The sequence below is a fragment of the Stutzerimonas stutzeri genome, assembly GCF_002890895.1.
Classification (GTDB): Bacteria; Pseudomonadota; Gammaproteobacteria; order Pseudomonadales; family Pseudomonadaceae; genus Stutzerimonas; species Stutzerimonas stutzeri_AB.
The window spans coordinates 1-57,671 of sequence record NZ_POUL01000012.1; the positions used below are offsets into that span (position 1 = coordinate 1).

The 57,671-nt window shown below is 62.1% G+C and carries 47 protein-coding genes and 1 pseudogene (1 of these 48 running past the window's edge); 27 read left to right on the plus strand and 21 right to left on the minus strand.

All coding sequences use genetic code 11. The features are described from left to right. A pseudogene (locus CXK96_RS21040) lies at positions 1 to 108 on the plus strand (IS110 family transposase); the annotation flags it as partial. A gap of 15 nt (positions 109 to 123) precedes the next feature. Here the strand turns inward: CXK96_RS21040 and CXK96_RS18155 are convergent. The 3 genes from CXK96_RS18155 to CXK96_RS18165 form a co-directional block, all read right to left on the minus strand. Next, positions 124 to 1,377, minus strand: coding sequence for an acyl-CoA dehydrogenase family protein (locus CXK96_RS18155; RefSeq protein ID WP_102837841.1), 1,254 nt, complete (start codon positions 1,375 to 1,377; stop codon positions 124 to 126). A gap of 170 nt (positions 1,378 to 1,547) precedes the next feature. Next, positions 1,548 to 1,988 (minus strand): CopD family copper resistance protein, encoded by a 441-nt coding sequence (locus CXK96_RS18160; RefSeq protein ID WP_102837842.1) that lies wholly within the window; start codon positions 1,986 to 1,988, stop codon positions 1,548 to 1,550. A 56-nt stretch (positions 1,989 to 2,044) separates the two neighbouring features. Further along, positions 2,045 to 2,398: a hypothetical protein gene (locus CXK96_RS18165; RefSeq protein ID WP_102837843.1), complete on the minus strand. Its 354-nt coding sequence runs from the start codon at positions 2,396 to 2,398 to the stop codon at positions 2,045 to 2,047. A 192-nt stretch (positions 2,399 to 2,590) separates the two neighbouring features. On the opposite strand from CXK96_RS18165, the gene CXK96_RS18170 reads away from it, so the two are divergent. The 3 genes from CXK96_RS18170 (at position 2,591) to CXK96_RS18180 (ending at position 5,773) form a co-directional block, all read left to right on the plus strand. After that, the gene (locus CXK96_RS18170; protein ID WP_102837844.1) at positions 2,591 to 2,992 is read left to right on the plus strand and encodes a DUF488 domain-containing protein; all 402 of its coding nucleotides are present in this window, start codon (positions 2,591 to 2,593) and stop codon (positions 2,990 to 2,992) included. A gap of 175 nt (positions 2,993 to 3,167) precedes the next feature. Continuing rightward, entirely contained in the window at positions 3,168 to 5,060 is a 1,893-nt protein-coding gene (locus tag CXK96_RS18175; protein ID WP_102837845.1) for a DUF294 nucleotidyltransferase-like domain-containing protein, read from the plus strand. Then, positions 5,057 to 5,773: a 3'-5' exonuclease gene (locus CXK96_RS18180; RefSeq protein WP_102837846.1), complete on the plus strand. Its 717-nt coding sequence runs from the start codon at positions 5,057 to 5,059 to the stop codon at positions 5,771 to 5,773. Before CXK96_RS18175 ends, CXK96_RS18180 begins: the two co-directional genes overlap by 4 nt. 83 nt (positions 5,774 to 5,856) lie before the next feature. Here CXK96_RS18180 and CXK96_RS18185 read toward each other — a convergent pair whose 3' ends face one another. Beyond that, entirely contained in the window at positions 5,857 to 7,497 is a 1,641-nt protein-coding gene (locus CXK96_RS18185; RefSeq protein ID WP_102837847.1) for a BCCT family transporter, read from the minus strand. Positions 7,498 to 7,910: 413 nt separating this feature from the next. Further along, positions 7,911 to 8,909, minus strand: a complete 999-nt coding sequence (locus CXK96_RS18190; RefSeq protein WP_219807543.1) for a TRAP transporter substrate-binding protein — start codon at positions 8,907 to 8,909, stop codon at positions 7,911 to 7,913. A 362-nt stretch (positions 8,910 to 9,271) separates the two neighbouring features. On the opposite strand from CXK96_RS18190, the gene CXK96_RS18195 reads away from it, so the two are divergent. The 3 genes from CXK96_RS18195 (at position 9,272) to CXK96_RS18205 (ending at position 16,025) form a co-directional block, all read left to right on the plus strand. Continuing rightward, complete coding sequence (locus CXK96_RS18195) at positions 9,272 to 10,222, plus strand: NAD(P)/FAD-dependent oxidoreductase (RefSeq protein WP_180981560.1); 951 nt, start codon at positions 9,272 to 9,274, stop codon at positions 10,220 to 10,222. A gap of 88 nt (positions 10,223 to 10,310) precedes the next feature. Next, positions 10,311 to 11,687, plus strand: coding sequence for an L-serine ammonia-lyase (locus tag CXK96_RS18200; protein ID WP_102837849.1), 1,377 nt, complete (start codon positions 10,311 to 10,313; stop codon positions 11,685 to 11,687). Positions 11,688 to 11,852: 165 nt separating this feature from the next. Further along, entirely contained in the window at positions 11,853 to 16,025 is a 4,173-nt protein-coding gene (locus CXK96_RS18205; RefSeq protein ID WP_102837850.1) for a CheR family methyltransferase, read from the plus strand. A 212-nt stretch (positions 16,026 to 16,237) separates the two neighbouring features. Here CXK96_RS18205 and CXK96_RS18210 read toward each other — a convergent pair whose 3' ends face one another. After that, positions 16,238 to 17,794 (minus strand): sigma-54-dependent transcriptional regulator, encoded by a 1,557-nt coding sequence (locus tag CXK96_RS18210; RefSeq protein WP_102837851.1) that lies wholly within the window; start codon positions 17,792 to 17,794, stop codon positions 16,238 to 16,240. Between the two features lie 270 nt (positions 17,795 to 18,064). Here CXK96_RS18210 and phhA point away from each other — a divergent pair, with 270 nt between their 5' ends. The 4 genes from phhA to CXK96_RS18230 all read left to right on the plus strand — a co-directional run bounded on the left by phhA (position 18,065) and on the right by CXK96_RS18230 (position 21,834). Beyond that, entirely contained in the window at positions 18,065 to 18,850 is a 786-nt protein-coding gene (gene phhA, locus CXK96_RS18215; RefSeq protein ID WP_102837852.1) for a phenylalanine 4-monooxygenase, read from the plus strand. A 269-nt stretch (positions 18,851 to 19,119) separates the two neighbouring features. Then, the gene (locus tag CXK96_RS18220; protein ID WP_102837853.1) at positions 19,120 to 19,476 is read left to right on the plus strand and encodes a 4a-hydroxytetrahydrobiopterin dehydratase; all 357 of its coding nucleotides are present in this window, start codon (positions 19,120 to 19,122) and stop codon (positions 19,474 to 19,476) included. Continuing rightward, complete coding sequence (locus tag CXK96_RS18225; protein ID WP_102837854.1) at positions 19,473 to 20,669, plus strand: amino acid aminotransferase; 1,197 nt, start codon at positions 19,473 to 19,475, stop codon at positions 20,667 to 20,669. Before CXK96_RS18220 ends, CXK96_RS18225 begins: the two co-directional genes overlap by 4 nt. 343 nt (positions 20,670 to 21,012) lie before the next feature. Then, positions 21,013 to 21,834 carry an EAL domain-containing protein gene (locus tag CXK96_RS18230; protein WP_102837855.1) on the plus strand — a complete coding sequence of 274 codons (822 nt, stop codon included), beginning with the start codon at positions 21,013 to 21,015 and terminating at the stop codon, positions 21,832 to 21,834. Here CXK96_RS18230 and CXK96_RS18235 read toward each other — a convergent pair. From CXK96_RS18235 to CXK96_RS18270, 7 genes are all read right to left on the minus strand, one after another. Continuing rightward, positions 21,831 to 22,514, minus strand: coding sequence for a type 1 glutamine amidotransferase domain-containing protein (locus CXK96_RS18235; RefSeq protein WP_102837856.1), 684 nt, complete (start codon positions 22,512 to 22,514; stop codon positions 21,831 to 21,833). The two genes, CXK96_RS18230 and CXK96_RS18235, sit on opposite strands and share 4 nt — an antisense overlap. A gap of 1,049 nt (positions 22,515 to 23,563) precedes the next feature. Next, entirely contained in the window at positions 23,564 to 25,453 is a 1,890-nt protein-coding gene (locus tag CXK96_RS18245; RefSeq protein ID WP_102837858.1) for a methyl-accepting chemotaxis protein, read from the minus strand. 278 nt (positions 25,454 to 25,731) lie between these two features. Further along, complete coding sequence (locus tag CXK96_RS18250) at positions 25,732 to 27,192, minus strand: sodium-dependent transporter (RefSeq protein WP_102837859.1); 1,461 nt, start codon at positions 27,190 to 27,192, stop codon at positions 25,732 to 25,734. Positions 27,193 to 27,271: 79 nt separating this feature from the next. Next, a complete protein-coding gene (gene maiA, locus CXK96_RS18255) occupies positions 27,272 to 27,952 on the minus strand; it encodes a maleylacetoacetate isomerase (RefSeq protein ID WP_102837860.1) in 681 nt (226 codons plus the stop codon). 328 nt (positions 27,953 to 28,280) lie between these two features. Beyond that, complete coding sequence (locus tag CXK96_RS18260; protein WP_102837861.1) at positions 28,281 to 29,684, minus strand: sodium-dependent transporter; 1,404 nt, start codon at positions 29,682 to 29,684, stop codon at positions 28,281 to 28,283. A gap of 105 nt (positions 29,685 to 29,789) precedes the next feature. Beyond that, positions 29,790 to 30,881: a Glu/Leu/Phe/Val dehydrogenase dimerization domain-containing protein gene (locus CXK96_RS18265; RefSeq protein WP_102837862.1), complete on the minus strand. Its 1,092-nt coding sequence runs from the start codon at positions 30,879 to 30,881 to the stop codon at positions 29,790 to 29,792. A gap of 235 nt (positions 30,882 to 31,116) precedes the next feature. Next, on the minus strand, positions 31,117 to 34,587 hold the full coding sequence (locus tag CXK96_RS18270) for an indolepyruvate ferredoxin oxidoreductase family protein (RefSeq protein WP_102837863.1): 3,471 nt from the start codon (positions 34,585 to 34,587) through the stop codon (positions 31,117 to 31,119). A gap of 239 nt (positions 34,588 to 34,826) precedes the next feature. Between CXK96_RS18270 and CXK96_RS18275 the strand changes: the two genes are divergently transcribed. Further along, positions 34,827 to 35,294, plus strand: coding sequence for an Lrp/AsnC family transcriptional regulator (locus CXK96_RS18275; protein ID WP_045430192.1), 468 nt, complete (start codon positions 34,827 to 34,829; stop codon positions 35,292 to 35,294). Between the two features lie 155 nt (positions 35,295 to 35,449). Here CXK96_RS18275 and CXK96_RS18280 read toward each other — a convergent pair whose 3' ends face one another. The 3 genes from CXK96_RS18280 to CXK96_RS18290 all read right to left on the minus strand — a co-directional run bounded on the left by CXK96_RS18280 (position 35,450) and on the right by CXK96_RS18290 (position 37,859). Next, positions 35,450 to 35,875, minus strand: a complete 426-nt coding sequence (locus CXK96_RS18280; RefSeq protein ID WP_102837946.1) for a DUF192 domain-containing protein — start codon at positions 35,873 to 35,875, stop codon at positions 35,450 to 35,452. Between the two features lie 59 nt (positions 35,876 to 35,934). Then, a complete protein-coding gene (locus CXK96_RS18285; RefSeq protein ID WP_102837864.1) occupies positions 35,935 to 36,711 on the minus strand; it encodes a DNA-formamidopyrimidine glycosylase family protein in 777 nt (258 codons plus the stop codon). Between the two features lie 266 nt (positions 36,712 to 36,977). Continuing rightward, the gene (locus CXK96_RS18290) at positions 36,978 to 37,859 is read right to left on the minus strand and encodes a pseudouridine synthase (RefSeq protein ID WP_180981562.1); all 882 of its coding nucleotides are present in this window, start codon (positions 37,857 to 37,859) and stop codon (positions 36,978 to 36,980) included. A gap of 181 nt (positions 37,860 to 38,040) precedes the next feature. On the opposite strand from CXK96_RS18290, the gene CXK96_RS18295 reads away from it, so the two are divergent. The 4 genes from CXK96_RS18295 to CXK96_RS18310 all read left to right on the plus strand — a co-directional run bounded on the left by CXK96_RS18295 (position 38,041) and on the right by CXK96_RS18310 (position 41,631). Further along, positions 38,041 to 38,823, plus strand: coding sequence for a DUF899 domain-containing protein (locus CXK96_RS18295; RefSeq protein ID WP_102837865.1), 783 nt, complete (start codon positions 38,041 to 38,043; stop codon positions 38,821 to 38,823). A gap of 172 nt (positions 38,824 to 38,995) precedes the next feature. Continuing rightward, entirely contained in the window at positions 38,996 to 40,807 is a 1,812-nt protein-coding gene (locus CXK96_RS18300; RefSeq protein WP_102837866.1) for a thiamine pyrophosphate-requiring protein, read from the plus strand. A 55-nt stretch (positions 40,808 to 40,862) separates the two neighbouring features. Continuing rightward, complete coding sequence (locus tag CXK96_RS18305) at positions 40,863 to 41,207, plus strand: hypothetical protein (RefSeq protein ID WP_102837867.1); 345 nt, start codon at positions 40,863 to 40,865, stop codon at positions 41,205 to 41,207. A 58-nt stretch (positions 41,208 to 41,265) separates the two neighbouring features. After that, positions 41,266 to 41,631, plus strand: coding sequence for a GMC family oxidoreductase (locus tag CXK96_RS18310; protein WP_219807544.1), 366 nt, complete (start codon positions 41,266 to 41,268; stop codon positions 41,629 to 41,631). A gap of 11 nt (positions 41,632 to 41,642) precedes the next feature. On the opposite strand, the gene CXK96_RS18315 is transcribed toward CXK96_RS18310, so the two are convergent. Further along, positions 41,643 to 41,909 (minus strand): PepSY domain-containing protein, encoded by a 267-nt coding sequence (locus CXK96_RS18315; protein WP_102837868.1) that lies wholly within the window; start codon positions 41,907 to 41,909, stop codon positions 41,643 to 41,645. Positions 41,910 to 42,014: 105 nt separating this feature from the next. Beyond that, positions 42,015 to 42,374 carry a copper-binding protein gene (locus CXK96_RS18320; protein ID WP_102837869.1) on the minus strand — a complete coding sequence of 120 codons (360 nt, stop codon included), beginning with the start codon at positions 42,372 to 42,374 and terminating at the stop codon, positions 42,015 to 42,017. Between the two features lie 161 nt (positions 42,375 to 42,535). Between CXK96_RS18320 and CXK96_RS18325 the strand changes: the two genes are divergently transcribed. The 4 genes from CXK96_RS18325 to CXK96_RS18340 are packed head-to-tail and all read left to right on the plus strand — an operon-like array spanning position 42,536 to position 45,136. Further along, positions 42,536 to 42,844 (plus strand): PepSY domain-containing protein, encoded by a 309-nt coding sequence (locus tag CXK96_RS18325; RefSeq protein WP_102837870.1) that lies wholly within the window; start codon positions 42,536 to 42,538, stop codon positions 42,842 to 42,844. Further along, complete coding sequence (locus CXK96_RS18330; RefSeq protein ID WP_102837871.1) at positions 42,844 to 43,149, plus strand: PepSY domain-containing protein; 306 nt, start codon at positions 42,844 to 42,846, stop codon at positions 43,147 to 43,149. Before CXK96_RS18325 ends, CXK96_RS18330 begins: the two co-directional genes overlap by 1 nt. After that, positions 43,149 to 43,814, plus strand: coding sequence for a response regulator transcription factor (locus tag CXK96_RS18335; protein WP_102837872.1), 666 nt, complete (start codon positions 43,149 to 43,151; stop codon positions 43,812 to 43,814). The genes CXK96_RS18330 and CXK96_RS18335 overlap by 1 nt, the downstream gene beginning before the upstream one ends. Next, positions 43,811 to 45,136 carry a sensor histidine kinase gene (locus CXK96_RS18340; RefSeq protein ID WP_102837873.1) on the plus strand — a complete coding sequence of 442 codons (1,326 nt, stop codon included), beginning with the start codon at positions 43,811 to 43,813 and terminating at the stop codon, positions 45,134 to 45,136. Before CXK96_RS18335 ends, CXK96_RS18340 begins: the two co-directional genes overlap by 4 nt. 17 nt (positions 45,137 to 45,153) lie before the next feature. Here CXK96_RS18340 and CXK96_RS18345 read toward each other — a convergent pair whose 3' ends face one another. Beyond that, a complete protein-coding gene (locus CXK96_RS18345; RefSeq protein ID WP_102837874.1) occupies positions 45,154 to 45,369 on the minus strand; it encodes a hypothetical protein in 216 nt (71 codons plus the stop codon). A 314-nt stretch (positions 45,370 to 45,683) separates the two neighbouring features. On the opposite strand from CXK96_RS18345, the gene CXK96_RS18350 reads away from it, so the two are divergent. From CXK96_RS18350 to cynS, 5 genes are all read left to right on the plus strand, one after another. Continuing rightward, positions 45,684 to 46,553, plus strand: coding sequence for a helix-turn-helix transcriptional regulator (locus CXK96_RS18350; protein ID WP_102837875.1), 870 nt, complete (start codon positions 45,684 to 45,686; stop codon positions 46,551 to 46,553). Between the two features lie 1,240 nt (positions 46,554 to 47,793). Further along, complete coding sequence (locus CXK96_RS18355; RefSeq protein ID WP_102837876.1) at positions 47,794 to 49,029, plus strand: exonuclease SbcCD subunit D C-terminal domain-containing protein; 1,236 nt, start codon at positions 47,794 to 47,796, stop codon at positions 49,027 to 49,029. Further along, positions 49,026 to 52,682 carry an AAA family ATPase gene (locus CXK96_RS18360; protein WP_102837877.1) on the plus strand — a complete coding sequence of 1,219 codons (3,657 nt, stop codon included), beginning with the start codon at positions 49,026 to 49,028 and terminating at the stop codon, positions 52,680 to 52,682. The genes CXK96_RS18355 and CXK96_RS18360 overlap by 4 nt, the downstream gene beginning before the upstream one ends. Before the next feature lie 324 nt (positions 52,683 to 53,006). Then, complete coding sequence (locus tag CXK96_RS18365; protein ID WP_102837878.1) at positions 53,007 to 53,768, plus strand: phytanoyl-CoA dioxygenase family protein; 762 nt, start codon at positions 53,007 to 53,009, stop codon at positions 53,766 to 53,768. Positions 53,769 to 53,898: 130 nt separating this feature from the next. Next, positions 53,899 to 54,348: a cyanase gene (gene cynS / locus CXK96_RS18370; RefSeq protein ID WP_102837879.1), complete on the plus strand. Its 450-nt coding sequence runs from the start codon at positions 53,899 to 53,901 to the stop codon at positions 54,346 to 54,348. 100 nt (positions 54,349 to 54,448) lie between these two features. Here the strand turns inward: cynS and CXK96_RS18375 are convergent, their stop codons facing one another. Further along, complete coding sequence (locus CXK96_RS18375) at positions 54,449 to 55,129, minus strand: c-type cytochrome (protein ID WP_102837880.1); 681 nt, start codon at positions 55,127 to 55,129, stop codon at positions 54,449 to 54,451. 354 nt (positions 55,130 to 55,483) lie between these two features. Between CXK96_RS18375 and CXK96_RS18380 the strand changes: the two genes are divergently transcribed. Both CXK96_RS18380 and CXK96_RS18385 read left to right on the plus strand, forming a co-directional pair. Next, a complete protein-coding gene (locus CXK96_RS18380; RefSeq protein ID WP_045430271.1) occupies positions 55,484 to 55,966 on the plus strand; it encodes an acyl-CoA thioesterase in 483 nt (160 codons plus the stop codon). A gap of 151 nt (positions 55,967 to 56,117) precedes the next feature. Next, on the plus strand, positions 56,118 to 56,459 hold the full coding sequence (locus CXK96_RS18385) for a zinc ribbon domain-containing protein YjdM (protein WP_102837881.1): 342 nt from the start codon (positions 56,118 to 56,120) through the stop codon (positions 56,457 to 56,459). A gap of 359 nt (positions 56,460 to 56,818) precedes the next feature. Here the strand turns inward: CXK96_RS18385 and speA are convergent, their stop codons facing one another. Further along, on the minus strand, positions 56,819 to 57,671 hold the final stretch of the coding sequence (gene speA / locus CXK96_RS18390) for an arginine decarboxylase (RefSeq protein WP_102837882.1). Its footprint extends 1,061 nt past the window's final position; 853 of the gene's 1,914 nt are visible here — the last part of the coding sequence; its start codon lies beyond the right edge, outside the window — the gene reads right to left on this strand; the stop codon is at positions 56,819 to 56,821.

The window sequence follows — 57,671 nt, forward strand, 5'->3', positions numbered from 1 at the left end:
TCCGGAAAACAAATCGTCTGTGCAGCGATGCGCAAGCTGCTGCACATCGCCTATGGGGTACTTAAATCGGGCCAGCGTTTCGACCCTCAACTGGCCCTTGCTCGGTAATGGGGAAGACGGTATCTACGCATTGCGACCAGGCGGTGTCAGGTAAGCCGCCGTTGCGCCACGATTGGCCTCGCTGGCCTTGAATTCCATCTTGGCGATGCTGCGCAGATGCACCTGATCTGGACCGTCAGCGAAGCGCAAGGCCCGCCCGCCGGTCCACATGTCCGCCAGCGGCGTGTCCGGCGTCAGGCCCATCGCGCCATAGACCTGCATGGCGCGGTCGGTAACGTTGGTCAGCATTCTCGGCACCAGTGCCTTGATCATTGAGATTTCCTTGCGCGCCGCCTTGGCGCCGACCTCGTCGATCATCCACGCGGTTTTCAGCACCAGCAGACGCGCCTGTTCGATCTCGATGCGCGACTCGGCGATCCAGTCGCCGATGTTCGAGTACTGCTGCAGATACTTGCCAAACGCCTTGCGCTCCTGACAGCGTTCGACCATCAGTTCCAGCGCCAGCTCCGCCATGCCGATGGATCGCATGCAATGGTGAATACGGCCCGGCCCGAGCCGCGCCTGCGCCATCATGAAACCGTCGCCCTCCTTGCCCAGCAGATTGCTCGCCGGCACTCGCACGTTACGCAGGACAAGTTCGCTGTGGCCTTCCGGCGCGAGGTGGTTCATCACTGGGATGTTGCGCACCAGCTCGACGCCCGGCGTGTTGAACGGCACCAGAATCATGCTCTGCTGCTGATGGGTCTCCGCGTCCGGGTCGGTCTTGCCCATGACGATCAGCAGCTTGCAGTTGGGATGCGAGGCGTTGGTGATGAACCACTTGCGTCCATTGATCACGTAGTCGTCGCCATCACGACGGATCAGCGTCTGGATATTGGTGGCATCGGAGGACGGCACGTCCGGTTCGGTCATGGCGAAGGCGGAGCGGATCTCGCCGTCAAGCAAGGGATTCAACCAGCGCTGGCGCTGCTCCGGCGTGGCGAACATGTGCAGCAGCTCCATATTTCCGGTGTCCGGCGCATTGCAGTTGAACACCTCCGACGCCCAATGCACGCGCCCCATGATCTCGGCCAGCGGCGCGTACTCCAGATTGCTCAGTCCCATGCCCGGCTCATCCTCGCCGAGCGATGGCAGGAACAGGTTCCACAGCCCTTCCGAGCGCGCCAGCGCCTTGAGATCCTCCATGAAGGAGACGGGGTAAGCGCCGGCCGCGACCTCCATATGCCAGGCGCCGATACGCGGCACGATGTATTGATCCATGAACGCGAGAAGCTGCTGACGCAGCGCTTCGACACGTGGGCTGTAGGCGAAATGCATCGGATACCTCGGCGGTCTGACGGGTCAGGAATGCAATCACCATAGGCGCGGTTAGTAGGAAAAAGAACGAGTCTAAAGCGGCTGAATCAGCCGCCAATCACGCCGGCTGATAGCGCGGCGGCATTGACCGAGGTCATCGTCTGCCAGGCGCCGATGCACTAGGGCCACGCTTACCAGTGCAGGTAGAACATCCCTTTGGCCAGCAGCACGATGCCCACCATCTGCGCGAAGATCGCCCAGTGGATGCGCCGATATCGAGCCGGCGTCATGCGCCCGCTGCGCAATAGCATGGCGACCATGCCAAAGGTGAAAAAGACACCCACCGCCAGCAGGATCTTCAGCGACAGCAAGGTCGCGAAGCTGCTGGCGAAGGGGTCGGCCAACACCTGGCGGTGATACCAGGCCAGACCGATACCGGCGCCGTAGACAAACAGCACGACCCAGTGCAGCACCACCCGTAGACGTGCGCCGACCGCCTTGTCGACCCTCTGCATCAGCTCCGGCTCGATCTGCTGCCGCACGCGGCTGAGCACCGCGACCTCGACGAACAAGGTGCCGATGAAGAAAATGGCCGCCAGCAGATGAATGACATGCAGCAGGGAATAGCTCATCACGGCTCCTTCGGTTGTGATGCCGGCCAGCCTAGCAAAGCCACTGGCAGAACAGGCTAGCGATTCAGTGCCGTCAGGTCGCCGCCCTCGCGTTGAACCTGCTGTCCGGCGAGCAGGTCATTGTTCGACGTCCGCAGCCGCGTCCGACTGCCATCGTCCTTCTCGATCACATAAAGGGTTTGCTCCAGCCCGGCCGCCTCCTGTACACCCTGCCCGGCCAGGTAGCCCAGGCCACCACCGATCAGCGCACCGATGGGTCCGCCAGCAGCTGCTCCCAGCATGAATCCGCTGAGCCCACCGAAACCACCACCGACGATGCGATCCTCACGCGCCGACACCACTTCATCGGCGCCAGCCAGCGAGCTGACCAGCAGGGTTGCGCAGGTAACCAAAGCGACTAGATTCTTCATGCAATGCTCCGTGATGTGTTGTGTCGTTCCCCTGTACACAGTCATGAAGCGTGCCGCTTTTAAAATCATTAGAATTCAATTACTTAACTATGTGTATGTATTTTTTACCCCGTCTTTATAGGTATAAACGACCATTACGCTAGGTACTTTTCACCACATACTCAGATACTCCTTATCAAGGAGGCCGACCGAGTGATCCACTGCAAACGCGCCTATGAGCCGCCTGCACCTGATGACGGCCATCGGGTGCTGGTCGATCGCCTATGGCCACGCAACCGGCGCAAGGAAACGCTGGCGCTGGATGACTGGAGCAAGACGCTGGCGCCCTCGAACGAACTGAGACGCGCCTTCAAGGCTGGCGAACTGACGTTCGAGAGTTTTCGGGAAGCGTACCGGCGGGAACTGGCGAGCCACCCGGAGCACTGGTGGCCGCTGTTGGACATCGCAGCCAGAGGTCCACTGACGCTGGTCTACGCCGCGCGCGATGAACAGCACAACAACGCGCAGGTGCTCGCCGAGTGGCTGGAAGATGAGTTGGAGCGACGTGGCGCGCCCACATTGCCCACGTGCTATGCCGGCGAGCCGATGGCCTGATTGCCCGAAAGTCTGTCGCGCCGTCATCGGGCGCCCCGGGGCGTGGGCAGCGCAGCGATACACGCAACGAACGACATGCGACTGCCTGCCTGCGACCCGCGCCCGTGCTCACTGACGCTGGTCGCTACGGCTATGTGGTTCAATGCATCAACAGCGTGCCGCCAGGAGCCCCCGCATGCAGGTCGAGTTGCTCGAAATACGCGACCATCTGAGTCGCTTCGCCCCCTTCGACGGTCTGCCGGACGACACGCTCGACGAAATCGCACGACAGGTCGAGGTCGGCTATTTCAAGGCCGGCAGCGACATTCTTCGCTACGGCGAGACGATCTCGGAGCTGCATTACATCCGCAGCGGTGCCGTGGAGGTCTACCGGCGCAACGGCGAACTGTACAACCGCCTGTCCGAAGGCGAAGTGTTCGGTCAGTTCGGCCTGTTGCGCGGTCACAAGGTGCGTCTGCCGGCACGGGCGATCGAAGACAGCCTGATCTACTTCGTTCCCGGCCTGTTGTTCGAGCAGCTGTGTGAGGCCAATGACCCTTTCGCCGACTTTGTCGAAGCCGAAGGCCAGTCGCGCCTGAAGGTGGAAGAGCCGCAGGGCAAGGCGAGCGAGCTGATGAAGATCAAAGTCCGCAAGCTGGTCACCCGGCGCACCGTCAGCGTGCCGCTGGGCACCAGCGTGCAAGAGGCCGCGCAGGTGATGACCGAGCATGGCGTGTCCTCGCTGGTGATTCTCGGCCCGTCGGCGAACGCCGCCGAGGCGTCCAGCCTCCAGGTCATGACCGGCATCACCACCGACCGCGACCTGCGCACGCGGGTGCTGGCCGAAGGACTGCCGCTGGATACGCCGGTCGATCAGGTGATGTCACCCAACCCGATCACCATCCAGGCCGACGACTCGGTGTTCGAGGCCATGCTCAGCATGCTGCGCAACAACATCCATCACCTGCCGGTGATGTATCGCCAGCGCCCGGTCGGGGTGATCAACCTGTCGGACATCATCAAATACGAATCGCAAAGCAGCCTGTATCTGGTCAACAGCATCTTCAACAAACAGTCGGTCGCCGAGCTGCAGGGCCTGGTGCCGGACCTGCGCGCCACCTTCCTGCGCATGGTCAACGAAGAAGCCACGGCACACATGATCGGCAGCGCCATGTCAGGCATCGGTCGCAGCCTTACCCATCGCCTGCTGGAGCTGGCCGAACAGCGGCTCGGACCGCCACCGGTGCCCTACTGCTACATGGTGTTGGGGTCGATGGCGCGCGATGAGCAACTGATCGTCACCGACCAAGACAACGCCTTGGTCCTCGACAACCGTTTCGATCCACGCATCCATGACGAGTATTTCCTGCAGCTGGCGAGCTTCGTCAGCGACGGCCTGGCCGCCTGCGGCTACAGCTACTGCAAGGGCGGCATCATGGGGAGCAACGCCAAGTGGCGCCAACCCCTGCGGGTCTGGAGGGGCTACTTCACCCAGTGGATCGAGCAGCCCAATCCCGAAACGCTGCTCAACAGCTCGATCTTCTTCGACCTCAGCAGCGTCTACGGAGAGGCCGGACTCGTGGAAAGCCTCAAGGATCTGATCGCGCAAAAGGCCAGCAGCAACCCGCTGTTTCTCGCCGCCCTTGCACGCAACGCGCTCAACCGCACGCCACCGCTAGGGTTCTTCCGCACCTTCGTGATGGAAAAAGACGGCCAGCAGAACAACATCATCAACCTCAAGGGGCGCGGCACCGCGCCGCTGACCGACCTGATCCGGGTGCATGCTCTGGCGGTCGGTTCCAAAGCGCAGAATTCCCAGGACCGTCTGGAGGCCATTGCGGCCACCAAGCTGTTGACCGAAGACGCCATCACCCAGCTGCGCAATGCCCTGGAATTCCTCTCCATCGTGCGCATCCGTCATCAGGCCATGGACTTGCTGGAGGGACGCGAGCCGGATAACTACATCGAGCCGGAACAGATTGACGCCAACGAACGACACAACCTCAAGTCGGCCTTCCAGGTGCTCAGCAATGCGCAGCAGTTTTTGCGCTTCCGCTATCCGGGCCAACTTCCAAGCCGGCCGCTATGAAGCGTAGCGGATCTCGTACGGCCCCCGACTGGCCAGCCGTGTTTGCCCAGCTCGCGCGCACGGCCCGCGACCCGCGCCTGGTCCGTTTCTACGAGGCCGGTACGGTCAGTGCCGACACGCCACTGGAGCAGGTGCCCTTGCTCGCCCTGGACGTCGAGACCACCGGCCTGGACAGCCAGCGCGACTCCATCGTCAGCCTTGGCCTGATGCCCTTCGACCTGCAGCGGATCCGCTGCCGCGAGGCCAGCTATTGGGTCGTCAAGCCGGTATGCGAACTGAGCAGTCAATCGATCACCTTTCATCACATCACGCACTCGGATGTCAGCAACGCACCGAGGCTGGCCCACGTGCTCGACGAACTGCTGGAGAAAATGGCTGGCAGGATCATGGTGGTGCATTACCGCAGCATCGAGCGGCGCTTTCTCGACCAGGCCGTACACCACCTCCTTGGCGAAGGCCTGCAGTTTCCGGTGATCGATACGATGCAGCTGGAAGCACGACTGCACCCGCGCCGACGTGGCTGGCTGCGCCGAGTGCTCAGCACCAAGCGGCCCGTATCGATCCGCCTGGCCGACAGCCGCCTGCGCTATAACCTGCCGCTGTACCAGGCCCACCATGCCCTGACCGATGCCCTGGCTACCGCCGAGCTGTTGCAGGCGCAGTCGGCCCTTCATTACCCACCGACCACTGCGGTAGGCGATCTATGGAATTGAAAAGGCGCGACCGCTACTAACGGTCGCGCCTTTTCGGATCGCCTGCCAGGCGGCCGGGCCGCCTGGACATAAGGCCTAAGCCACTACCGAGGCTCGCTCATCAGTCCCTTGACGATGGACACGCAGCCAACCAGCAGAACGACGGTGAATGGCAGGCCGGTGGACACCGCCATGGCCTGCAAGGCGACCAGACCGCCGCCGAGCAACAGTGAAGCAGCCACTCCACCCTGCAACACAGCCCAGAATGCCCGCTGCGGTACCGGCGCGTTAATCTTGCCACCCGCTGTGATGGTATCGATCACCAACGACCCCGAGTCAGACGAGGTGATGAAGAACACCACCACCAGCACAATACCGACAAAGGAGCTGATTTCCGCCAGCGGCAATTGCCCGAGCATGACGAACAGTTTCAGCTCAAGCGCTGCATCCTGGACGCCGGTAAAGCCCTCGTTAACAAACTGACCCAACGCGGTGCCACCGAACGAGGTCATCCACAGTACCGATACCAGCGATGGCACCAGCAGGACGGCGATCAGGAATTCACGTACCGAGCGGCCACGGCTGACCCGGGCGATGAACATACCAACGAACGGCGACCAGCTGATCCACCAAGCCCAGTAGAACGCAGTCCAGCCTTGGCTGAAGTTGGCGTCAGCACGGCCTATCGGATTGGATAGCGCCGGCAGGTTGACCAGATAACTACCAAGGTTGCTGAAGAAGCCGGTGAAGATCGCCAAGGTCGGGCCGACGATGATGATGAACAGCAGCAGCAGCAGCGCCAGCACCATGTTGAATTCCGACAGGCGCTTGACCCCCTTGTCCAGTCCCGCCAGCACAGACATCAGCGCGAGGGCAGTGATACCCGCGACCAGCAGCACCTTGCTGGTATCTGTATTGGGCATACCGAACAGAGATTCGAGGCCGGCCGCCGCTTGCTGAGCCCCAATGCCCAATGATGTAGCAAGGCCAAACAGGGTGGCAAATACCGCAAGAATGTCGATTAAATGACCCGGCCAGCCCCAGACCCGCTCACCAAGCAGCGGGTAAAAGATCGAGCGAATGCTCAGCGGCAAACCTTTGTTGAACGAGAACAGCGCCAGAGCCAACGCGACGACGGCGTAGATCGCCCAAGGGTGCAGGCCCCAGTGGAAGATGGTGGCAGCCATACTCAGGCTAGCCGCAGCCTGTGCATCGCCAGCAGCGGCGCCCAGCGGTGCCCAGTCGGTACGTACGCCGTTCTCTACAGTGGTGCCGCCCATAGCCGTGGAGAAATGCGACATGGGTTCGGAAACGCCGTAGAACATCAGACCGATGCCCATGCCGGCGGCGAACAACATGGAGAACCACCCGATATAGGAATAGTCCGGCTTCGCATCCGTGCCGCCCAGGCGAACTTTACCCAGCGGTGAGAGGATGAGCCCCACGCACAACAGCACGAAAATGTTCGCCGACCCGATGAAGAACCACGCCAGATTGCCAGTCAGCCAGTCGCGCATGGCGGTAAACACCGGCTCGACTTCGCTGCGCAGGGCAAGGGTAACGATCACAAAGAAAACGATCGTCACTGCGGAGATACTGAAAACCTTGCTGTGGACATCGAAAAACTTGCGTTTGATATTGTCCTGACCGATGACGTAGTCGGTATCGATCAGGTTGGCCGCCCCGGTCGGTGCGGGAATGCTCTCCACGGACGTTGCCGGGGTCTTTCCAGGATTGGTCGCCACCTGCTGTTCTCCTTATTCTGGGTTGGCACATCGGAAACAAGCACAAAGACGGCACGCCCCTCTGCTGCACACGAGCTCAGGTACGCGCTTCGCAAGAATGCTAACAGCCGAAGGGTGGCGTTAAGCGGCCAAGACCGGCATCGACGATTCCATAACCGTCATCCGTCGGAGGCAAGCCTTGCCGTTGCCTGGCGGTTAAGGTAACGCCAGGTCGAAGTCCAATCGACTGGCAACTGCCCTGACAGCACGCCTGCGTGGCAGGCAGCCCGGCTGCCGAAGGGCTGGAAGCAATACCGTTTCGTCAGGAAGGCCGTCGCGCCAGCGGTAATAACAGTGCGGGATGGAACGAGGCCAGGTGAAGGAGTGACAAGCGCTCGCCGACTCTGGATGTCGGCGAGCCGAGTGGCTGAGGATCAGCGCTTGCGATTGACCGTCAATGCGGCGCGGATCACATCGGCGCCGATCTCGCTTTCGTAGGCCTGCCAGACCGGCATCATCTTTTCACGCCAGGCTTGGCGCTGCTCGGGCGTCAAGGCGATCAGCCTGCTGCTGCCGCTGGCGAGGATTCGGTCGCGGTCGCGCTGGTTCAGCGCGGCGGCCTCCTTATTCACCGCCTGGGTGACCTCGAGGATGATGCCTTCGAGCTCGGAGCGTACTGCAAAGGGCATGCTCATCCAGAACTTCGAGCTGGTCACCAGCATATAGTTGAGCACCCCGTGATTGCTCTCGGTGATGAACGGCTGAACCTTGTGCATGTTCTGGCTGGCGATGTTCGACCAGGGGTTCTCCGCGCCCTGGACCACACCGGCCTGCAGCGACTTGTAGACCTCGGCAAACGGCAGCACCACCGGCTTGGCCCCGACCGCATTGAACTGCGCTTCCAGTACCGCCGAGGGCTGTATGCGAAACGCCAGGCCAGCGGCGTCGCCCGGCAGTCGCAGCGCCTGCGTGGCAGAGAGCTGCTTCAGACCGTTGTTCCAGTAGGCCAGGCCATAGATCCCTGAGTCGGCCATGGAGCGCAGCAGATCACGGCTCGTCTCACGCGACTGGAAACGCTGGACGGCGGCCTCGTCGTCGAACAGAAACGGCAGGTCGAACACCTGCAGCTTCTTCGTGTACTTGCCAAACTTCGACAGGGACGGTGCGAGGATCTGCACCTCATTGTTCAGCAGCGCCTGCATCTCCTCGGCATCGCCGACCAGTGTCGAGTTCGGGTACACCTCGACCTTGACCTTGCCCGCCAGACGCTCGTGTACCAGCTTCTGGAACAGCAAGGCGCCCTTGCCCTTGGGCGTGTCGTCCGCCACCACGTGGGCGAACTTGATAACGAAAGGCTCCCCATCGGCCGCCATGACCGAGGCACTCAACCCACACAGGACCGCGACCAACGCAGCAACACAAGACTTGAACATCTGACCCCCAACGGGAATAGCCCGCATCGACGCCTTGTGAGCACCGTTCGAGCGGTTTATCGAATAACGACGGGACCTGACTCACACCGTGGCGTGGTCGGTCCATTCTTTGGTTTGAGTTAGCCAGATCATCTCGACTGCGGCGGTCGGCGCCTGCCCTTTATTGGAATGCGGGTGACGTCGAACCGGGTGCGGAACGACTGTGCCAACCGAGGCGGAAAGTCTTGGCCATCACCCTTGATGGCACAAGCACCAGAAAGTCCAACCAGCTCTCAAAACAGCACATCTCACTCATCGGAACGGCCGAACTTTCGATCCGCTGCCCCTTTCTACAGGCAACACCCTTAGCCATCCGATCAGCCATGAACGAACTTTCGACCCCCTCCTCGCAAAACCCCGCCGTGATCGACTGCCTGATAGTCGGTGGAGGGCCGGGCGGACTGACGGCGGCGCTCTATCTCGCGCGCTTCCGCCGCAGTTGCGTGGTCATCGATGCCGGCTCCAGCCGTGCCTCATGGATACCGCGATCGCATAACTACCCAGGCTTCCCGCCGGGCATCAACGGCAATGACCTGCTCGCCCGCCTGCGTGAACAGGCCAGGGGCTATGGCGCGCGCCTCGAGCACGGCCGGGTCGAGCGCATCGAGCCACATGCCGATGGCTTCAGCGTGCGCTATGGCGATGCCACCTGCGTGACGCGGCGGATCATCCTCGCCACCGGGATCGAGGACACCCTGCCGGACATGCCGGATGTCGAGCAGGCCATCGGTGAGGGCAAGGTGCGGCTGTGTGCGATCTGCGATGGTTATGAGGTCGACGGTGACAATGTCGCGGTCTACGGCGAAGCAGAAAATGCCATCAGCCATGCGGTATTCCTGCGTACCTTCACCGATCGCGTCACGGTGGTGGTGCATGGCGAGCCCAATGCCTGCGACCAGGCCATCGCGCTGGCCGAGCACTACGATATCCGCGTGATCAGCGACCGCGTCGAGTCACTACACCTCTGCGAGACCGGGATCGAACTGCTGACCTGCAGTGGCGAACGGCACCATTTCGACATCATCTACCCCAGCCTGGGCGCGCGGTTTCGCTCCGACCTGGCGCTGCAGCTGGGCGTCGACTGTGACGAGTGCGGCGGCATCTGGGTGGACGACCACCTGCAAACCACCATGCGCGGCCTTTATGCCATCGGCGATGTAACCATGGGCCTGAAGCAGATGAGTGTTGCCATCGGCCAGGCGGCGCAGGCGGCGACGGCCGTGCACAACAGCCTCGAAGCCAACCCTTGGGGCGGCACCGAGGCGACTCGTTGAAAAAGCGAGCGCAACGGCGACTTTTGCACCAGCCCGATGGCAGCGACGGTCTAGGCTGAATACAAGCCTGTTCGCTTCGGAGCCTTTCATGTCACTCAGCGTATTCGACCTGTTCAAGATCGGTATCGGCCCGTCCAGCTCGCATACGGTGGGGCCGATGCGCGCCGCGCTACGGTTTGCCGAGGGGCTCAAGCGTGACGACCTGTTGGCCGTCACCGAACACCTGAAGGTCGAGTTGTACGGCTCGCTCGGTGCCACCGGCAAGGGCCATGGCAGTGACAAGGCCGTTTTACTGGGCCTTGAAGGCGAGCGGCCCGAGGACGTCGATACCGACGCCATCTCCCCTCGCATGGCAGCGATGCGCGAATCCCACGAGCTGCGCCTGCTAGGCGAAAAACTCATTCGCTTCGAGACCGGCAATGACCTGCAATTCATCCGCAAGCCATTGGCATTCCACCCCAACGGCATGATCTTTCGCGCGTTCGACGCCGCCGGGCTGCAGTTGCGCAGCCGCGAATACTATTCGGTCGGCGGCGGCTTTGTTGTCGATGAGCAGGCTGCGGGCGATGACCGCATTGTCGAGGACACCACACCCCTGCCCTTCCCCTTCCACAGCGCAGACGAGCTGCTCGCGTTATGCGACGAGCATGGCTTATCCATCAGCGAGCTGATGCTGGCCAACGAGGCCGCCTGGCGTCCGGAAGCCGAAACACGGGCGGGGCTACTGAAGATCTGGCACGTGATGCAGGCTTGCGTAAAGGCCGGGTGCAACACCGAAGGGGTCATGCCCGGCGGGTTGAAAGTCGAGCGCCGCGCCGCCGGCCTCTACCGTCAGCTCAGCGAGCACCCCGAAGCCAACCTGCGTGACGCGCTCAGCGTACTCGACTGGGTCGACCTCTACGCGTTGGCCGTCAACGAGGAAAACGCCGCGGGCGGCCGTGTGGTGACGGCGCCCACCAACGGTGCGGCCGGGATAGTGCCTGCCCTGCTGCACTACTACATGCGCTTCATCCGAGGCGCCAACGAAGACGGCGTGGTGCATTTTCTTCTGACCGCGGCGGCCATCGGCATCCTCTACAAGGAAAACGCCTCGATCTCTGGTGCCGAAGTCGGCTGCCAGGGGGAAGTGGGCGTGGCCTGCTCCATGGCGGCCGGCGCCCTGTGCGAAGTGCTGGGGGGTACGCCACAGCAAGTCGAGAATGCGGCCGAGATTGGCATGGAGCACAACCTCGGGCTCACCTGCGACCCGGTCGGCGGGTTGGTTCAGGTGCCCTGCATCGAGCGCAACGCCATGGGCGCGGTCAAGGCGATCAACGCGGCACGCATGGCCTTGCGTGGCAACGGCAAACACTTCATCTCGCTGGACAAGGTGATCCGCACCATGCGCCAGACCGGCGCCGACATGAAAAGCAAATACAAGGAAACCGCTCGCGGCGGGCTGGCGGTGAACATCATCGAGTGCTGAAACACCCGCCGCCGCGAAACTCTGGCTCCGCGCAAGCAGCAATCGACATCACAAAGCCCTATCATCCGTTTGGCGGCGCCATGTCTGACGGATGAATCTCCTCACCCGGCTCGCTGTCTCCCACTATGACGACCGGGAACATTCGCATAAACGCCGAGGAAAACGATGAGTACCAGCCCTGAGCCGTCCACGCCCAAGAACATGCCATTGACCCGAAGCACACTTGAGTTTCCTGTGGTCGGCATCGGCGCCTCGGCGGGTGGCATTCAGGCCCTGATGACCTTCTTCGAGCACATGCCGAACGACTGCGGCATGGCATTCGTGGTGATCATGCACCTGTCACCCAAGCATGAGAGCAATATCGACAAGATCATTCAGAACGTCACCAAGATGCCGGTGCTACAGGTCACCCAGTCCGTAGCCATCGAGCGCAACCGTATCTACGTGATCCCGCCGGCGCTGGACCTGTCGATGAATGACGGCTATCTGCGCCTGCAGCAACCGGAGCGCGAGCGCGGCCCGCAGGTGGCCATCGACCTGTTCTTCCGCGCGCTGGCAGACGTCCATCACAGCCATGCGGTAGGCATTGTTCTCTCTGGCAGCGGCGCCGATGGCTCGGTGGGCCTGTCGCGCATCAAGGAACAAGGTGGCGTGACTCTGGCGCAGGCGCCGGAAGATGCCGAATACGAATCCATGCCCAGCAGCGCCATCGAGACCGGCATGGTCGACATCGTACTTCCCGTGGCCGAGATGCCGCAGCGACTGATCGAGCTGTCGCAGAACCTTCAGGCCTTACTCGCTCGGAAGGATCCGCTGCCAGCACTGAGTGAAATAGAGCAGCAGGACGCTGCTGATGGCGAGCTGGAATACGCCCAGGCGCTCACGCAATCCAAGCCCAACGAACTGGCGCTGCGCGAGATTCTAGCGGCCCTGCGGGCCCGCACCGGCCACGACTTCCGACACTACAAACAAGCCACGGTGTTGCGCCGTATCGAGCGGCGCATGCAGGTCAACGCCTTGCGCGACATGCCGAGCTATGCCCGCCATCTGCAAAGCCACCCGGAAGAAACCCCGGCGCTGCTGGCCGACATGCTGATCGGGGTGACCAACTTCTTCCGTGACCGCGAGGCGTTCGAGGCACTGGAGCGCGACATCATCCCAGCGTTGTTCGAACAGAAGCAGAACTCTGAGGAAAAGTCTCTGCGCGTCTGGTCGGCGGCATGCTCAACCGGGGAAGAAGCTTACTCACTGGGCATGCTGCTGGCCGACCAAGCTGAGGTCAGCGGTGTACGCGGCGATATTCAGCTGCAGGTATTTGCCACTGACATCGATGACCGCGCCTTGGAAACCGCTCGCGCCGGCATCTACCCGGAAGCCATCGTCACCGACGTAGCGCCCGCCAGGCTCCGACAGTATTTCGTCAAGGAACAGAACCATTTCCGCATGCAGAAGGAGCTGCGCGAGCGGATTCTGTTTGCCCGCCACAATATCCTGCGTGACCCGCCCTTCTCGCGGCTGGACCTGATCTCCTGCCGCAACCTGATGATCTACCTGGACAGGGACATCCAGGTCGAAGTGCTGCGCATGTTTCACTTCGCGCTCAACCCCGGCGGCTACCTGTTCCTCGGCAGCTCGGAAACCGCCGACGCCTGCAGCCAGCTGTTCACGCCGGTGGACAAGAAGAACCGTATCTATCGCGCCAAGGACGTGGGCTCTTCCCTGCGTCGCGCGCCAGCGGCGCCGTTTCAGGGCTTTGCCGTCAGCACTGCGCCTCGCCCGCCGCTCAGCGAGCCCTACAGGCGCAATAAGAAGTTCTCCTTCTCCGAGGTGCACCAGCGTGCCCTCGAGCAATATGCACCGCCCAGTGTGATCGTCAATCACGAAGGCGAGATCGTGCACATGTCCGACAAGGCGGGAACCTTCCTGCGCTATGTCGGCGGCGAGCCTTCACTGAACCTGACCACGCTGATTCATCCGCAGCTGCGCCTCGAATTGCGCACGGCGCTGTACCAGGCCACCCATACCGGCAAGAGCGTCGAGGCGCGGCGCGTTCGGCTGGAGCGTGACGGTCGCAACTTCTACGTGAACATGGTGGTGCGGCCGTTCCGCGATAACGAGGCCGGCAGCGAGTACATGCTAGTGCTGTTCGACGAGGTCGAAGCCTGCATGGACAGCAGCACGCTGGAGCACCCCGATACCAAGGACAGCGTCCTGACCCAGCTCGAGGCCGAGCTGCAGCAGACCAAAGAACAGCTGCAGATCACCATGGAGCATTCGGAGACCTCCACCGAAGAGCTGCGCGCTTCCAATGAAGAGCTGCAAGCCATCAACGAAGAATTGCGTTCGGCCACCGAAGAGCTGGAGACCAGCAAGGAAGAGCTGCAGTCGATCAACGAAGAGCTCACTACGGTCAACTTCGAACTGAAGACCAAGGTCGACGAAACCAGCAAGATCAACGATGACCTGCAAAACCTGATCTCCTCGACCGACATCGCCACGGTCTTCGTGGATCCCAAGATGCGCATCAAGTGGTTCACCCCGCGGGCGCGCGACATCTTCAACGTGATTGGTAATGACGCCGGCCGGTCACTGTTGGATATCACCCATCGCCTCGATTATCCGCTGCTTCACCAGGACGCTGCCGAGGCATTCGATGAGCTGCACCTGGTCGAGCGCGAGGTCCACAACCGCAATAACGACCGCTGGTATCTGGCGCGCTTCCTGCCCTACCGCACCCTGGACGATCGCATCCAGGGCGCCGTGCTGACCTTTATCGACATCACCGACAGGCGCCGCGCCGAAGCGCAACTCGAGGCCGGCGAAGCACACATGCGGCAACTGGCACAAAGCACAAAGGGTTACGCCATCATCACGCTGGATTGCGAAGGTGTTATCACCACCTGGAATCGCGGCGCGGAAGCCATCTTTGGCTATACGGAAATGGAAGCAATCGGCCAGACCGTCGACATGCTGTATACCGAGACGGACCGCAAGGCTGGTGTGCCGGAAGCCGAACGCGAGCGAGCCCTGAAGCAGGGGCAGGCCTCCGATGAGCGCTGGCACCTACGCCGGGATGGTTCGCAGTGCTTCTTCAGCGGCCTGGTCAACCCGTTGGTGGATAACGATGGCACCGTGACCGGCTTCGCCAAGATCGCCCGCGACCTCACCGAAGAGCGACAGCAGAACGCCAATCAGCAGAGCGAACTGGAAAGCATCCAGGCCGCCAATCTGCAGAAGGACCAGTTCTTCGCGGTGCTCTCACATGAACTCAAACACCCGCTGAATCTGATTCAACTCAACACCGACCTGCTGGCCCGCTCCCAGGCCGCCAGGAACTCCCCGAGCCTGCGCAAGGCGACCCAGTCGATCCAGAATGCGGTGCGCAGTCAATCGCGGATCATCGATGACCTGATGGACGTGTCGCGCATCCGCACCGGAAAGCTCAAGCTGCAATTCTCAACCCTGCTTTACCAAAACGTGCTGCACGGCATCGAAGCGGTATTCGCCCCGCTGGCACAGGCGGAAAGCGTCACCTTCGAGGTGTTGAAGCCCAGCCAGCCGATCTACGTCCACGCCGATCCGACGCGCCTGGACCAGATCATCTGGAACCTGCTGAACAATGCCTGGAAGTTCACCAAGGGCGGCGAACGCATCTGCATGCAACTGGAGCGCGATGGCAACCTGGCGCGCCTCGACGTGATCGACACTGGCGAAGGCATCTCCGCAGACTTCCTGCCAAAGGTCTTCGACATGTTCGGCCAGGCGGAAATGCAACATTCGCAGCGCTCCAAACATGGCCTGGGGATCGGCCTGGCGCTGGTCAAACAGCTGGTGGAAGCGCACGGCGGCCGTATCGAAGCCTTCTCCGAAGGCCTCGGCCGAGGTACACGGTTCAGTGTCTGGCTGCCGGTGCACCTGCAAGCCGAACTGGAGCTCAGCGAACTGGGCAACGATGCTGAGATCGGTAGCCTGGCGGGCATCCGTATTCTGCTGGTCGATGACTCGGCGGATATTCTCGAAACCCTGTGCGAACTGCTGGAAAGCGAAGGCGCCAAAGTCACCACAGCCGACGGCGGCGCGCAGGGTATCGAGCTGGCTGAACAAAGCCTGTTCGATGTGATCGTCTCCGACATCGGCATGCCGGAGATCGACGGCCACAAGATGATGACCACGATCCGCGGCGGCACGACCAATGCCGACACGCCCAGCATCGCCCTGACCGGTTACGGCACCCTGCGCGACGTGGAAAAGGCCAAGGCCGCCGGCTTTACCCTGCACCTGCGCAAACCGATCGACCTGCAAGCCCTGATCGACGCGGTGACCCAGGCGGCGCACTAGCCCGGGCGCGCGACGGCTCGCTGCTCTTCACAGCAGTGAGCCCGTGCACCACACAGGGGGTCAACTGCGCACGAGTGGCTTTGCGTAGGAGCGAGGGGGACGCCGAGTCCTTGCTCGCGAACCGCGACGACGACGCAGCGCCGATGCTTCGGCCGATCTCCGCTTCGCCAGCAAGCTGGCTCCTACAGACAGGTGCTGCGCCGCAACGGCGATCAGCCTTCCTTGCCAATCCCGTAGCCCCGCAGCTTGTTGGCCACGGTGGTGTGCGAAACGCCAAGGCGTTTGCCCAGCAGCCGGCTGCTCGGATGGCGTTGATACAACTCCTGCAGCACGGCCTTTTCGAAGCGGCCGACAATGCTGTCCAGATCGCCGTCCAGCGAGAAGTCACCCAACGGTTGCGGTGAACCGTAATCCGGCAGGCGAATGTGTTCGGGTTTGATCACCCCGCCCTCGCACAGCGAAACCGCCTGGAACAGCGTGTTCTCCAGCTGCCGCACGTTACCTGGCCAGTGATAGCCGGCCAGCCGCTCCAGCGCCTTCGGTGACAGGCTCGGCAAGGCGCAGCCGATCTGCCGGCTGGCCTGATCGAGAAAATGCAGCACCAGCGGTTCCAGCCCATCCACGCATTCGCGCAGCGGCGGAATGTGCAGCGAGAGGACGTTGAGCCGGTGATACAGGTCCTGGCGAAACTCGCCCTTGGCACAGAGTTCGGACAGATCCAGTTGCGTGGCGCAGATCACCCGCACGTCGAGATAAACCTCCTCATCACTGCCCACCCGTCGAAAGCAGCCGTCCTGCAGGAAGCGCACGAGCTTGGCCTGCAAACGTGTGCTCATTTCGCCAACCCCGTCGAGGAACAGGGTGCCGCCGGTGGTCAGCTCCAGCAGACCGAGTTTGCCTTCCGGGCGTGCCCCTTCAAAGGCGCCAGGGCCGTAGCCGAACAGCTCGGTCTCGGCCATGGATTCCGGCAGGCCGGCGCAATTGAGCGCCATGAACGGCGACTGCCCCCGCGGGCTGGACAGGTGACAGGCGCGCGCCAGCAGCTCCTTGCCGGTGCCGGTTTCGCCTTCGATCAGCAACGGCGCATCCAGCGGCGCCATGCGGCGTGCTTCACGGACCACGGCGGCCATCACTTTGGAGCTCTGGAAAATACTGTCGAAGCCGCGCAGTTCCTGCTTGCGCACGTTATAGATGCGTTCACCGACGCGGTCAGCACGGTGCAGCGTGAGCACGGCGCCTGCCAGGGCTTCATTGTCATCGTGCTCCGACTGCAACGGCGCGATGTCGGCGAGAAACACATCGCCCTTGATGGTGACGCGCAGGCCGTTGATGCGTGCCTTGTTCGCTCGCACCAGCTCCGGCAGGTCGAAATCCTCGGCGTAGCGCGACAGGCTCATGCCCGGCACCTCATCCACGCGAACCCCGAGCAGCTGCGCCGCGGCACGGTTGGCGGCGACGATGGCACCGGCCATGTCGATGGAGAGCACTGGAAACTCCAGCGCGCCGAGCAGCGCATTGAGTTCCAGCGAGTGCCGCTCGCTGGGCATCAGGCCGACCTTGCGCACCTCGAACACGCCTTGCAGCGCCTCGATCTTCGGTCGCAGCGCCTGTAGCTGCAGGTTCATCAGGTTGGGGCAATGCAGGTAAACGGCGTTACCGTGCTCGCCCCCCACTTCGCCGCGCGCCACGTTGATCCCGTAGTCGACCAGCAGTTCGAGCATGTCACGGAGGATGCCAATGCGGTTCTGACAATGAATCTTGATACGCATGCAAGGGTGCCTTTGGGCTTGTTGTTATAAGCGGGATCAGATTTTCTGCTGATCACCGTTGATTTTCGTCAAGATTATTTGACAGATGCGCCCGCGAGCAAGGGGATGTTTGCCTCAATACATCCGATTGTAATCATTTCGTTACGAACACAAGTGCCGCCTCGTGCCTCTTACTGCGTTAATGGACTCGCCAGAGCGGTGGCAGCGCGTTCAGATGGAGCCATTCCATAACAACAAAGACTCAGGCGGCCGCCCCGCTCAGGAGGTCAGATGAAAGCCACTCAATACGTTGCCCGCGAACCGGATGCGCAAGGCCACATCCACTATCCGGACAGCGAACACGCGGTTTGGCAAACCCTGATTGAACGTCAGCTGAAACTGCTCGATGGCCGCGCTTGCCAGGAGTATCTGGACGGCATCGAACAGCTCGCACTGCCCCATGACCGCATCCCTCAACTGGGCGAAATCAACCGCGTGCTGGAGGCGACCACCGGCTGGCAGGTCGCCCGGGTGCCGGCGCTGATACCCTTTCAGACCTTTTTCGAGCTGCTGGCCAGCAAGCGCTTTCCGGTCGCCACCTTCATCCGCACCCCGCAAGAGCTGGATTACCTGCAGGAGCCTGACGTCTTTCACGAGATCTTTGGCCATTGCCCGCTGCTGACCAACCCCTGGTTCGCCGAATTCACTCACACCTACGGCCAGCTCGGCCTCAAGGCGACCAAGGAAGAGCGCGTCTACCTGGCGCGGCTGTATTGGATGACCATCGAGTTCGGCCTGGTGGAGACTTCAGCTGGCCAACGTATCTACGGCGGAGGCATCCTCTCCTCGCCGAAGGAAACGCTCTACAGTCTTTCCGGCGAGCCCGAGCACCAAGTGTTTGATGTAGTCGAAGCCATGCGTACGCCGTACCGCATCGACATCCTGCAGCCGGTGTACTTCGTCTTGCCGGAGCTCAAGCGACTGTTCGATGTGGCCCATGAAGACATCATGGCGCACGTACGCAACGCCATGCAGCTGGGCCTGCACCGGCCGAAGTTTCCACCAAAAGCGGCGTAGGGTGGAAAACTGCAAAGCATTTTCCACGCGTCCGTTTCGTTCCCAACGACGTCTCCCGGCGGCGCCGGTCGTTCTGACCAATTGGTGGATGAGCCTCTGGGCGCCATCCACCCTACGGTTGCTCGGCAATGCGGCGGACAGGCCCCACGCGTGGACAAGCCTGCGGCGTTGTCCACCCTACGCTGCTTAACTCTCATCAACCCCATCACGTAGGGTGGGCTTTAGCCCACCGATCCAATCAACCAACCGATTACCACAAGGACCCAACCATGACCGCCCTCACCCAAGCCCACTGCGAAGCCTGCCGCGCCGACGCACCCAAGGTATCCGATGACGAATTGGCCGAGCTGATCAAGCAGATCCCGGACTGGAACATCGAAACCCGCGACGGCCACATGGAGCTGGAGAAGGTCTTCTTGTTCAAGAACTTCAAGCACGCTCTGGCTTTTACCAACGCCGTCGGCGAGATTGCCGAAGCCGAGGGCCACCACCCCGGCCTGCTCACCGAATGGGGCAAGGTCACCGTGACCTGGTGGAGCCACTCGATCAAAGGTCTGCATCGCAACGACTTCATCATGGCCGCGCGCACCGACGAGGTCGCGAAAAACGCCGAGGGTCGCAAGTGAAGCAGTTCGCTGACGTGGCGCGGGTACCTGGCGACCCGATTCTCGGTCTGCTCGATGCCTATCGCGCCGATCCCAACCCGGCCAAGCTCGACCTCGGTGTCGGCGTCTACAAGGATGCCCTCGGCCTGACGCCGATCCCCAAGGCCGTAAAGCTGGCCGAGCAGCGGCTGATCGACAGCGAACAGACCAAAAGCTACATCGGCGGCCACGGTGATCCGCTGTTCGGCGAGCAGCTGTTGCAGCTGGTGCTCGGTGAAGGCTCACCGGCGCTGGTCGAACACCGCGCAGGCTGCACCCAGACACCCGGCGGTACCGGCGCGCTGCGGCTGGTGGGCGATTTCATCGCCAAGTGCCTGCCGGGCCGCAGCCTCTGGCTCAGCGACCCGACCTGGCCGATCCACGAAACCCTGTTCGCCGCGGCCCGCTTGAAGGTCGAGCATTATCCCTACGTCGACGCGCAGAACAGGCTGGACGTGCCGGCCATGCTCGCCGCGCTGGAGCAGATCCCCAGCGGTGACGTGGTACTGCTGCACGCCTGCTGTCACAACCCCACCGGCTACGATCTGAGCCGGGACGACTGGCGCCAGGTACTCGAGATCGTGCGCCGCCGCGAGCTGTTGCCGCTGTTCGATTTCGCCTATCAGGGTTTTGGCGACGGCCTGGATGAAGATGCCTGGGCTGTCCGCCTGTTTGTCGAAGCGTTGCCCGAGGTGCTGATCACCAGTTCCTGCTCGAAGAATTTCGGTCTGTACCGCGAACGCACCGGTGCGCTGATCGTGGTCGCCGCTGACGGCGAGTCGCTGATCGATGTGCGCAGCCAGTTCGCCTCGGTGGCGCGCAACCTCTGGTCGACACCGCCTTCTCACGGCGCTGCTGTAGTGGCGACGATTCTCTCCAACCCCGAATTGCGTCAGCTCTGGCAGCAGGAAGTCGCCGCCAAACGCGAGCGCATCGCCGGTTTGCGCCAGGGGCTGGTGGAAGCGCTTGCGCCCTATGGGTTGGCCGAGCGCTTTGCGCATATCGCGCAACAACGCGGGATGTTCTCCTACACCGGCCTCACCGCCGAGCAGGTGCTGCGCCTGCGGCGAGAGGATGCGGTGTATCTGGTCGAAAGCGGGCGGGCGAATATCGCCGGACTGGACGCTGCACGGCTTGATCAATTGGCGGCGGCCATCGCCCGCGTTACCGGCTGATCACACGCCACTCGCTCGAAGCCCGGAGACCGGCCGACACGGCCGATCTCTGCGTTTTCCGGCTCGGTTCAACATCAACGCCCTCCCCGCGCGTCAAGCGAACCGCCAACCGAGCGCGCCCGTCTCGCCCCATCCACCCGCCCGTAAAGCACCTTTCTGAAGGTCTGGAACTCAGACGCCGCTTTTATGTCGTAGCATTTGGCCATCATGCTGAGTCGATTCTGGCCTACCATATAGCCCTGCTATCTATTCCGGTGTGACTGACCGGTCCGGTGACGAACGGGCTCTAGCGAAAGCCAGGGTAGCCGCTATCTTCAGCAATAGGTTTCGAACGAGCTCGCCCATGATTCATAGCAACACCGCCGGTAACCCTGCTCCGCACCAATACGCCTGCCATTCAGCCAGCGAGCATGGGGCCTGCCCCAGCTGCGCGAGTGGCGAGCGTCTCGGCTTTCGCTTCAGCTACGCCTACCAACCGATCGTGGACATTGCCAAGCGCGAGATCTTCGCTCACGAAGCCCTTGTACGAGGCGTGAACGGCGAACCGGCTCCCAGCGTGCTGGCACAGGTGACCGAGGACAACCGCTTCCGCTTCGATCAGGCTTGCCGGGTCAAGGCTATCAAGACCGCAGCCAAGCTCCAGATGCAGAGCAAGCTGTCGATCAACTTCATGCCCAACGCCATCTATCGCCCGGAACTGTGCATCCGCTCGACGCTGGAAGCTGCCCGTGCGCACAACTTCCCCATCGAGCAGATCATTTTCGAGACGGTCGAAGGCGAGCGCATCAGTGACGCCAAGTGGCTGACCGAGGTCTTCCGTGAATACCAGCGCATCGGCTTTCTAACCGCCATCGACGATTTCGGCGCAGGGTTCGCAGGGCTGAACCTGCTGGCGGACTTCCAGCCGGACATCATCAAGCTGGACATGGACCTGATACGCGGCATCGACCAGAGTCGCGCCCGCCAGGCCATTGTTCGCGGCACGGTGGGCATGTGCGCAGAATTGGGCATCAAGGTCATCGCCGAAGGTGTAGAAACCTCCGACGAGTGCAGCGCCCTGCAGGATCTGGGCATCAGCCTGTTACAGGGTTATCTGTTCAGCAAACCGCTGTTCGAAACCTGCAGCAATGCCGATTCCCTGACCTGGCCAGCTGAACGACCTTAGCGGGACTCAAGCAGCTTGAGCAATTCCCGAGCGGCTTCTTCCGAGGACGCCGGGTTCTGGCCTGTAACGAGCAGGCCATCGACCAGCACATAGGACGACCAGTCCGGCCCCTTGCTGTAGTCGCCGCCAATTTCCTTCAGTTTGTCTTCCAGCAGGAAGGGCACCACGTCGGTGAGCTGCACCCCCTCCTCCTCGGTGTTGGTAAAGCCGGTGACGCGCTTGCCTTTGACCAGATACTCGCCGTCCACGCCGCGCACCTGCACCAGCGCCGCTGGCGCATGGCAGACCGCCGCCACTGGCTTGCGCGCCTGGATGAAGGATTCGATCAGGGCGATGGAGGTCGCGTTGCCGGTCAAATCCCACAACGGTCCATGGCCACCGGGGTAAAACACCGTATCAAAGTCCGCTGCCGAGACCTCGTCCAGCTTGCGGGTGTTGGCCAGCAGCGCCTGGGATTCGGCATCGTTCTTGAAACGCTGGGTCATCTCGGTCTGAGCATCCGGCGCATCGCTCTTCGGATCCAGCGGCGGCTGGCCACCCTTGGGTGAGGCCAATACGATCTCGGCGCCGGCATCCTTGAACACGTAGTAAGGGGCGGCGAATTCTTCGAGCCAGAAGCCGGTCGGCTTGCCGGTGTCGCCGAGTTTGTCGTGGGATGTGAGGACGATGAGAACTTTCATGGGGTCTCCTTTTAACCGGGCCCGAATGCGGGCCATGGTTCATCTCGACCATGGCGGTGGGGAATGGGTCAATGCCGTGCTTGCAAAGTCTCGTGTCTTAGGCCGGACTATCCGTAGTCACGTCTCGTAGGAGCGAAGGGCCGTCTAATCTTTGTCCCCCCAGAGGCGTCGCGGGCGCATGCATTTGCGTACAACGCCGCTCTCTCCTCGGCTGGAACTACAGGTTGCGCCTCGCACGGCGCGTCACTTTTTCTTGTGTGGCCAAGAAAAAGTAACCAAAAAGAAGGCCACCCCTACATCCGGGTTTTGCTACGCAAAACTTCCCTCCCTCCGGCGCTGCTCCGGGGGTCGTCGCGAAGGGACATCCATGTCCCATCACTCCTCGCTCGGCATCCATGCCTCGCGTCCCCCTGCGCAGCACCTACGCTCGGCCTCCTGAAGGGGAATCGGGACCGAGTCGTCTGGAAGTTCTGGAACAGCGACTGCAACAAAGCGCGTCAACCTTCGGTTGGCTTCGTAGGGTGGAAAACTGCGAAGCATTTTCTACCGCGATCGACGTAGCGACTAATCTCGAACATTGCACTCAAAAATCGGTGGGTAAGCTTGGCGTTACCACCCTTCTATCGTCTAAAACGCTCGCACAACCGCTTCGTTGCACGGCCTATCAGACACCACCGAATCGCCCCTTTCAGGAGGCCGAGCGCAGGTGGCGTGGAAGGGGTTGAGCGGCATGGATGCCGCGAGAGCCGCGATGGGCCAGGGATGGCCCTTCGCGGCGGGCCCCTGGAACGTCGCCGGAGCGAGGGAACCCCGGCGCAGCCGGGGCCGGATGCAGGGGCAAGCGTTTTTGGTTACTTTTTCCGCGTTTGGAAAAAGTGACTCGCCCAGCAGGGCGAAACCAATGCCCAAAACAACCCAATCAATCGGCTAACCACGCGGGCCCGCAGCACAAAAATTCGCACCAGGGACTCGGTGTCCCCAACGCCCGCGGCAACGCAAACTCGTCAAAACAAAAAGGGCGCCGAAGCGCCCTTTTCATCAACCCCGGATCAGATCCGGAAACTCCCCACCAACTGCTTCAACCGCGCCGCCTGCTGCTCAAGATCACCACAGGCCCGCAGCGTAGACTGCAGGTTCTCCACGCCTTCCTGGTTCAGCGTGTTGATCTCGGTGATGTCCATGTTCAGCGACTCGATCACCGAGGTCTGCTCTTCGGTCGCGGTGGCGACCGACTGGTTCATCGCGTCGATCTCACCGATGCTGAGTGTCACGCTGCCCAGGCGCTCACCGGCCTGGTTGGCTATGCCGACGCTGGCCTCGCTCTGGCGCTGACTCTCGGTCATGGTGCTCACCGAATCGCGGGCACCAACCTGCAGCTTCTCGATCATGCCGTGGATCTCCTGCGCCGAGGTCTGGGTGCGATGCGCGAGGCTGCGCACTTCATCTGCAACAACCGCAAAACCACGTCCGGCTTCACCGGCGCGCGCCGCTTCGATGGCGGCGTTCAGCGCCAGTAGGTTGGTCTGTTCGGAGATGCCCTTGATCACATCAAGGATCTGCCCGATGCCAACGGTCTGACTATTGAGGGCCTCGATCTGCTGGCAGGAGGCGCTGATGTTGTTCGACAGCTGCTTCATCGCCTCGATGTTTCGCTCGACCACCTTGCGCCCGTCTTCGGCCTGGTGGCTGGCACCGCTGGCCTGCTGCGAAGCGTCGGCGGCATTGCGGGCGATCTCTTGCGCGGCGGCGCCGAGTTGATTGATCGCGGCGGCCACACTGTTGGTGCGGCTGGACTGTTCGTCGGAGTTGATCATTGAAGAGTTCGAGGCGGCCAGCACTCGCTGCGCCACCTCGTTGACCTGCTCGGTCGCGGACGACACCTCCCGGATGGAGCCGTGAATACGCTCTACGAAACGGTTGAAGGCCATTGCCAGCACACCAAACTCGTCCTGCGATTGCACGGTCAGGCGGCGGGTCAGGTCCCCCTCGCCTTCGGCAATGTTGGCCATGGCGCGGCCCATGTCGGTCAGCGGCCGCATCAGCACACGGATCAGCATGCCCAGCAGGATCATGATGAACACCACAGCGATGACAGTGGCGACGAGCGCCGAGGTACGGAAGCTCGACAGCGCCTCATAAGCCTTTTCCTTTTCCACGGAGATGCCGACGTACCAGGTCACCGAAGGCAGGCCGGGGACCGGGCTGAAGCTGAGGATGCGTGCCTGGCCATCGAGCTCGGATTCGCTGAGATCGCCGGTTACCGAAGGTGTGTTCTGCGGATACAGCTCAGCCAGCGTTTTCATCACTTTGCTTTTGTCCGGGTGGACCAGCACCTTGCCGTCACCGCTGACCAGAAACGCGTACCCCATGCCGTCGAAGTTCAGCGCGTTGATGATGTCGACCAGCGCCTTCAAACCCAGGTCGCCGCCCACCACGCCAACCGTCTGGCTGCCGCTGCCCGCGGGGGTGGCGATCGTGATGATCAGCTCGCCCGTGGCCGCGTCGACATAGGGTTCGGTAAGGGTCGTTCCGCCAGCAGCCACCGCGTCCTTGTACCAAGGGCGGGTGCGCGGATCGTACCCGGCGGGCATTTCGTCTTCCGGACGCATAGTGAAGCGGCCGCTCTGCTCGCCCAGATAGGTAAAGCCGAAGGTTGAGGCAAACGCCTTCTGTTCGAGCAGAGCAACCACGCGCTGATCGGAGCTGTCGTTGGCGATGGACTGCGCAGCGCTTTCCACCAACAGGATCCGACCGGACAGCCAGTTCTGAATGTTGTGAGCGGTGACTTCACCCATCTCATCCAGATAGCTATCGAGATTGTCTCGGATGGCGTTGCGCTGAAGGTAATCGTTGAACAGCGTGAACAGGGCGAACGTCGCGATCACGACGAGTGACGCAGCCAACAGAATCTTGTGGCTGAATTTGAGACGGCTAGGCATGGCGCGTGTCCGGATAGGTCTGGATCGAATCGGCAATCCTTTCCTTATGTAGCGTCCACTGCTTGATCGTATGTCGGCCGCAGGGACTCAAGCTTTAGGCAAATCGCCTGATCAAGATGGGCTACAACCCGCGCCAGCCGGGGGTTTCAAAGCAACTCACGACGGCTTCAGACGAGCGGCATGGCGTTTTGACAGCGCCTTTTTGAATAGCCTGCAAACAAAAACGGCATGCCTTGCAGACATGCCGTTCTGTCAATCCAGCAAGAACGCTGCCGAAGTCAGCGCCCTGCCAAAGCCGGCATGACCCGCGGGCGCAACCCCTCACCGAGGATGGCCAGCACAGCCACGGCCCCGACAATCCAGTACCAGCGCACCAGCGGGTCGAAGCCCAGCCAGCCGAGGGCGTGCAGGAAGACCATCGTAATCAGCACCGGGCAGACGTAGCGCACCATGAACAGCCAGAGCGCATAACCCAGCGGCGGCAGATCCAACTCTTCACGCATGATCTCGCTGCGCAGCGCATAGCCGGCAAAGATCACGATGAAGATCCCGCCCAACGGCATCATCCAGCGCGAGGTCAGGTAGTCGAGCCAGTCGAAGAAGTTCTTGCCCATTGGTGTCCAGCCGGCCATCAGGTTGAATGAGAGCATCGCCAGCAGGCTGATCACCAGCAGCACCGCACCCGCGCCCATGGCGGCCTTGAGGCGGCTGATGCCATGCTTCTCGTTGAGGTAGGCCACCGTGGCTTCGATCATCGAGATCGCCGAGGTCAGCGCGGCAATCGACACCATGGCGAAGAACAGCACGCCGAACAGCGTGCCGAACGGCATCTGCTGGAAGGCCAGCGGCAGGCTCATGAAGATCAGCCCGGGCCCCGCGGTCGGGTCCATGCCGTTGGCAAAGATGATCGGGAAGATCGCCAGCCCTGCCAGCAACGCCACCGCCGTGTCGGCAATCGCGACCATGAAGGTGGTCCGCGCGATGGACTGGCCATCCGGGATGTAGGATCCGTAGGTGAGGATGGCGCCGGACGCCAGGCTCAGGGTAAAGAAGGCATGGCCGAGCGCGGCCAGCAGCGCTTCACCGGTGAGCTTGGAGGTGTCGAAGCTGAACAGGAACGCGAAGCCTTGATCGAAGCCGCCGCTGGTAAAGGCGTAGCCCACCAGAATCAGCAGCATCACCGCGAGGCCCGGCATCATCCAGCGCACCGCGCGCTCGATGCCCGCCTGCACGCCCTTGGCGACGATCCACAGCGTCAACAGCGCTACGAGGAGACTCCAGCCACCCAACTGCAGGGCATTGGCGTTGTGCGCCTCGAACACCTGCGCCAGGCCGTCCACGGAACCCGCCGCGAGCGAGCCGTCGAGCATCTTCACCGTATAGGCAAAGGCCCAGCCGGCGACCACCACGTAGAAACAGAGAATCAGGAAGCCGGCCGCCATGGCCATGCCGCCGACACCTTTCCACAACGGGCTGCTGCCGTTTTCGCGTGCCGCCCGACCAATCGCGTCGATGGGGCTGCCGCGGCCGCGACGGCCAATGGCGATCTCGGTCATCATCACCGGAATACCGATGGCAAGGATGCACGCCAGGTACATCAGCACGAACGCGCCGCCGCCGTACTCGCCGGTTATGTAGGGAAATTTCCAGATGTTGCCCAAGCCGACGGCGGAGCCGGTCGCGGCCAGGATAAAGCCCCAACGGGAGAGCCAAAGGTTCTTCGGTTTTTCACGGGTCATGCGTCACCTGTTTGTTGTTATCTGTGACGGAATCGAACCCGCCGCGCTTGTGGCACGACGGAGTGCAAGGCGGATGAACCTATTGAGCGTCGGGCTGCACCTCCGGAGCTGCGTTGGCAAAGGCTTCGAGGGATTCGCACTGCTCGGTCATCTGCAAAATGCGCGGGTACGCACTGAGGTCACAGGAAAAACGGCGCGCATTGTATACCTGCGGCACCAGGCATGCCTCCAGATAGCCCGGCCGTTTGCCGAGTGAGAGTTTGCCATCGAAGGCAGCCAGCCCCTGCTCGACACCGGCGAGGCCCGTGAGAATCCAGTGCTGTATCCACTGCTGCTTCGCCTCGTCCGCAATGCCCAGCGGGCCGCTGAGGTACTGCAACACACGCAGGTTGTTCAGGGGATGCAGGTCACAGGCGATATGAAGCGCCAGCGAGCGCACCCGAGCCCGGTCGGCCGGGTCATCCGGCAGCAAAGCCGGAAGCGGAAAGACCTCCTCCAGGTATTCAAGAATCGCTAGCGACTGGCTGATGCGCTCGTCGCCATCGACCAACAAGGGCACCAGCCCCTGCGGATTGAGCCCCTTGTAGTCGGCCGAGCGTTGCTGGCCGCCGTCTTTGACCAGATGCACCGGCAAGTTTTCGAAGGCGAGGCCTTTCAGGTTCAACGCAATGCGTACGCGATAGGCGGCGCTGGAACGCCAGTAGCCGTAGAGCTTCAGCGTGGGCGACGAACCGGCCGTTGTGGTTGTTTCACTGCTCATAACGCTCCCAGTACGTGGTTCTCTGTGGCGGGCAACATCCTTTGACCATCCCGGTTGCCCTGCTGATCACCCAGCAAGGTCGAAGGATTGGCTTGGCCGCCGCCATAACAAACCACCCGGACCAGCCGCACAAGCCCGCCGGTAGCAGGGCTGGCGACTTCGGGATGCTCAGCCTGGAAGGATTTCGTTACGGCCCTTTGCGAGCGCAGGGCTACGAGGTTGCGTCATTTGCTGCGTAACGAAAACCTGACGGCTCGGTGCGACAGCTCGCCGCACCACGCCTTTTTTAATTCCGGTTCCGACGCACCCGGCTCAGCGCAAGAGCTTCCTAGATCAGCCCGCTGAGGTTGAGGAACACCAGGACGATTGCCAGCGGGGTGCCGAAGCGCAGCAGCACCCACCAGGCGCGGAACAGTCCGCCGTCCCGAATTCCAATGGCGTCGCGTACCGTTTGTTCCTTCATTACCCAGCCGGTGAACAGCACAGTCATAAGACCGCCCAAGGGCATCAGCCAGTTGGTCGTCAGATAATCGAGGCTGTCAAAGAAGGTCTTGCCGAACAGCTGGTAGTCCGCCCAGAGATTGAAGGAGAACACGCTGCCCAAGCTCAGCAGCCAGAGCAGGCCGCCACTGATCAGCACCGCCTTAGTACGGCTCATGCGGAAGCGCTCGGTCATCCAGGCAATGCTCGGTTCGCTCAGGGAAATGGCCGAGGTCAGTGCGGCGATCACCAGCATGACAAAGAACAGCCCACCGACCACCTGGCCCAGCGGCATCTGGCCGAAGGCGATTGGCAGGGTGACAAAGATCAGCCCGGGGCCGGCGCCCGGCTCCAGACCATTACCGAACACCAGCGGGAAGATCGCCATACCGGCCAGCAGCGCAACGACGGTGTCAGCCAGCGCCACCAACACGGAGGTCTTGGCAATCGAGGTGCCCTCGGGCAGATAGGAGCCATAGACCATCATCGCCCCCGCACCGAGACTGAGCGTGAAGAAGGCATGGCCCAGCGCGATCAACACGCTGGTGGCGGTCAGCGCGGAGAAGTCCGGCACAAACAGAAACTCCAGCGCCTGCAGGAATTCGCCCGTCACGGCGGCATAGCCGACCAGCCCGAGCAACAGTACGAACAGACCGGGCATGAGGAACCGCAGCGAGCGCTCCAGCCCGCCGCGCACACCAAAGCCGACAATCAGCATGGTCGCTGCCAGCACCAGCGTGCCGCAGACGATCAGCCGCATCGGGCTGGCCAACAGGCCATTGAACATCTCACCACTGGTGTCACCGCTCACACCACCGAAAGCGCCGCTGAGCGTGGTCGGCACATAGGACAGCGCCCAACCAGCCACCACCAGGTAGAAGCTGAGAATGAGGAAACCGGTCAATCCACCGAGCCAACCGGCAATGCGCCACCGGGTACTGGCGCCGGCCTCACGGGCCAGTCGCGCCACCGCGTCATCGGGGTTCTGCCGACCACGACGGCCGATCATCACTTCAGCCATCAGCAAGGGAATGCCGATCAGCAGAATGCAGCCGAGGTACACCAGCACAAAGGCGCCGCCGCCGTTCTCACCGGTGATGTAGGGGAATTTCCAGATATTGCCCAGGCCGACCGCCGAGCCAGTGGCGGCCAGGAAGAACACCCAGCGTGAGGACCAGAGCCCACGCGCCGCGCTTTGCTGAGTATGAACGCCACCGAGAGAGCCGGCGGCAATGCTGCTTTTGTCAGTCATTGCGGATTCCTGCTTGTTGTTTTTGTCAGGGATTTGCACATGCTCGGCAGAACAACTCGGGCTGCCGAAAACAAAACGGGCGGCCCTGGGCCGCCCTCATGCTCGTTACGCCTGCAGGCGCTGTGGGTGCTTCTGCACCGCGTGCTGGCCGCCGAGGCGCTCCTGGGCCAGCCGATCGGCGACGACCGACGTGGACTCACCACTGCTGGCGGCGCGCTCGAAGATCTCGCGCAGGGTTTCAGCGATGCCTCGAACGTGCGCGTCCGTCTGTGCCGGGCTGCCGCCGATGCGCTGGTAATAGACGTCGATGATGCCGCCGGCATTGATGGCGTAGTCCGGCGCGTAGAGATGATTGCGACGCTGCAGTTCGACGCCTATTTCCGGGCTCGCCAGCTGGTTGTTCGCCGCCCCGGCGATCACCGGGGCACGCAGGCTCTGCAAGGTTTCGGCGTTGAGAATGCCGCCCATGGCGCAGGGCGCGAACACATCTACGTCCAGGCCATAGATGTCGTGTGGCCGCACCGCGTTGGCGCCCAGCTCTTCGACGGATTGCTGCACGTTGGCATCGAAAATGTCGCAGACCCACAGCTCGGCGCCGGCGTCCTTCAGATGACGAGCCAACCCGAGCCCGACATGCCCGACGCCCTGGATGGCGACCTTCAGGCCAGTCAGGTCGTCCCGACCGAGGCGCTGACGCACTGCTTCGCGCAGGCCGACAAACACACCGAGTGCCGTGGACGGCGACGGGTCGCCGCTGGCGATAGTGCCATCGAGCGTGGTGCGCGGTGTGGCGCCGATAACGTGGCGGGTGCGCTGGGCGAAGGCCTGCATTTCCGGCTCACCGGTGCCCGAGTCGGCCGCCGTGATGTAGCGTCCGCCGAGGCTGTCGACGAAATCACCCATGGCGTGGAGCAATGCCTGGCTCTTGCCGGCGTGCGGGTCGCCGATGATCACCGCCTTGCCGCCGCCAAGCTTGAGCCCGGCCAGCGAGGATTTCAGGGTCATGCCACGAGACAGACGCAGCACGTCACGCACCGCGTCGTCGTCACTGGCATAGGGAAACATCCGGCAACCGCCCAGCGCCGGGCCGAGCGTGGTGTCATGGATGGCGATGATCGCGCGCAGGCCCGACGCCTTGTCATGGCAGAAAACCACCTGCTCGTGGTGATCGAAATCGGGATGGGTGAAAACGGACATTGCGGATTCCTCTTTGTTGTTCTGTTTGAGAGCCCTGCTATCCAGGTCCCTTCGAATCTTCTGTGCGACCTATCCGGCGCACTTCGCGGAGAGCTTTCGACGCTTACGCCATCAATCAATGGTGGGCTGAAGCCCACCCTACGAGTGCGTCTTCATCGCCGCGGGCGGTTTTGTAGGGTGGGCTTTAGCCCACCGAACAACTCTGGCCCACTCGACGAGCGCCCAGCCGGGGCGGTCAGGCCGCCGGTTCGAACAGCCGCACGGTCTGCACCTCGTCGCCGCGGTTCAGCTGCTCCTTGAGCACCTTTTCCTGCTGGCGTGCCTTGGCAATGGAGCGCTCTTTCACCGGGCCGTAGCCACGGATCAGTTCCGGTAGCGCAGCGATGGCCACAGCGGTGCGGTAGTTGCTCGGCTTGAGTTGCGCCAGGAGGCCGTCGAGGTTGCGCTCGTATTCGCTGATCAACTCGCGTTCGACGCGGCGGTCATGGCCGTAGCCGAACACGTCCAACGGCGTCCCGCGCAGGAACTTCAGCTTCGCCAGCACGTTGAAGGCGTTTAGCACCCAAGGGCCGAGTTCGCGCTTGCGCGGCTCGCCGGTGGTGCTGTCACGCTTGGCCAGCCAGGCCGGCGCCAGATGGAACTGCAGCTTGTAGTCGCCTTCAAACTGCGCTTCGAGCTGCTGGCGGAATTCCGGCTCGCTGTACAGCCGCGCGACTTCGTACTCGTCCTTGTAGGCGAGCAGTTTGAAGTAATAACGCGCCACGGCTTTGGACAGCGCCAGATCATCGGCGGTATCCAGCGCCCGCACCTGCTCCACCTTGGCGCGATACCGCTTGGCATAGGCGGCGTTCTGGTAACGAGTGAGGAAATCCACACGCCAGTCGACGATCTCTTCCAGGGTCTGGCAGATGGGCTCGGCCGTTTCAGCCGGACGCGCCAGTTTCTCCACCGCTTCGCGTTCCAGCGATGCGCGGCGGCCCCAGCGAAAGGCCTGCTGGTTCAACTCGGCAGCGACTCCGTTGATGCTGATAGCCTTCTCCATGGCTTCGGCAGACAGCGGCAACAGCCCTTGCTGATAGGCAAATCCCAGCAGGAAGAGGTTGGTCGCGATGCTATCGCCGAGCAGTCGGGTGGCCAGGTAAGTCGCATCGATGAAGTGAGTCTTTTCGGCACCCACCGCATCGACCAGCGCTTCGCGCATGGCCTTGCCCGGCACCTGGGCATCGGGGTTGCGGGTGAATTCGGCGGTCGCCGATTCGTGGCTGTTGATCACCGCATGGCTGATCTGATCATTGAGGCGGGTGAGCGAATCGTCACCGGCGGCGACCACCAGATCGCAGCCCAGCAGCAGATCGGTTTCACCGGCTGCAATGCGCACTGCATAGATATCGTCCTGCTTGGCGGCGATGCGGATATGCGTGACCACCGGGCCGAACTTCTGCGCCAGCCCGGCCTGATCGAGCACGGTGCAGCCCTTGCCTTCCAGATGCGCGGCCATGCCCAGCAGCGCGCCGAGGGTGGTCACACCGCTGCCGCCCACGCCTGGAATCAGTATGTTCCACGGACGATCCAGCGCCGGGTGCTGTGGCTCGGGCAATGTTGCCGCCTCGATACCGCCAGCCATGGCCTCGGGCTTGCGCAGCCCGCCGCCGTGCACGGTGACAAAGCTCGGGCAGAAGCCTTCGACGCATGAAAAGTCCTTGTTGCAAGCGTTCTGGTCGATCTCGCGCTTGCGGCCCAACTCGGTTTCCAGCGGCATCACCGCCAGGCAGTTGGACTTCTCGCCACAGTCACCGCAGCCTTCGCACACGGCCGGGTTGATAAAGGCGCGCTTGGCCGGGTCTTCCAGCTTGCCGCGCTTGCGCCGACGGCGCTTTTCGGTGGCACAGGTCTGGTCGTAGATGATCACCGACACGCCCTTGAACTCGCGAAGCTCGCGCTGGATGGCGTCCAGATCGCGGCGATGGTGGAAGCTGGTGATCGGCGCGAAGGTTTCGCGGGTCGGGTATTTTTCCGGCTCGTCGCTGACCAGGGCGATACGTTTGACGCCTTCGTCGGCGACCTGCCGGCTGAGCTGGTCGACGCGCAACTCGCCGTCAATGGGCTGGCCACCGGTCATGGCCACAGCATCGTTGTAGAGAATCTTGAAGGTGATGTTCACACCGGCCGCCACCGCGGCGCGTACTGCCAAGCTGCCGGAGTGGAAATAGGTGCCGTCGCCGAGGTTCTGGAACATGTGAGGCGTGTCGGTGAACGGCGCCTGGCCGATCCAGTTGACGCCCTCCCCGCCCATCTGGGTAAAGGTCTCGGTGCGCCGGTCCATCCACTGCACCATGTAGTGACAGCCGATGCCGGCCGAGGCGCGGCTGCCCTCGGGCACTTTGGTCGAGGTGTTATGTGGGCAACCGGAGCAGTAATGCGGGGTACGCACGGTGTCGTAGTTGCGTGCCGCCAGGGCCTTTTCCTTGGCGGCGAGAAAGGCCAGGCGCGCCTGGATGCTGTCGCTGGTGTAGATCGGCGCGAGGCGCTTGGCGATCACCCGGGCGATCATCGCCGGGGTCAGCTCGCTGAGGTTCGGCAGCAGCGAGGTGCCGTGCTCGTCGAACTCGCCGACCACCCGTGGGCGCTTGTCCAGCGGCCAGTTGTAGAGCTGACCGGTGAGCTGGTCTTCGAGAATGCTGCGCTTTTCCTCGACCACCAGGATCTCGTCCAGGCCCTGGGCAAATTCATGCACCGAAACCGGCTCCAGCGGCCAGCTCATGCCGACCTTGAGCACCCGCAGGCCCACTTGGGCGCACAGCGCTTCGTCCAGACCGAGGTCATCCAGCGCCTGGCGCACGTCGAGATAGGACTTGCCGGTGGTGATGATCCCCAGGCGCGGGTTCGGCGAGTCGAGCATCACCTGGTTGAGGTTGTTGGCCCGAGCAAACGCGCGTGCGGCGTAGATCTTGTAGAGGTTGAGGCGTTTTTCCTGCGCCAACGGCGGGTCCGGCCAGCGAATGTGCACGCCGCCTTCAGGCAGTTCGAAGTCATCAGGAATGCGCGTCTTCACCCGCAGCGGATCGACTTCCACCACGGCGGAGGAATCGACGTTCTCGGCAATGGTCTTGAGCGCCACCCAGCAGCCGGAATAGCGCGACAGCTCCCAGCCGATGATGCCGTAGTCGAGAATCTCCTGAACGTTGGCCGGGTTCAGCACCGGGATCGAGGCAGCGATAAAGGCATGCTCGCTCTGGTGCGGCAGCGTCGAGGATTTGCAGCCGTGGTCGTCACCGGCCAGCAGCAGCACGCCGCCATGGGGCGAGACGCCCGCGGCATTGCCGTGCTTGAAGACGTCGCCGGAGCGGTCGACGCCCGGGCCCTTGCCGTACCACATGGCAAACACGCCGTCGTATTTGGCGCCGGGAAACAGGTTGGTCTGCTGGCTGCCCCAGACCGCCGTCGCCGCCAGTTCCTCGTTGAGGCCCGGCTGGAAATGGATGGCGTTCTGCTTGAGGAAATCGCGCGCGTCCCAGAGGCTCTTGTCCAGCATGCCCAATGGCGAGCCGCGGTAGCCGGAGATGAAGCAACCGGTATTCAGGTTCTGAGCCTGGTCGCGCTGATGCTGCAGCATGGGCAGGCGAGTCAGCGCCTGGGTGCCGGTGAGGTACAGATGTCCGGTTGCGAGCCGGTACTTGTCATCCAGGCGGATCTCGGCCAGTGACATGTGGCGCTCCTGTTTGTTTTTATCGGAGTCTGGACGACGCTTTACGTCGTCCGCCTAACAAGGTCGTGGGTAGCTGCACGGTAAGCCGTCCCACGCCAGCGACCGGCAGGGGATCACCCCACCGTTGCGCGTTGGATAAATTCTGGCTGTGACAAGGAGAGATTTTCTTTCTACTTTTGCGGTGTAAGCGCTATCGCGTGCATGATCCATTCACTAACAACAACAAAATGAGAACAACCATGCAGACGCCTCTGAGCAGCATCGACCGCAAGATTTTGCTGCTGCTGCAACACAACGCTGACCTCTCCGCCGCCGAGGTCGCGGAAAAGGTCGAGCTGTCGCAATCACCCTGCTGGCGACGCATCCACCGCATGCAGGAAGAAGGGCTGATCGAGCGCAAGGTCGCCCTCCTCAACCCCAAGAAGCTCGGGCTGAACATGACGGTGTTCGTCAATATCAAGCTGTCCGCTCACGGACGCAGCAACCTCGACGAATTCGAGCGCGCCGTGGTGGGTTATCCCGAAGTGCTGGAATGCCACACCATGGCCGGCGAATCGGATTACCTGCTCAAGGTGGTGGCCAAGGACATCGACAGCTACGAGCGCTTCCTGCGCGACCAACTCCTGCAGCGCCCGCATGTGCAGGAAGCGCACTCGCATATCGCCATGAGTGAGGTGAAGCGGACCACGGAATTGCCGCTGGATTGATGGCAGTCACGGCGGAACAATCGGTGGATAAGGCAGAGCCGTTTTCCACCCTACAGCCGCAGCGCCGGCCTAACGTAGGGTGGAAAACGGCCACAGCCTTTTCCACCAGCATTCAACCGCAACAGAGGCGTCACGCCGTATCACAGCGCGAACGGCTACTCGCCCGGTATCCCGCGCAACTGCTCGCCAACCTCGATCCCGTTGCGTTCGAACCATCCCTGATTCACCTCCAGCGCATAGCGCGCTGGCTCGCTTGAACAGCGAATCGCCTTACTCAACGGCTCCAGATCGATCACATCGACGATGCGTCCCTGCTCGTCCATGAACGCCGCTGACAGCGGTAGCGGTGTGTTCTTCATCCACAGGCAGTGACGACGAAAGTCATCGAAGCGAAACAGCATGCCGTGATCGGCAGACATCTCGGTGCGCTCCATCAAGCCGCGTTCACGCTCGGCGGGAGAGCGGGCGTACTCGGCCTCGACCCTGGCGTCACCAACCTGCACTTCTAGCAATGGCTCGCTGGCATGGACGATGGCTGGACCGACCATGGCAACGAGAAATGGCAGTAACACAATACGCATCGATGATCGGCCTCTGATGGTTAAGCGCAGCGTGGTGAGAAGCATACAACGCCGGGTCTTCATTCCTTGTCAGCCGGCGCTTCGACCGCAACCTGATCGCTGTCGCCGTAGCGTTTCTGGCAACGCTCGCAAAAGAAGCTTCGCCGTTTGCTGCGGCCAAGCGATTTGGCCCGAATGAAGGGAATCTTGCAGCGCGGGCAGGTGGTTTTGGTGTGCGCGAGCCAGTGCGCTTTAAGCGCGCCCTCGCGCTTCCACTGCAGGAATTCAAAGCTGTAGGTGCGAACCTCACGCGTCAGCTCCCTGAGCTTGGGCGCTGGCAGAGCGCCGATCAGCGACAACGGATGGATGCGGGTACGAAACAGCACCTCGTTCTTGATGATGTTGCCAGAGCCGGAAAACAGCGTTTGATCCAGCAGCGCATCGCAGGCCAGCATCTGCGGCCGTTTGCGCAGTTTCTTCAGCGTTGTGCGGTTGTCCCAGGCGTCGCTCATAACGTCCGCACCCCAGTCGTACGCTTCGTCCAGCGAGCCTTCGATGAATTGCACCGAGCAGCCGTAGAAATTCAATTCACCGTTCGGGAAACCCAGGCTCAGACGAGGCGCCGACTCCTTGCGCTCATTGATCCGATAACTGCCGAACAACAGCAGATGAATGCGCAGCGAGACGCCATCCAGCTCGATCAGGAAGTGCTTGCCCCAGCTGCGAAACGACCGCACCGTCTGCCCCACCAGCCGCGCCTTGTCGATTTTGGCGCTGCCCTCGGCTCGCTCGATGGGTTTGCCTGTAAATGCAGAGACTTCTTCTCGCAAGATGACGATCGATGGACCTTCAGGCATGGCGATATCGCTTCGGCTGGGGCGTTAACGATATCGACTAGGGGCGGCTGAGATGGTGCCAGCCACCCGTTCGAGGATGGTGCAGGGACCGTCGAGACCTGCTGCGCTCAGGCGGCGGCAAGACACCTCCAGCTGTGCGAGATAGAGTCCAATCCTTTCGGAGCCTGATCGCTGGCGAAGCTTCTGCGATGGTGTCCCACAGATTCGCGAGCAAGCTCGCGCCCACAAACAGGCCCATGCCGCCTATCGTAGGCTAGCGGAACGGTTTACCAATCCAGCTGCAAGCGGCTCTCGAAACAACGCGGTTCACCGGTCAGGGGATCTCGAAATTCCAGGCCACGCGCCAGCAGTTTGAGCGGGTTGGTGTAGTCATCCTGATCGCGGCGACCGCGTTCCAGCAGCTCGGGGTAGAAGGGGTCGTTGCAGATGCCCGCGCCCAGCGAGGCCATCTGCAGGCGCAGCTGATGCTTGCGTCCGGTGACGGGATACAGCGCATAACGCCAAAGCTCGCCGTGCTTTTCGAGCACCTCGATGCGGGTCTCGCTGTTGGGCTCGCCGTGGCCGCGCTTCATCAGGAAGAAGGGTTCACCGTCGACCATGTGCAGTCGTTCGCACCGTGGGAATTCGAGGTCGGGCAGCGCCGGACAGATCGCTTCGTAGCGTTTTTCGATTTTGCGTTCACGGAACAGCGCCTGGTAGCGGCCGCGACTTTCGGGATTGGTGGAGAACAGCACCAGCCCCGCCGTCAGTCGGTCGATGCGGTGGATCGGCACCAGATTTGAATTGCCCACGCGCTTGCTCAGGCGCGCCAGCAGAGTTTCGTTGACGTACTCCCCGGCCGGCATGACCGGCAGGAAATGCGGCTTGTCCGCCACCAGCAGGTGCTCGTCGAGGTGCAGGATCTGCTCTTCGAAGGGAATCGGCTTCTCGTCCGGCACCTCGCGAAAATAGTAGACCTTCAAGCCGACCTGATAAGGATGCGTCGCCTCCAGCGGCTGCCCGTCAGCGCCGAGTACGCGGCCTCGCGCGAAGCGATCGGCCCAGGTTTCGCGATCAATTGCCGGAAAATGCGCGCACAGGCAGTCGAGCACCGTCGCCCAGTTGCCTTGGGGGAGATGCAGTGTGCTGCGAGCGTCTGGGGCGGGCATGGGCATGGCGACCGTCTGAGCGGAGAGGCGCAATGATACTTCAACAGCGCAGCCGAGCCGCGACAGAGCCCCTTTCGTCGTAATCCTGGTCGGCATCGACTTAGGTTGTCGAAGCGAGCAGTCGCGATTCGACCATCAGTGACAGCTCGTAAATGAGTGTCCCATCGCAAGGAGACCGAAGATGACTCATCGAATCGTTTCCCGTCAGGAGTGGCTCGCGGCACACGCGGCGCACCTCGTTCACGAAAAGCAGGTAACCCGTCAGCGCGACGCGCTTGCCGCCGCCCGTCGTGAGCTGCCCTGGACAAAGGTGGACAAGGATTATCTGTTCCATGAGGCACGAGGACCGGTCCGGCTGGCGGACCTGTTCGAAGGTCGCAGCCAGTTGATCATCAAGCATTTCATGTTTGGCCCGGACTGGACCGAAGGCTGTGTCGGCTGCTCATTCGAGATGGATCACGTAGAGGGTGCGCTGCAGCACCTCACCCATCACGATGTCAGCTTTGCTGCTGTTTCACGGGCGCCGCTCAATATGCTCGAGGCCTACCGCCAAAGAATGGGCTGGCATTTCCGCTGGCTGTCCTCGGCTGGAAGCGATTTCAACCGCGACTTTCACGTGTCCTTCGAACCGCAGGACATCGTCGACAACCAGGTCTTTCACAATTACGCGTGGCAGCCGTACGTCTGTGAGGAGCTGTCGGGGTTCAGCGTGTTCTACCGGGATGAGGATGGCAGCGTCTTTCACACCTTTTCTGCCTACGGCCGTGGCGCCGAGGAGCTGCTCGGTAGCTACGTGCTGCTCGACATGACACCCAAGGGGCGCAACGAGAACGGGCCTCGGCACAACCTGACCGACTGGGTGCGCCACCATGATCGCTACGGCAGTGGTGACAGCGTCGATGCAACCGGGCGCGCCGTTGCAGCCGAGCCGGCCTCACCGACGCAGTGCTGCCACCCCGAGTGAAGGCTCGCTCGTCTATCAAGCGAACTTAAGGGAAACCCTCGCAGCCCCCTCCGGTCGAGAACTAGGACAGCCAGGCATTCGGGTTGCGACGCCGCTTCGTTGCGCGCTACAGCAGCGCGAAGTTCCAGCCCCTTGTGTCTGAACGCTCACGCCCAGACCAAGCGAGGTTTCCATGGCAATGACAGTCGGTGACTACGTAATCGAACGCCTCTACCAATGGGGTGTGCGGCGCATTTATGGCTACCCCGGCGACGGCATCAACGGTGTGTTCGGCGCGCTGAATCGTGCCAACGAAAAGATCCGTTTCATTCAAGCCCGGCATGAGGAAATGGCCGCGTTCATGGCCTCGGCCGACGCCAAGTTCAATGGCGGCCTCGGCGTCTGCATCGCCACCTCCGGCCCGGGCGCGGCGCATCTGATCACCGGCCTCTACGACGCGCGACTGGATCACATGCCGGTGCTGGCAATCACCGGCCAGAAATCGCGAACCGCATTGGGCAGCCACTACCAGCAGGAAATCGACCTACCGGCGTTGTTCAAGGACGTGTCCGGCGCGTTTGTCGAGCAGGCCAGCGCACCGGCTCAGGTTAGGCACCTGATCGACCGGGCGATTCGTACCGCCGTCGGCGAGCGCAAGGTCGCCACCGTCATCCTGCCCAGCGACCTGCAAGACGCCGAGTACAGCGAGCCGCCGCGCGCCCACGGGGCTGTGCACTCCGGTATCGGCTACACCCGGCCGAAGATGGTGCCCTACGAAGCTGATCTGCAGCGTGCCGCCGAGGTGCTCAACTCAGGCGAAAAGGTGGCCATTCTGGTGGGCGCCGGTGCCTTGAATGCCACCGATGAGGTCATTGCCGTGGCCGAAAAACTCGGGGCTGGGGTTGCCAAGGCGCTGCTCGGAAAGGCCGCCGTACCGGACGATCTGCCGTGGGTCACCGGCTCTACCGGATTGCTGGGCACGGAACCGAGCTACAAGTTGATGACAGAATGCGACACGCTACTGATGATCGGTTCGGGCTTCCCCTATTCCGAATTCCTGCCTGAAGAAGGTCAGGCCCGCGGCGTGCAGATCGACCTCAAGGCCGACATGCTCAGCATCCGATATCCCATGGAGGTGAATCTTCAGGGAGACTCGGCTGAAACCCTGCGCGCGCTGCTGCCCATGCTGCAGGAGAAGACCGAGCGCAAATGGCGCAAGCGCGTCGAGGAGTGGCGCATGGACTGGGAGCGCGTGCTGGAGAAGCGCGCCTTGGTCGAAGCCAATCCGATCAACCCGCAGCGCGTCGCCTTCGAGCTGTCGCCACGGCTGCCGGATTACTCGATTGTCACCAGCGACTCGGGCTCCTGTGCCAACTGGTATGCCCGCGATGTGAAGATGCGCCGCGGCATGATGGGCTCGCTGTCCGGCGGGCTGGCTTCGATGGGTGCGGCGGTGCCCTATGCCATTGCCGCGAAATTCTCTCACCCGGATCGCCCGGTAGCGGCGATGGTCGGCGATGGCGCCATGCAGATGAACAACATGGCCGAGCTGATCACGGTCGCCAAGTACTGGAAGGAATGGCAGAACCCGCAGTGGATCTGCTGCGTGTTCAACAACGGGGACCTCAATCAGGTCACCTGGGAACAGCGCGTGATGGAGGGCGACCCGAAATTCGAGGCGTCGCAGGACATACCCAATGTGCCCTACCACCGCTTTGCCGAATCCATTGGGCTGATCGGTATCTACGTCGACCGTGGGGATCAGGTTGCGGCAGCTTGGGACCGGGCGTTCGCAGCGGATCGGCCAGTGGTGATCGAATTCAAGACCGACCCGGACGTACCGCCGCTGCCACCGCACATCAAGCTGGAACAGGCAAAGCAGTATGCCTCCGCCCTGCTGCATGGCGATCCCGACCAGGCCGGCATCATCAAGCAATCGGCCAAGCAGGTGCTGAGCAAGCTGCTGCCGGGGCATAAGTCGGGCAAGGGCAAAGACCGGGAATGACTGCGAGGCCGGCGGCCAGACCGGGCTGGGCTACACCTATGCCGACGCATCGCTGGTGCGGCTGATCGCCGCTCACTTTAGCGACCTGCTCGACGGTGCGGATGTGCTCGCCATGGGCCAGCTCAACGAGCGACCCTGGGCAGGCGTGCGCAACTTGGGCCGTTCGGGCCTGGCAGCCTGCGCCATATCAGCGCTCTGGGACCTCAAGGCGAGGCTGCTGGAGCTGCCGCTGGCGCAACTGCTGGGCATGCGTCGTGAGTACGTCGCCGTCTATGGCCGCGCGGTTTTACCCGCTACGACTATGGGCGCCTGCGCACGCAGCTCAGTCGCTAGAGGTCGGCTGCCGCTGGGTGATGTCGCAGCAGGGGAATATGCCTACACGCCGGACGACTTTCGGTAGGGCTGAAGATCGTCGGCGACGATACTGCCGCAGGCGCGAAACAAGGTCACCCTAGCGTATGAAAAAGATCAGTACCGGGCTGCCGATTGCCCGCGTCAGCTGGTCGATGGGCGGCAACGGTCAGCGTCTGGTCGAGCATGCCGTAGTCTTCACGCGTCGTGCCCTCGACGGCATGAGCGCGCGCAATATCTGGAGCGAAGCGGACGGCGCTGCACATTTCATGGGCACCGCACGCATGGGTTTCGATCCGTCCACGTGCGTGGTGGACGGCGACTGCCGCAGCTGGGATATCCGTAACCTGTGGGTCTGTGACGGTTCGGTATTTCCCACCTCCGGTGGTGTCAACCCGTCGTTGACCATCCAGGCCATCGACTGCCGCGCCGCAGACCGCATCAGGGAACTGGCGGTCCGCGGTGAACTGTAGCGAGCCGAGCGTCAATCTTCTTCGTCGACGGTGATCTTGCCGGTCGTGCCTTCCATCTGGAATTCGTACTTCTTGCCGTCGGCTTTCAGGCCTTTGCCTTCCCAACTCTTGTCGTCGACCTCGAGGCTATGCAGCTCGGTATAACCGGCAGCCTTGGCCTTTTCCATGGCCTGCTCGAAGGTAATCCAGTCAGCGCCTGGCTCATCCGCCAGCGCAACGCCGCTCGCGGAACCCAGTACGGCAATGGCGAGCGCGGCGGTCAGTTTCTTGTGATACATGGTCGATCCTCTCTGATGAATGAGCGTTGGGCATATGACAGCCCTGTTACATACGAGCGAAATCATTCATCAAGGGTTCACCCCATTTGGTCTGGAATGCACCTTTCACGGTTTCTCGATGGACACCAGAGCCGCTTCGTCCCCCTCACTCTGGAAGCTGATGCGGACCTGGTCACCGGTTGAGAGACCCTCCAGCTGCTCGCGCCGAGCCTGGAAATCCATGGTCGCGGCAGGCCACTTCAATGCGGGAATCGGACCGTGAACGATGGACACCACACCCCGCTCACGATCCAGGGCTTCGATGGTGCCCGTTGCGTGGATCACCGGCTCGGAAACCATCTCGGTGGCGGGGCCGCCGTTGATCTCCGGCGAACCCGTGGGCCCCGCAGGCTTGAGCAGATCCTGGGCCAGCGCAGGCGGGGCAAGCAATATCAAACTGAGCGTGACGCAATGGAATGTGTTCATGGCAGACCTCCCGCAATAGGTGGACGTACGCGATGTTGGACAATGCCAGGGCGACGATTACTGCCGCCCCGCGTTCCTGGCTTGCAACGCCCCGTTCAGTTTCGCGTAAGCCGCGCCTCGTAACCTGTGAATCGTCGAAACCCACACAGGAAAACGAAACCATGAAAACACTCACTACTCTGATCACTGCAGCCACCCTCGCCCTTGGTGCCAACCTGGCCATGGCCCGCGACCTGGGGCCGGACGAAGCATTGAAACTGCGCGATGCGGGCACCATTCAATCCTTTGAGAAACTAAACGAAGCCGCCCTTTCCAAGCACCCTGGCGCCACCATCGATGATACCGAACTGGAAGAAGAGTACGGTCGCCACATCTATCAGGTTGAATTGCGTGACGACAAAGGTGTGGAATGGGATGTAGAGCTCGACGCCAAGACCGGCGAAGTCCTCAAGGACCATCAGGACGACTAATGCGACCCGCCATTCTTTTCACCCTTCCGCTGGCCCTGCTGCTCGCTGCCACCCCGGCGGCGAGCCGCGACCTCGATCAGGATGAAGCCCTGCGGCTGCGTCACGAGGGTTTGATCCTGCCGTTGGAAAGTTTGTTGCGTCAGGCAATGGAGCGTCATCCCGGCGCTCGCTTGCTGGAAGCCGAACTGGAAGAAGAGGATGGCATCTTTGTTTACGAAATCGAATTACTGACTGCAGACGGCGTTGCCCGCGAGCTGGAACTGGACGCGCGTGACGGGCGGCTGCTCAAGGATGAAGAAGACTGATGCGTCTGTTATTGGTCGAAGACAATGTGCCGCTGGCCGACGAATTGATCGCAACCCTCACACGCCAGGGCTACGCCACTGACTGGCTGGCCGATGGTCGCGATGCCGATTATCAGGGCAGCAGCGAACCCTATGACCTGATCGTTCTGGACCTTGGCCTGCCCGGTAAGCCGGGGCTGGAAGTGCTACGCGCCTGGCGAGGGCGTGGCCTGGGGACGCCGGTGCTGATTCTGACGGCCCGTGACTCATGGGCCGAGCGCATCGAAGGACTCAAAGCCGGGGCCGACGATTACCTGACCAAACCTTTCCATCCCGAAGAACTGCTGCTGCGAATTCAGGCGCTGTTGCGGCGCGCCCATGGCGTGGCCAACCAGCCCCTGCTGCAAGCAGGCGGGGTCGCGCTGGACGAAGCCCGCCAGCGCTGCCACAAGGACGGCCATGACATCGAACTGACCGCCGGCGAATTTCGCCTGCTGCGGTATTTCATGTTGCACCCCGGTCAGCTGGTGTCGAAAACCCAGCTGGCCGAGCATCTTTACGACGGTGAAACCGAGCGCGACTCCAATGTGATCGAGGTGCACGTCAATCGGCTGCGCGGCAAACTCGGTCGCGAGCTGATCGAAACCCGCCGCGGACAGGGTTACCGCTTCGGCGGCGCGGCTTGACGTCGATTCAGCGCAGCCTCAGTGTCGGACTGATCTCGGTGCTGCTGCTGGTCGGCCTGTTGCTGGTCCAGAGCAGCCTCTGGTTGTTCGAATCCGGCCTGCGGCGCAACCTGGCCACCGATCTAAGGGAAGAAACCGAAGGCCTGTTGATGGCCGTGGTTCAGGGGCCGGAGGGGTTTGTGCTCGATTCGAGCCGGCTGAACCCTCGCTATCAGCGAGCATTTTCCGGACACTATTTCCGCATCGACTTGCCGGCCCGCAGCTGGCGATCCCGCTCACTGTGGGACGCCGAACCAACCTGGCCGGCTGGCAACGGCATGGCCGAGGAACTGCTGGACGGACCGCAGGATCAGCGGCTGTTGGCTTATCGAGCGACCTATCGGCGCGACGGACAAACCATCACCATCAACGTGGCCCAGGATTACACGCCCACCCTCAAAAGCTTCGCCCAGGTCAGGCTCAGTGGTTTGGGACTGGTCAGCCTGGCGCTGCTGGTGTTGCTGTTGCTGCAACGCTATGCGGTCAAGCTCGCCATGCGCCCGCTGGAACGCGCGCGCCAGCAGATTGCGCAGCTTCAGCAGGGGCAACGTCAGCAATTGGACGTCCAGGCGCCGGTCGAACTGCAACCGCTCGTGGAACAGATCAATCATCTGCTGGCACACACCGACGACACCCTGAAACGCTCACGTCATGCGCTGGGCAATCTCGGTCACGCGCTGAAAACGCCACTGGCGGTGCTGGGCAGCCTGGTCAGACACGAGGAGCTGGCAGCGCATCCGGACCTGCAGCGCAACCTTGAGCAACAGCTAGAACAGATTCAGCAGCGGGTCAGCCGGGAACTGGGGCGCGCCCGCCTGGCCGGTGAGGTCCTGCCTGGCAGTTACTTCGATTGCGCCAAAGAGCTTGCGCCGCTGTTCGAAACACTGAGGATGATCCATCGCCGAGACCTCGAGCTGCGCTGGCATATCCACGAAAACTGCCGGCTACCGTGGGACCGCGAGGACATGCTCGAACTGCTCGGCAACCTGCTGGACAACGCCTGCAAGTTCGCCCGATCCGAGGTGCGGCTGCAGATCGAGCAGCTGGATGACGGCTATCTCATTACGGTCGATGACGACGGGCCGGGCATCCCTGAAGCGCGTCGAGAAGCCGTGCTGGAACGCGGAACTCGCCTCGATGAACATGCCGAAGGGCACGGTCTCGGACTTGGCATCGTGCGCGATATTCTGGCCGCCTGGCGGGGTGAACTGTCACTTGAGCAGAGCGAGCTTGGAGGGCTGTGCGTACGCATCCGGCTTGGGGTATACAGCCAAAGATCGTAGCGGTGACGCGAGGTGGGTTACTGGACGCGCGCCAGTTCGTTGCGCATGTCTTCCAGGATGGTCTCGACCAGCAGACCGTTCTGGACATGCCGGCCTGCCATCACCCGAGTGGCCTCGGTGCCGTTGAGCGGATACCCGACACGGACCACCAGGTAACCGTCTTCTTGCGGTTCTACGCGGGTCTTGTAATCAGCCGGAAAGTTTTCGGCGAGGTGACGGGACAGGGTTTTCATGGGGGCCTCGTGCGCTGGGTCTGAAACAAAGACCCTGCTTTACACTCGGGATTCCAACCACTCATCGGATGACCGTTCACCGACTACAAAATTGTAAACACCTTCACTTCCGTTCGTTGGCACCGTAGGCCAGCCAAGCTAGAACGCCCATCCCTGCAAAGGCAGTGAGCGAAAAAATCAGCGCATTCAGTAACAGGCTCATGGGCGTTCCTCTATCTGCTCGCTTGAAGTACGCCCTGAATATATGTAGCGTCGCACGACACGTCGAGTCACCCGATAGTCGCACGTAAACTTTTTCAACAGATGGGGCGCGCATGAAACGCAAGCAATCGATCAGTCAGGTTCGCTGGGATCTGGCACTGCGTTACCGGCTGATCGAGACGATTGCCTGGTGGGAAGGCCGCCTGACAACCGGCCATCTGATGCAGAGCTTTGGCATCAGCCGGCAGCAGGCCTCCAAGGACATCAACACCTACCTGAACGAGCATGCGCCGAAAAACCTTACATATGACCGTCATCTGAAGGGTTACAAGCCGAGCCCGCAGTTCGAGCCGCTGTTCATTGACGGCAGTGCCAGTGCCTATCTGCACCTGCTCGACCAGAACCGCGACCGCGCCCCGCACATTGAAGGCCTCGCCCTGGCCTACGCCCACACTGAAGTGCTGCACATGCCCGACCGCAGCATCCGACCCGAGGTGCTGCGCCCGATTCTCAAGGCCTGTCGTGAAGGGCTGCGGCTGGAAATCGAGTACGTTTCCCTCGCCCATCCGGACGTCGAGATCAGGGTGATGGCGCCGCACACGCTGGTATTCACTGGCACCCGTTGGCATGTGCGCGCCTATTGCGAGAAGAACCGGGGCTTCCGCGATTTCGTCCTCAGCCGTTTTCGCGGCGAGCCGGATCTGATGGATCCAAGCGAGAACAGCGCCGAGCAGGATGAGGCCTGGAACACGCAGGTGGATGTGGTCATCGAGCCGGATGTGCGACTGAGCGCTGAGCAGAAGGCAATCATCGAAACCGACTACGGGATGCAGGACGGTGAGCTGCGCATCGCCACGCGTGGGGCGCTGGTGCAGTACGTGTTGCAGCGGTATCAGATCGATCCGAATACGGTGTTGGCCAATGCGGCGGCGCAGCAGATTCAGGTGAGGAATCTGCAGGGGTTGAAGGCGTGGTTGTATTGATGGGGTTGGCGACTCATACCGCTTTTCGTAGGAGCGAGCTTGCTCGCGATCAGGCGCAGACGCAGAACTGCGCGTACAACGCAGCGCTTTTCTCAGACCGACCTGCAGGTTGCTCCTTGCACGGTTTGACCACTTGTAGGAGCGAGCTTGGTCGCGATCAGCAGCAGGCGCAGAACTGCGCGTACGACGTAGCGCCCTTCTCAGCCCGACCGGCAGGTTGCGCCTTGCACGGCGCCTCGCTGGCTTTCGCTCCGTGCTCACACTCGATTGGCCCGGCTGGCCGAAGCATTGGTTTCGCCCTGCTGGGCGAGTCACTTTTTCCAAACGCCCGGATGGCCGGCCCCTCAAAAGTAACCAAAAACGCTTGCCCCTGCACCGGACTAGGCGTCCCCGGTTCGCTTCGCTCGACTTCCCTCATTCCATCGCTACTCCGAGGGTCACCGCGCAAGGGCCATCCCTGCCGACGGCGGCCCCGACCCTTCACGGCTCTCGCGGCATCCATGCCGCTCGCCCCTCTGCGCAGCGATTCCAGTCGGCCTCCTGAAAGGGGCGTTCGGCGGCGTCTGGTAGGTCGTGCGATGGAAAAGCAGAAAGGTGTATCAACTCAGGGCTGCGTAACCAACGGCTTTGAAAACTCCGTAGGGTGGAAAACTGCGAAGCATTTTCCACCGCAATCGACGCAGCGTTTGGTATCGAACTTTGCCGACGAAAAACGGTGGGTAAGCTTCGCGTTACCCACCGTACGATTTGAGAGAGGCGCCGGGCGGCGTCTTGCAACTTCCTCGTCAGCAAACAAGCAAAGCTCTTTTGTTTCGCTGTTTACGCTCTTTCAGGCGGCTCGGACCCGATTCCCCTTCAGAAGGCCGAACGCAGGTGCTGCGCAGGGGGACGCGAGGCATGGATGCCGAGCGAGGAGTGATGGGACATGGATGTCCCTTCGCGACGCCCCCCGGAGCGGCGCCGGAGCGAGGGGAGTTTTGCAAAGCAGAACCCGGATGCAGGGGTGGCTTTCTTTTTGGTTACTTTTTCTTGGCCACACAAGAAAAAGTGACTCGCCCAGCAGGGCGAAACCCATGCTTCAGCAAACCTCGACAACAGACCCGAGTATCCCAGGCCAAAGACCTTCGCGAGCAAGCTCGCTCCTACAAAAACCCACCCAGAAGCATTGCAAGACCTTTGCGTCTGGAGGGCTGAATCCAACCGAGCTTAACCGCCAATCCACCGTAAGAAGGCCGTGCGCATGCGCCTGATCCACACCTCTGACTGGCACCTCGGCCAGACCCTTCATGGCCAGGACCGCGACTACGAACACACCCAGTTCCTCGCCTGGCTGCTCGACCAGCTCGTCCAGCACCAGCCTGATGCGCTGCTCATCGCCGGCGACATCTTCGACACGGTAAACCCGCCGCTCAAAGCCCAGGAGCGGCTCTACGACTTCATCGTGCGTGCCCATGAAAAGCTGCCGCAGCTGGACATCGTGATGATCGCCGGCAATCACGACTCGGGCGGGCGTATCGAGCTGCCCGGACCGCTGATGCGACGTCTCAATGCCCACGCCATCGGCCGTATCAGCTGGATCGCCGAAAACCAGCTCGACCACAATCGTCTGCTGGTGCCGCTGCACAACGCCAAGGGCCAGGTGGCCGGCTGGTGCCTCGCCCTGCCCTTCCTGCGCCCGGCCGAAGTCACCGGGGGCGATGCAGGGGGTGACTACATGCTCGGCATCCGACACGTTCACCAACACCTGATCGCCGCCGCCGAGGCGCAGCGCCAGCCTGGCCAGGTGTTGATCGCAATGAGCCACTCGCACATGGCTGGCGGAGCAGTCTCGGAAGACTCTGAACGCAACATTGTCATCGGCAATGCCGAAGCGCTGCCGGCAAGCCTATTCACGGACCCCATCGCCTACGTTGCCCTTGGCCACCTGCACAAACCGCAAAAGGTCGCCGGCCAGGAGCGCATTCGTTACAGCGGCTCACCGCTGCCGCTATCCTTCGGTGAGATCAATTACCCACATCAGGTCCTGCTGGTGGAGTTCGACGGCGATCAGCTCGCCAGCGTCGAGCCGCTGCCCGTTCCCCGCGCCGTGGAGATGATCCGTATTGGCCGCGCCCCGCTGGCCGAAGTGATCAGCCAGCTTGAAGCGTTGCCGCCGCTGGGCCTGTTCGCTGAGAACCTGCCCTGGCTGGAAGTACGGGTGCAGCTCGACGAGCCGTTGCCGGACCTGCGCCAGCGCATCGAAACCGCCATCACGGGCAAGGCCTGCCGGCTGGTCCGCATCGCCAGCGAATACCGAGGAACACGGGGCGAGACTGAATCCGAAGTGCTGCTCGGCCTTGACCAGATCACCCCGCACGAGCTCTTCGCCCGCGCCTGGGAGGAACAGTTCGGCAATCCGCCCGACGATCAGGCGCAGGAGGATTTCGCCAGCCTGCTCCAAGGCGTCGAGTTTGCCGGTGAAGGAGACACGCGATGAAAATCCTCGCCATCCGCCTGAAGAACCTCGCCTCGCTGGCCGGTGAGCAGGTCATCGATTTCACCGCCGAGCCGCTTGCCAGCGCCGGTCTGTTCGCCATCACCGGGCCCACCGGCGCAGGCAAGAGCACGATTCTCGATGCCTTGTGTCTGGCGCTGTTTGGCAGTACGCCGCGGCTCGACGGCGCTTCCCTGTTGAGCAAGGTGCCGGACGGCAAGGACGAAATAGGCAGCGGCGATGAACGCAACCTGCTGCGCCGCGGTTGCGCCAATGGCTATGCCGAAGTGGATTTCATTGGCGTCGACGGCCACCGCTACCGTGCCCGCTGGGAGGTCAAGCGCGCACGGGAAAAGATCGACGGCAAGTTGCAGGCAAGCAGCCAGAGCCTGCTCGACCTGGACCGCGACCAGTTGCTGGCCAGCGGCAAGAAACGGGAGTTCAAAGAGCTGCTCGAAGCCAAACTCGGGCTCACCCTGGCGCAATTCACCCGTGCCGTGCTGCTGGCGCAGAGCGAGTTTTCCGCCTTCCTCAAGGCCGATGACAACGACCGCGGCACGCTGCTGGAAAAGCTCACCGACACCGGCCTTTACAGCCGCCTGGGCCAAGCCGCGTTCGAAGCAGCCAAACGCGCCCGCGAAGCGCTCGCCGCCTTGCAGCAACAGGCCGGCGGCGTACAGCCAATGGACGCCGAGGCGCGTCAGGCGCTCGAAGTACAGGCTCAGGAGCAACAAGCCGAGCTTCGAGACCTGCAGCAAGGTCTCGAAGCGCTCAAACAGCAGCGCCAGTGGCTGCAGGATCTGGCCCGACTGCAACAAGAGCGTGACGCTGCCCAGCGGCAACTCAGCGAGGCTGAGGTGGAACAGGAAAATCTGGCAGACGCGCGGCGCATCCTCGGGCTGTTCGAGCAGCTGGCGCCGCAACGCCATCGATTCATCCGTGAGCGCGAACTGGCTCCATTGATAGCCAAGGTCGAGGCAACCCTTGCTCGTCACGCCCGGGAGCACGCCGCCGTACAACAACGCCTCGAAACGCTGGAACAGGCCTGCCGGGCTTCTACCGAGGCGCTGAAAGCCGCCGAGCATGGGTTGAAAGCAGCCGAACCGCGACTGACTGCAGCGCGCCGTGAAGAGGAGCGTCTCAGCCATCTTCGCACCGATCTGCGCGACGCCCAGAAACAGGCCGAACAGGTCGAAACAGCCAGCAGAACGGGTGAACTCACGCTCGCCCAGCTACGCCAACATCAGGAACAAGCCGCCCAGCAACTCGCCACCCTGACCGACCAACTTGCCACCAGTGCCGAACTGCAACCGCTTTGCGCGGCCTGGAGCGGCTACCGGCCGCGCCTGCAACAGGCCGTACAGATCGCCGCTCGACTACAGCAAGGCCGACGAGAACTGCCCGCACTGGAAGCATCTGCCAAAACCGCCGAAGCGGCGCAGACCAAGGCAAAAGCTGCTCTGGACGCGCTGCAGAAGCAGATCGGTGGTGAAACCAGCCTTGGCGAGCAACTGGCGCAACTGACGGCGAACCTTGGAGCGCTTCGGGAAGCAGAGCGTGGGTTCGAGAGCCTGCACGGCCTCTGGTCCCGCCAGCAGCAGTTAACCGGCCAGCAACGCACGCTACAGAGCGAACAGAGCCGTCAGCAAGACGAGCTGAACAGGCTCACCGACGCGGGCAAGCTCGCCCGTGTCGAGCGTGACGATGCAGAAAAAGCATTGAAGGTGGTGCAGGCGTTACTGGATCGGCAGCGTCTGGCCCGTAGCGCAAACGTCGAGGCCCTACGTGCCGCGCTGATAACGGGCGAGCCATGCAGCGTTTGCGGCAGCACCGAGCACCCCTGGCACGACGGCGAGGCGCTGATTGCCGCGCTCGATCAACAGGACGAGCGTGAAGTCGAGCAAGCGCAACTGCAACTCAAGGCCCAGGACGAAAAGCTGCAAGCCCTGCGTGACCAGCACATTGCGCTCACCACCGGCATCAAGCAGAACGGACAACGGCAAGCGGAACTCACCGGCGACCTGGCCAAGCTCAACGCTCAACTGGCGGAACTGTCCGTCTACGTAGAACTGCAACACCAGGCGGAAGGAGAACAGCAAGCCTGGCTCGACAGCCGCATAGCTTCGCTTAGGTCCGACATCGCAGAGGCAAATAACCGGCAGCGCGAGCTGCTGGAGTTGCAACAGCAAACCGAGACTCTGCAGAGTGCCTGGCAGAGTGCACGTGACACCTGTGTGCAGGCCACACAGATTCTCGCCGCACAGCGCGACGCCATCGTCCGCGATGACGCACGGCTCGAGGAAGAGCTGGCCGAGTTTGCTGAGGTTTTGCCGACAGCCATGCTCGAACGCTGGCGGGAAAAACCGGCCGAGACCTTTGTGCAGCTGGACGGCAAGGTTGAAGCCCGGCGCCAGCAAGTCGATCAGCAATCGGAATTGGCCGAGGATCAGCAGCAGCGCCAGACCGCACTGGAGCGCGAGCAGCTGCAACAACAGCATCGACTGGAGCAGCACAGGGCCTGCACCGACCGGCTCATGGAACTGCAAAACCGCGAGCAAACCTGTCGGCTCGCGCTCAACGACAGTCTTGGCGAGCAACCCAGCGCCCAGGCCTGGCAACAGCACCTCGACAGCGCAATCCAGACTGCTCGCCAGCAACAAGCCGAGGTCGACCAGCAGTTGAACGAGGCGCGAGTTGAACTGACCCGCCTAGCTGGGGAGCAGCACAACTGCAGCCAGCGCCGCGACGAATTGCGGGCCGAACGCAGCGTTTTGAGTGAGGAGCTTGCTGCCTGGCGTGCTGCGCACCCTGACCTGGACGATGCGACCCTGGAGCAATTACTGCAGCTGGACGACACCCTGCTCACCGAAGCTCGGGAGCGCCTGCGCGCCAACACCGAACAGCTTGCCCGTGGCCGCGAGCGACTTGACGGGTGCGAGCAGCGGTTGAAGACGCATCAAGCTGGGCAGCCGAGCCCACCGGACGCCGACGCCCTGGAAGTACTGTTCAGCGCTCAGCAAGCCAGCTGCGAGAGTGCCGAGCAACGCAGCACCGAAACCCGCGCCGCGCTGCTCGACGATGATCGGCGGCGCAACCAGAGCCAGGCCTTGCTCCAGCAAATCGCCGACGCCACCGCCGAGAGCCAGCGCTGGGGCCGCATCGCCGCGCTGATCGGCTCCAGCGACGGTGGTGCGTTCCGCAAAATCGCCCAGGCCTACAACCTCGACTTACTCGTGCAGCACGCCAATGTGCAGCTGCGCCAGCTGGCCCGCCGTTATCGGCTCAAGCGCGGCGGCAGTCCGCTGGGGTTGCTGGTGATGGACACGGAGATGGGTGATGAACTGCGCTCGGTACATTCACTGTCGGGCGGCGAGACCTTTCTCGTCTCTCTGGCCCTGGCGCTGGGCCTGGCCTCGATGGCGTCGAGCAAGTTGAAGATCGAATCGCTGTTCATCGACGAAGGCTTCGGCAGCCTCGATCCGGAGTCGCTGCAGATCGCCATGGACGCGCTGGATTCGTTGCAGGCTCAGGGCCGGAAGGTGGCTGTGATTTCCCATGTGGCCGAAATGCATGAGCGCATCCCGGTGCAGATCCAGGTGCAACGGCAGGGCAACGGCCAGAGCGGATTGAAGATCGTCGGCGGAGCGGGCGTCTAGGACTAGGCAAATCGGGTGGAAAAGGTGCAATGCGCCTTGCTTGCCCTTAGCCAGCAGCGCTTGTGAACGCCCTTAGCACGCGCTGGCCGAAGCACATGTCGACACTGGAGCAGCATCGCCGCCGCCGTGAGCAGGCTGAAAGCGAACCCGGCAGACGCCGCTTGTGGCTGCGCGCCGAGGTTCGCACGAGAAGGGATGAAACGGGCTCACCGCTTGTGGCCGTGCGCCTGCTGTGACGACAGGTCGTCACAGACGCAGGCAGCTTACGAACCCAAGCTTTCAACAAGCTGTCGACAGTTCTGAACGTCACGGAATCCGGACACCATGCCAGGCACCAGCCGCACCATCGAGCAGTTGCAGGCCATGCACGAGCAAGGTTTCGTGTTGCTGCGTGGCATCGTAACGCCGCAACAGGTCGAAGCGGTACGCGCGGCCATTGATCGCCTCGAGCCAATCCACTGGGACTATCAGGGGCTGGTCGATGACCATTACAAATGCGTGTTCAACCGCGACCCGTTCTGGCTGCCCTTGCTGGATCTTCCCGGGGTGATCGAACTGGCGGAAGCCTGTCTCGGCGAGGATTGCCATGTCATCGGGCAGACAGGCTGGCGCAGCCATCCAGGGTTTGTCGGCGGTGAATTGCATGCCGATTACCTCGCCATGGAGCTACCCGAGCACGTGGTGCAAGCCCCTGACTTCGACCTGCCGATGCAAGTCTGCACGGCACACCTCTATCTCGACCGGATCGATGCCGACCTTTGCCCTACCCTGGTGATACCCGGCAGCCACCGGGCCGGTCGCAAGCCTCGCCCGGGGGAAACGCACTGGAAAGGTCGCGAAGCACAGCCGGTACTCTGCGAAGCCGGTGACGTGCTGCTGTTTCGCAGCGAGCTATGGCACGCCGGCAGCCGCAATCGCACGACTGACCGCAGCCGCTATCTGCTGCAGATGCATTACGGGAGGCGGATGGTGGCGCAGAAGTTCTCGCCCTATCTGCAGTGGCGATTCAACCCGGAAGTGCTCGCCGCGGCCACACCGAGGCAGCGTCGCCTGCTCGGTGAGCATGAGCCGTCGGAGTACGATTGAGCCGGTTCGCGGCGCTTGCCCCAGGGTCGACCGCAGCCAGCTCCGTCTCCGACTGGCACAGCCTCTGCATCGAACTGGGCGCTCAGCCGCAACATGCGGCTCGCCCAATCAAGTCGATGAGGATCGCGCAATGATTTCCTGCCGTAGCCAAGTGACCCAGATGATCGTTTCCGCCAAGGTGCGCAAGAAGCTGAAATGGGCCCAGATAGCCGAGTCCATCGGCATGTCCAAGGAGTGGACCACGGCTGGTTGCCTTGGCCAGATGGCCTTCGACAAGGCCCAGGCGGAAACCCTGGGCAAGTTGTTCGAGCTGTCGGATGAAGCCATCGCTTGGCTACAGATCGTGCCCTATAAAGGGTCACTGCCGACCTCGGTGCCCACCGACCCGCTGATCTACCGCTGGTATGAGCTGGTCAACGTGTATGGCAGCACCATCAAAGAGCTGATCCATGAAGAGTTCGGCGACGGCATCATGAGCGCCATCGACTTCTCTATGGACATCCAGCGCCAACCCGATCCGAAGGGAGACCGCGTCAATGTCGTCCTGTCTGGCAAATTCCTGCCCTACAAGAGCTACTGACCGGCGCGTAGGAAATCTCGCAAGCGGCGCGCCAGACTCTCGACTCGGAGAGCGGCAAGTCCGGCACCGCGAGCTGTCAACGGAGGCGTTGCGTACAGCCCTAGTGTGCAACCACTCCGAGCAGCTGCGCGCTGGCCTGCTGCTCCTGCTGCTCGCTCAGTTGCAGCTGCGTCAGATAAGCGGCCAGCGCCTCTATGTCCGCCTCGGACAGCTGGCCAGCGATGCCGATCATGACTGAACCGGCTCGGCTCGGATCATTGCTGCGGAAACGGCCCAGCGCCTTGCGAATGTACTCATCAGACTGCCCGGCCAGGCGTGGCATGGTCTCCTTGCCTTGTGCATGGCTGCCGTGGCAGGCGGTGCAGGTGCGCTGAAACATTGCCTCGCCACGCTGGACCAGCGCCGCATCCGGCGCAACGGTGGCAGGCTCGACCTTCTGCTGACTGAAATAGACGGCTATGTTGACCCGGTCCTCCAAGGTCAAGCTTTTCGCCAGTTTCGTCATCACGAAATCGACGCGCTCGCCTTTGGCAAACTTCTCGAACGAATGGAACAGATAGACAGGATTTTGCGAGGCCAGATTGGGGATGTGCGGGCGCTTGCTGTTGCCGGTTTCGCCATGGCAATAGCCACAAAAAAGAGCACGTTCCTGACCGGCCTCATACGCCTGCTGACGTCGTGCCGCATCGTCCATCAGATAGTTGAAGCGCTCCATCGCCTCTTCGCTGGCGTGGGCAAACGGAACGAGGCAGCTGAGCAGAAGGAGGCTGAATAAACGCATGGCTAGTCCGGCACTGATGGGTGGTGAGGCGTGTATGGCAGCCACTGGACTATAGGGAGAAAAACAGGCGCGATACTGGCGCAGGTCAATAAAGCCTCACACACACGCTGCACCTCGCCAGACCCGAGCACCGGTTCGCAATATTCATCCGCTGCACGGAGCGCAGTGCAGCGAGCTCGGCCCTAGCGACCTTGCAGTCGACGATGAACAGCCGGCGACACACCACTACGACCTGCGCGCTATTGCCACATTGACCACCCGAAAAAAAACAGCGGACGACGCGGATTTCTGGGCCACAGCCGTCTCGCATTCGACTAAAGTAGCAGCCCTTTTTGCCAGCACGAGCCGCGCACCATGCTTGATGGACATGCCGAACTGACCATGACCGTACTGATGACCCCGGACAAGGCCAACTTTTCCGGCAACGTACATGGCGGCACGCTGCTGAAATACCTGGACGAAGTGGCCTACGCCTGTGCCAGCCGCTATGCAGGTCAGTACGTTGTAACGCTGTCGGTCGATCAGGTGAATTTCCGCCAACCCGTGCATGTTGGCGAGCTTGTGACCTTTCTCGCCTCGGTCAACTATGTCGGCAACACTTCGATGGAGATCGGCATCAAGGTGATCACCGAAGACATCCGGCAGAAAACCGTGCGGCACACCAATAGCTGCTTCTTCACAATGGTGGCGGTAGGTGAAGATGGTCGCCCTGCCACTGTGCCGTCACTGGAGCCGAAAACGCCTGACCAGAAGCGTCGCTTCGCCCAAGCCCAGCAGCGCCGGCAGATCCGCCGGGAACTGGAGGAGCGTTACCGCGCACTCAAGGACGATTACTGAGCCTTGCTTGCTGCCATCCTCCGGCGGCACTCGGGTGGCGAGGACGGCACTTCTGTTGAGTACGCAAGCCTCCACGCCCTGGCAGGCAGCCCGCAAGCCGATAAAACCCTATACAATCCGCGGCTTTTCGCACTGCCAACGAGGATCCGCCGTGAGCGCTTTGCCAGCCTGCCCCCAATGCAATTCCGAATACACCTATGAAGATGGCCAGCTGCTGGTCTGCCCGGAGTGCGCCCACGAATGGTCGGCCAACGCTGCAGAGTCCTTCGGTGAAGACGAAAAGCTGATCAAGGATTCGGTCGGCAACACCCTGCAGGACGGCGACACCATAACCGTGATCAAGGACCTCAAGGTCAAGGGCTCGTCGCTGGTGGTCAAGGTGGGCACCAAGGTGAAGAACATCCGTCTGGTCGACGGCGACCACGACATCGACTGCAAGATCGACGGCATCGGTGCGATGAAGCTGAAATCTGAGTTTGTCAGAAAGGTTTGAAGCGAAAAGCTTCGCGCCGGGGCGGCCTTCCCACATAAGCAAAAAACCACACCGCGCGCTCTGGTGGGAGGCGCGCCCCGCGGCGAATGCAGCCCTGTAGGGTGGATCGCGCCTCATCGATCCACCGAGCAGAGCCACGGTGGATGTAAAAGGCGACATCTACCCTACGGTCCTGGTCAGAAATCGTACGGTGGATCAGGCCTCACCGTTCCACCGCGCCCGGTTACGGTGGAGCTGAAATCGACCCACCCTACGCGACTCAAGCAAGCCGGTCGCGGCCTACGCAGGATGACTGTAAACCCATTGTCAGCGGTGATGGGTTGCGCGTTCTACGACTGGCGGCATCCGTCTACGCATCTTCAAGGCGTGAGATACGACGAACGCGTCAGCCCCAGCCGCAACGCATCGATGTACTGGGTGCGCTCCTTGGCGCTGAGCCGCGCGCTGGACACCTTGTCACGGTAGTAGGTCATCAGCTCCTCGGGCGAGAGGTGCACGTAGCGCAGCATGTCTTCGATGGTGTCGTGGGTCTCGATACCGGCGTGGTAGAAGCTGCCATCCTCACGCTGATAGACGTTGACCGAATCGGTGTCGCCAAACAGGTTGTGCATGTCGCCGAGAATTTCCTGGTAGGCCCCTACCAGGAACACCCCGAGGAAGTACTCCTCTCCCGCCTGGATTTCATGCACCGGCATGCTGTTTTCGATGCTCTGCTCATCCACGTAATGCTTGATCTTGCCGTCGGAGTCGCAGGTCAGATCTTGCAACACGGCGCGGCGCACCGGTTCCTCACTCAGGCGCTGCAACGGAACGATCGGTAGGATCTGATCGATAGCCCAGGTGTCCGGCAGGCTCTGGAACACCGAGAAGTTGCAGATGTACTTATCGGCCAGCTTGTCATTCAACTCGTCGAGCACCGCACGGTGGGACCGCTGACGTGCCTTGAGCTGGTTGTACAGCCGGCGGCAAATGGCGAAATAGCTTTGTTCGGCCAACGCTTTCTGCGCAAGTGACAACTTGCCAGAGGCATATTGTGCCGCAGCCTCGCTCATGTAGTGCGTCGCGCGCCAATAGGTCTCGGTGACCATCTCGGGATCGGTCGGGCCGAGCAGATCGGCCAGTGCCTGGACGATTTCTGGCAGCTCGTCGTAGTTCTCGATGGTCGGCGCTTCATCGTTGTGGCGCTCGAAGTCGGTCACCTGCATCACCAGC

Coding starts and splice junctions, on each gene's coding strand:
- CXK96_RS18155 (WP_102837841.1), bottom strand. CDS start 1,377: ATGCATTTCGCCTACAGCCCACGTGTCGAAGCGCTGCGTCAGCAGCTT.
- CXK96_RS18160 (WP_102837842.1), bottom strand. CDS start 1,988: ATGAGCTATTCCCTGCTGCATGTCATTCATCTGCTGGCGGCCATTTTC.
- CXK96_RS18165 (WP_102837843.1), bottom strand. CDS start 2,398: ATGAAGAATCTAGTCGCTTTGGTTACCTGCGCAACCCTGCTGGTCAGC.
- CXK96_RS18175 (WP_102837845.1), top strand. CDS start 3,168: ATGCAGGTCGAGTTGCTCGAAATACGCGACCATCTGAGTCGCTTCGCC.
- CXK96_RS18180 (WP_102837846.1), top strand. CDS start 5,057: ATGAAGCGTAGCGGATCTCGTACGGCCCCCGACTGGCCAGCCGTGTTT.
- CXK96_RS18190 (WP_219807543.1), bottom strand. CDS start 8,909: ATGTTCAAGTCTTGTGTTGCTGCGTTGGTCGCGGTCCTGTGTGGGTTG.
- CXK96_RS18195 (WP_180981560.1), top strand. CDS start 9,272: ATGAACGAACTTTCGACCCCCTCCTCGCAAAACCCCGCCGTGATCGAC.
- CXK96_RS18200 (WP_102837849.1), top strand. CDS start 10,311: ATGTCACTCAGCGTATTCGACCTGTTCAAGATCGGTATCGGCCCGTCC.
- CXK96_RS18205 (WP_102837850.1), top strand. CDS start 11,853: ATGAGTACCAGCCCTGAGCCGTCCACGCCCAAGAACATGCCATTGACC.
- CXK96_RS18210 (WP_102837851.1), bottom strand. CDS start 17,794: ATGCGTATCAAGATTCATTGTCAGAACCGCATTGGCATCCTCCGTGAC.
- phhA (WP_102837852.1), top strand. CDS start 18,065: ATGAAAGCCACTCAATACGTTGCCCGCGAACCGGATGCGCAAGGCCAC.
- CXK96_RS18220 (WP_102837853.1), top strand. CDS start 19,120: ATGACCGCCCTCACCCAAGCCCACTGCGAAGCCTGCCGCGCCGACGCA.
- CXK96_RS18230 (WP_102837855.1), top strand. CDS start 21,013: ATGATTCATAGCAACACCGCCGGTAACCCTGCTCCGCACCAATACGCC.
- CXK96_RS18235 (WP_102837856.1), bottom strand. CDS start 22,514: ATGAAAGTTCTCATCGTCCTCACATCCCACGACAAACTCGGCGACACC.
- CXK96_RS18245 (WP_102837858.1), bottom strand. CDS start 25,453: ATGCCTAGCCGTCTCAAATTCAGCCACAAGATTCTGTTGGCTGCGTCA.
- CXK96_RS18250 (WP_102837859.1), bottom strand. CDS start 27,192: ATGACCCGTGAAAAACCGAAGAACCTTTGGCTCTCCCGTTGGGGCTTT.
- maiA (WP_102837860.1), bottom strand. CDS start 27,952: ATGAGCAGTGAAACAACCACAACGGCCGGTTCGTCGCCCACGCTGAAG.
- CXK96_RS18260 (WP_102837861.1), bottom strand. CDS start 29,684: ATGACTGACAAAAGCAGCATTGCCGCCGGCTCTCTCGGTGGCGTTCAT.
- CXK96_RS18265 (WP_102837862.1), bottom strand. CDS start 30,881: ATGTCCGTTTTCACCCATCCCGATTTCGATCACCACGAGCAGGTGGTT.
- CXK96_RS18270 (WP_102837863.1), bottom strand. CDS start 34,587: ATGTCACTGGCCGAGATCCGCCTGGATGACAAGTACCGGCTCGCAACC.
- CXK96_RS18275 (WP_045430192.1), top strand. CDS start 34,827: ATGCAGACGCCTCTGAGCAGCATCGACCGCAAGATTTTGCTGCTGCTG.
- CXK96_RS18280 (WP_102837946.1), bottom strand. CDS start 35,875: ATGCGTATTGTGTTACTGCCATTTCTCGTTGCCATGGTCGGTCCAGCC.
- CXK96_RS18285 (WP_102837864.1), bottom strand. CDS start 36,711: ATGCCTGAAGGTCCATCGATCGTCATCTTGCGAGAAGAAGTCTCTGCA.
- CXK96_RS18290 (WP_180981562.1), bottom strand. CDS start 37,859: ATGCCCGCCCCAGACGCTCGCAGCACACTGCATCTCCCCCAAGGCAAC.
- CXK96_RS18295 (WP_102837865.1), top strand. CDS start 38,041: ATGACTCATCGAATCGTTTCCCGTCAGGAGTGGCTCGCGGCACACGCG.
- CXK96_RS18300 (WP_102837866.1), top strand. CDS start 38,996: ATGGCAATGACAGTCGGTGACTACGTAATCGAACGCCTCTACCAATGG.
- CXK96_RS18310 (WP_219807544.1), top strand. CDS start 41,266: ATGAAAAAGATCAGTACCGGGCTGCCGATTGCCCGCGTCAGCTGGTCG.
- CXK96_RS18315 (WP_102837868.1), bottom strand. CDS start 41,909: ATGTATCACAAGAAACTGACCGCCGCGCTCGCCATTGCCGTACTGGGT.
- CXK96_RS18320 (WP_102837869.1), bottom strand. CDS start 42,374: ATGAACACATTCCATTGCGTCACGCTCAGTTTGATATTGCTTGCCCCG.
- CXK96_RS18325 (WP_102837870.1), top strand. CDS start 42,536: ATGAAAACACTCACTACTCTGATCACTGCAGCCACCCTCGCCCTTGGT.
- CXK96_RS18330 (WP_102837871.1), top strand. CDS start 42,844: ATGCGACCCGCCATTCTTTTCACCCTTCCGCTGGCCCTGCTGCTCGCT.
- CXK96_RS18335 (WP_102837872.1), top strand. CDS start 43,149: ATGCGTCTGTTATTGGTCGAAGACAATGTGCCGCTGGCCGACGAATTG.
- CXK96_RS18345 (WP_102837874.1), bottom strand. CDS start 45,369: ATGAAAACCCTGTCCCGTCACCTCGCCGAAAACTTTCCGGCTGATTAC.
- CXK96_RS18350 (WP_102837875.1), top strand. CDS start 45,684: ATGAAACGCAAGCAATCGATCAGTCAGGTTCGCTGGGATCTGGCACTG.
- CXK96_RS18355 (WP_102837876.1), top strand. CDS start 47,794: ATGCGCCTGATCCACACCTCTGACTGGCACCTCGGCCAGACCCTTCAT.
- CXK96_RS18360 (WP_102837877.1), top strand. CDS start 49,026: ATGAAAATCCTCGCCATCCGCCTGAAGAACCTCGCCTCGCTGGCCGGT.
- CXK96_RS18365 (WP_102837878.1), top strand. CDS start 53,007: ATGCCAGGCACCAGCCGCACCATCGAGCAGTTGCAGGCCATGCACGAG.
- cynS (WP_102837879.1), top strand. CDS start 53,899: ATGATTTCCTGCCGTAGCCAAGTGACCCAGATGATCGTTTCCGCCAAG.
- CXK96_RS18375 (WP_102837880.1), bottom strand. CDS start 55,129: ATGCGTTTATTCAGCCTCCTTCTGCTCAGCTGCCTCGTTCCGTTTGCC.
- CXK96_RS18380 (WP_045430271.1), top strand. CDS start 55,484: ATGCTTGATGGACATGCCGAACTGACCATGACCGTACTGATGACCCCG.